Origin of the sequence: Microbacterium aerolatum (assembly GCF_007988825.1) — a bacterium.
GTDB lineage: Bacteria > Actinomycetota > Actinomycetes > Actinomycetales > Microbacteriaceae > Microbacterium > Microbacterium aerolatum.
The window spans coordinates 115,112-172,570 of sequence record NZ_BJUW01000005.1 but is presented as its reverse complement, the minus strand read 5'-3'; the positions used below and the strand labels follow the sequence as shown (position 1 = coordinate 172,570).

Below are 57,459 nucleotides of genomic sequence, written 5' to 3'. Positions count from 1 at the left end.
CTTCTGCAGCTCCCCTCCGACGGCGAGCTGTGGCCGGCGATCCAGGCCGGCACCATCGACGCGATCCTGCAGGACCAGCCGGTGAACATCGAGCACGAGAAGGCCGACCCGAACTACAAGATCGTCGAGGAGTACGACACCGGCGAGTCCTACGGCTTCGCCTTCGCCAAGGGCGAGAAGACCGCCCTGCTCGACGCGGTCAACGGCGCGCTCCAGGAGCTTCGCGACAGCGGCGACTACGACACCATCTACGACTCCTACTTCTCGGCGAACTGACCTTCGCGGAGGACGGTAGGACGAGAGGACCTTGGCGATGGCGTTGAGGCGCACCCAGAAGCAGAAGCTGTACCGCTATTCGGTGTACGCAATACTCATCGCTCTTGCGGTGTGGGCGATCGTGACAGCCGACTGGGCGCGCCTCGGCCCGCTGTTCTTCAACCCCGAGGTCGCCCTCAAGATGCTCCCGGGGATCATCACCACGGGCCTGGTGAACACACTGTGGTTCACGGCAGTGGCGTTCCTCGGGGGACTCCTGCTCGGCGTCGTCCTGGCGCTGATGAAGCTCTCCGTGATCGCACCGTTCCGGTGGATCGCGACGGTGTGGATCGAACTGTTCCGCGGCCTTCCGGCGCTGCTGACCATCTTCGCGATCGCCTACATCCTGCCGATCGCCGTCGGCGTGCGCAATCAGGACCTCGGCGGCCCGGTCGTACTCGGCCTCGTCGGCCTGATCCTCGTCGCCTCCGCCTACATGGCCGAGACGATCCGCGCCGGCCTCCAGGCCGTGCCGAAGGGGCAGACCGAGGCTGCGCGGTCGCTGGGCATGTCCCCGATGAAGACCACCTTCTGGATCGTGATCCCGCAGGGCTTCCGCATCATCATCCCGCCGCTGACGAACGAGTTCGTGCTGCTGCTGAAGGACACCTCGCTGCTGTTCATCGCCGGAAGCTTCATCTGGTCGAAGGAGCTGACCACCTTCGCACGTGATGCGACCACGCAGAACGGCAACGCGACCCCGCTGATCATGGCGGCTCTGCTGTACCTGGTCGTGACGATCCCCCTCACGCGGTTCAGCGCGTGGCTCGAACGACGGATGGCGAGGCAGCGATGAGCACCGATCTGATCGACGTCCATGCGCCGGCCATCGAGGTCCGGGGCCTGGTCAAGAACTTCGGCGACAACGAGGTGCTCAAGGGCATCGACCTGACGGTCACCGGCGGTGAGGTCGTCTGCGTGATCGGACCGTCAGGCTCGGGCAAGTCGACCCTGCTGCGCTCGGTGAACATGCTCGAGGAGCCGACCGGCGGCAGCATCCTCATCGAGGGGATCGACATCACCGACCCCGACACCGACATCGATCGGGTTCGCACCCGCATCGGAATGGTGTTCCAGAGCTTCAACCTTTTCCCGCATCTGAGCGTGCTCGGCAACCTGACCCTCGCTCAGCGGCGCGTGAAGAAGCGCTCCAAGGCCGAGTCGGAGCAGGTCGCCCGCGAGATGCTCGGCCGTGTCGGACTCAGCGAGAAGGCGGACGCGTACCCCGGCCATCTGTCCGGCGGTCAGCAGCAGCGCGTGGCCATCGCGCGGGCACTGTGCATGAACCCCGACATGATGCTGTTCGACGAGCCGACCTCGGCCCTGGACCCCGAGCTCGTCGGCGAGGTGCTGCAGGTCATGCGCTCGCTGGCGGACGAGGGGATGACGATGCTCGTCGTCACGCACGAGATGGGCTTCGCGCGTGAGGTCGGCAGCCGCCTGATCTTCATGGACGGCGGTGTCATCGTCGAGCAGGGCGACCCACGCGAGGTGCTCGCGAACCCGCAGCATCCGCGCACGCAGGACTTCCTCTCGCGCGTGCTCTAGCTCGCTCTCGCTCGTCGAGACGTGGTTTGCAACATCAGACGGGCGTTCACGACCCTGGTCTCGTGCCGGAGACCCCGTCTCGCGGTCAGCCGCGCGGGCGGACGGCGACGGGCACCCGCTCGATTCCGAGCCAGACGCGGTCTCCGAAGGCGGGATGCTGGTGGGCGCCGTGCTGCACGCGGACCAGTTCGCCCGTGTCGGTCTTGACCAACGTACGCCGGATGCTGCCGAGGAAGGTGCTCTCCTCGACGACGCCGCCCGTCGCAGCATCCGCCTCACCGGTGAATCGCAGGTTCTCGGGGCGCAGGTGCACCTCGACCTCGCCGGTCACGGGGACGTTCATGGGAAGCGATCGTCCCCACACTATGACCGTCTCACCGGCGGCGATACCCGAAACAATGCTCGACAGCCCGACGAACGCGGCGACGTGGGCGGTCGCGGGGCGCAGGTAGAGCTCCTCTGGGGTGTCGATCTGGTCGATGCGTCCGGCATCCATCACGGCGATCCGGTCGGAGACGGCCAGCGCCTCTTCCTGATCGTGCGTGACGAACACGGTCGTGATGCCCAGGCGCAGCTGGATGCGGCGGATCTCGTCGCGCAACTGCACGCGCACCTTGGCATCCAGCGCCGACAGCGGCTCGTCGAGTAGCAGCACCCGCGGCTCGGTGACCAGTGCGCGCGCGAGTGCGACGCGCTGCTGCTGTCCGCCGGAGAGCTGGTGCGGGAAGCGGTCTGCGAAGCCGTCCAGGCCGACGAGTGCGAGGGCATCGAGCGCCTTCTTCGCGGCCGCTGCCCTGCCGACGCCGCGCCGGCGCAGGCCGAACGCGGTGTTGTCCGCGACGCTGAGATGAGGGAACAGCGAATACGCCTGGAAGACCATGCCGATGTCGCGCTTGTTGGTGGGGACGCGCGAGACGTCCTGGCCGCCGAGCAGCACCGTTCCGGCATTCGCGTTCTCGAGGCCGGCGAGCACGCGCAGCGCTGTCGTCTTTCCGCAGCCGGACGGCCCCAGCAGCGAAACGAACTCGCCGGGAGCGATGTCGAGATCGACGCCGTGCAGCACTCGGTTCGAACCGTAGCTCTTCTCGATCCCCTGGAACTGCACGCGCGTCCCCTCACCGGCCTCGGCGAGCAGCTGGTTGTCCTTGGTGGCGGGGAGGGCCGCGGGGGTGGTCATGAGGATGCCTTTCGGTTGCCGCGTGCGGCGCGGCCGATGATGAGCAGCAGCAGGAAGCAGAACAGCAGCGCGAGCAGCGTGAAGATCGCAGGCGCGTAGGCATCCTGCTTGCCGACGACGACCATCGCGGTCTGGAACACCTGGCGGTTCAGGAGGGATGCGATCGTGAACTCGCCGAGGACGACGGCGATCGAGATGAGGGATGCCGACAGCAGCCCCTGGCGCAGATTCGGCGCGAGCACCTTCCACACCACGACCGGCCAGCTCGACCCCAGCGAGCGCGCCGCCTCGGAGAGCGTGCGCAGGTCGGCCGCGTCGATGGATGCCTGGATCGAGCGGTACGCGAACGGCAGCACGGTGATGCCGTAGGCGAAGGCGAGCGTCCAGGTGCCGGTGCCGAGGGCGCGGCTGATCTGCAGGTAGATCGGGGAGAGCCCGACCACGAGCACGATCGCCGGGATCGAGATCGGCAGCAGGGCGGTGAACTCGAAGAGCGGCTTGAGCTTCGGGAATCGCAGATTCACCAGGATCATGGTCGGTGCGAGCAGCAACAGGACGATCGCGACCGTGACGAGGGCAAGGATGAGCGAGTTGCCGAGGCCCGTCCAGATCGGCTTCAGAGCTGCGGATGCCGTGGGATCGAGGATCGCCGCCCAGCGCTCGAACGACAGCACGCCGTCCGTGCTGCGCAACGTGTACAGGAACGTCGAGACCAGAGGGATCGCGAAGAAAGCGCCGACGAGGATGCCGATGATCCAGCGTGTCGTGCGCGAGGGGGCGAGCCGGTTCATGACTGCCACCTCGCGGCCCGCCGCTGGATCAGCGAGTACAGCGTCATCACGACGCCGACGATGATGATCATGCCGAGCGCGAGCGCGCCGGCGAGGTTCGAGTGGCCGAGGATCGTCTCGCTCGTGAGGGCGGCGCGGATCTGCAGAGGTACGATCTGCGAGCCCTGGCTGATCAGCGCCGCCGCGGTGGCATAGGAGGAGAACGCGTTGGCGAACAGCAGCAGCAGGCTGGCCAGGAACGACGGAGCGAGGACCGGGATGCCGATGCGTGTCCAGAACCCGAGCCTGGTGCCGCCGAGGGTGAGGTTCGCCTCGGACCACTGCGGCTTCAGCGCCGCGAGTGCGGGCATGAATGTGATGACCATGAGCGGCACCTGGAAGTAGATGTAGGGGAAGATCAGGCCCGGCACCTCGTAGAGCCACACGCCGTTCTCGAAGATGTCGACACCGAACGAGTCGCGGAGCAGCACGGTGACGATGCCCTGGGCGCCGATCGTCGCGATGAATGCGAAGGCGAGCATGACGCCGCCGAACTGCGCGAGTACCCCGGCGACGGCATCCACGGTCTGTCGAACCGCGCCCTGCGGATTCATGCCGAGCATCGCGTAGCAGACGAGGGCGCCCACGACGGCACCGACGATCGCGGTGAGCGACGACACCCAGGCGGAGTTCGCGAAGGTGTTCAGGACGACCGGGTCGACGAGGGCGGCGACGTTCCTCCAGGTGAACGCGCCGTCTCCATCGAAGAAGCCCGAGCCGATCGCGAGGAATGTCGGCACGGCCAGGAACAGCATCACGTAGGCGCTGAACGGCACGAGTCCCAGCCACGCCCACGACGAGCCCGACCGCTGTGGGGTCGTGCGCGACGACCCCACAGCGGTGGAGGCGGATGCCGTGGCATCCGCCCCCGTGATGATCGCTGTCACTGGATGGCCGCAGCCCACTTCTCGCCGAGCAGGGTGCCGGCCGCCGTGGACTGCTCCTCGGTCGGGACGACCGTCTCCGCGGGGACCTCGGGAAGAGCCGCCGCGAGCTCGGCGTCGATCGTGCCGGCCTCGGTCATGGCCTCCATGCGAGCCGGGCGCGCGCCGCCCTTCAGCCATAGGTTCTGAACATCGTCGCTGTAGAGGAACTCCTGCCACAGGCGTGCCGCCGCGGGGTGCGGAGCATCCTTGTTGATGGCCTGGTTGTAGTACGAGGCGTAGCCGACGCCGTCCAGGACGGTGACCTTCCACGCATCGTTGTCAGCGCCCGCAGCGGCGTTCAGGTAGTCCCAGTCGAAGACGACCGGGGTCTCGCCGCTGGTGATGGTCGCGGGAGTGACGTCGACCTTGAGGAAGTTGCCGGCCTTCTGCAACTCGCCGAAGTACTCGATGCCAGGAGTGAAGTCGTCCAGGTCGCCACCCGACTGCACAGCGGCGAGGCCGACGGCGGCGAAGGCGGATCCGGCCTGGGTCGGGTCGCCGTTGATCGCGACGGCGCCCTTGTAGTCGGCGCTGTTGAGGTCGTCGAGCGAGGTGGGCTCGTCGAACTTCGAGGAGTCGTAGCCGATGGACATGTACCCGCCGTAGTCGCCGACGAACAGGCCGGTCGGCTCCTTCAGAGCATCGGGGATCTCGTCGAAGTTCTCGACCTTGTAGGGAGCGAACACGTCCGTGTTCGCCAGGGCGACCGTGAGACCGAGGTCGAAGACGTCCGGCGCCGTGTCGAGACCCTCGTTCGTCTTCGCGGCATCGATCTCCTCCTGGCTGGAGACGTCGGGCGAGGCTTCGTTGATGGTGATCTCGGGGTAGCGCTCCGCGAACAGATCGAGGATCTCGCCGTAGTTCGCCCAGTCGCGGGGGAGGGCGATGACGTTCAGCGCTCCCTCGGCCTTGGCCGCAGCCTCGAGGTCTTCGAACGTTCCGAAGTCGGCGAGCGACGTGGCAGTCGCGGCGTCGGAGGACGCGTCGCCGCCGTTTCCTGCACTGCTGTCGGCGGCGCAGGAGGTCAGGGCCAGGGCAGCGGATGCCGCCAGGGCGATGCCGGCGACGAAGCGCGTCCGGCGGGTAATGGTTGCCATCAGGTTCCTCTCGGAGGTCCGGCACGGGCGCGCCGGAGTTCGGGTTGCCTCAGGACGCTACGGCGCGAGAGTTACCGGATGTGGCGGCTGTGGTGAACGCGCGGTGACGTGCGCGCGAACGCGCGCGCTGCGCTTCGCGGAACGATCAAGCCACGAGACGAGGTTTGCTGCATGAGACGGGCCGCGCCCGGCCTCGTCTCGTGCTGCAGACCCCGTCTCGTGGTCAGGCCGACGTCAGCGGCACGTTGTACTTGAAGCCGACGTGCGAGTCGACGTAACCGAGGCGCTGGTAGAACCGGTGCGCCTCGGTGCGGGCGGCGTCGGAGGTCAGCTGCACGAGCGCCGCCCCGAGAGCGGGGGCGGCGGCATCCGAGACCCAGCGCATCACGGCCGACCCGATCCCCGACGACCGCAGGTCGCTGCGCACCCGGACGGCCTCGACCAGCAGCCTCCGCGCCCCGCGGCGGGCCATCCCGGGGATCGAGGTGAGCTGCAGCGTGCCGACGACATCGCCGTCGAGGTCGACGACGAGCAGGTCGTTGGACGAATCGGCGAGGATGTCGTCAAGACCGCGTGCGTATGCGTCGCGATCGTCGTCGGATGCCACGTCGCCGCGCGCCGCGCTGATCGGATCGTCCGCGAGCAGTGCGATCAGTGCGTCGGCATCGTCTCTCGTCGCCCGGCGCAGGACCGCCGAACCGACGCGGGAGTCGAACGGATGCGGCAGCAGAAGGGCGTCGAGCATGGTGCCAGTCTGTCATCCTCGAGCGCCGCGACGCGGGATACTGGAGGGATGGACATCGGTGCGCTGCTCGGGCTCGAACAGCTCACCTGGGGGATGCTGATCTTCGTCGTCCTCGCCGCGTTCGGGGCCGGATGGATCGACGCCGTCGTCGGCGGGGGAGGGCTGCTGCAGCTGCCGGCGCTCCTGCTCATTCCGGGCATCGCCCCCGTGCAGGCGCTCGCCACCAACAAGCTCGCCTCGGTGTTCGGCACCGCCACCAGCAGCGTGACCTACTACCGCCGCGCGAAACCCGACATCCGCACGGCGTTGCCGATGGCGGGCATCGCGCTGGTCGGCTCCTTCGGCGGGGCGGCGGTGGCGACCGTGCTGCCGCCGGCCGCGTTCAAGCCGATCATCGTCGTCGCCCTGCTCGCCGTGGCGATCTTCACCGTGTTCAAGCCCGAGATGGGCGCGGCGACCAAGCTTCGCTTCGCCGGCCACAAGCACCACATCATGGCGGGTGCGGCGGGCCTCGTGATCGGGTTCTACGACGGCATGATCGGCCCCGGCACCGGCACGTTCCTCGTCATCACGCTCGTGGCGCTGATGGGCTACGACTTCCTGCAGGCGAGTGCCAAGGCGAAGATCGTCAACCTCGCCACTAACATCGGAGCACTGCTGCTGTTCATTCCGCACGGGTCTGTGCTGTGGCTGCTCGGCGGCATCCTCGCGGTGGCGAATGTCGCCGGAAGCTATCTCGGCTCCCGCATGGCCGTCGCGCGCGGCGCGAAGTTCATCCGGGTCGTGTTCCTCGTCGTCGTGGTCGCGCTGATCGGAAAGCTCGGTGTCGACGTGTGGAATGAGAACATCGTCCCGGGGCTCGCGCTCCTGGGGTGAGGGCTGAATGGGCGAGGCTTCGACTCCCTTCGGTCGCTCAGCCCGTTTCGTCTGCGACGTCTCCGCCGTCTCCGCTCAACGACCCGCGGGAGTGCGATCGCACGGCGGGTTGCGGGGTGTCGCGGGCTCAACGACCGCGCGCGATGCTTGCGGGCTCAATGACCTTGCGGGGCGTTGAGCGAGCGCAGCGCGACGAAACGGGGTGAGCGCAGTCGCGGAGCGACGGAGTCGAAGCCTTCCTTGTGATGAGGCTTCGACTCCCTCCCTGCGCGGGCTCAGGCCTCGGCATCCTCGGGGACGAAGTCGACGCCGGCCTCGGCGCGCTGCGCATCGGTGATCGGCGCGGGAGCGCTGGTCAGCGGGTCGAATCCGTTGCCGGTCTTCGGGAACGCGATGACCTCGCGAATCGAGTCGGTCTTGGTCAGGTGCTGCAGAACGCGGTCCATGCCCAGCGCGATGCCGCCGTGCGGCGGGGCGCCGAACTTGAACGCGTCCAGCAGGAAGCCGAACTGTTCCTGAGCGACCTCGTCCGAGATGCCCATGACCTCGAAGACGCGCTTCTGCACGTCCTCGCGGTGGATGCGGATCGATCCGCCGCCGAGCTCGCTGCCGTTGCAGACGATGTCGTACGCGTACGCCAGCGCGGATGCCGGGTCGGTGTCGAACGTGTCGGCGAACTCCGGCTTGGGCCCGGTGAACGCGTGGTGCACAGCGGTCCAGGCTCCCGCGCCGACCGCGACATCGCCGGATGCCACGGCATCCGCCGCAGGCTCGAACATCGGAGCGTCCACCACCCAGGTGAAGGCGAACGTGTCGGGGTCGAGCAGACCCAGTCGGCGACCGATCTCGACGCGCGCCGCACCCAGCAGTGCACGCGATTCCTTGGCGGAGCCGGCTGCGAAGAACACGCAGTCGCCCGCCTCGGCGCCGGTGAGGGCCGCGAGGCCGGCCTGCTCGGTCTCGGAGAGGTTCTTGGCGACGGGTCCGCCGAGCGTCCCGTCCTCGTTGAAGAGCACGTAGGCAAGTCCACGCGCACCGCGCTGCTTGGCCCAGTCCTGCCAGGCGTCCAGCTGCTTGCGCGGCTGCGATGCGCCGCCGGGCATGCGCACGGCGCCGACGTAGGGGTTCTGGAACACGCGGAACGTGGTGTCCTTGAAGTACTCGGTGGCCTCGACGAGCTCGAGGCCGAAGCGCAGGTCGGGCTTGTCCGAGCCGTACTTCGCCATGGCGTCGGCGTAGGTGATGCGCGGCAGCGGCGTCTGCACCTCGACGTCGATCGTCTTCCACATCGCGACGACGAGGGACTCCATCATCTCGATGACGTCCTCCTGGTCGACGAAGCTCATCTCGATGTCGAGCTGCGTGAACTCCGGCTGACGGTCGGCGCGGAAGTCCTCGTCGCGGTAGCAGCGGGCCAGCTGGTAGTACTTCTCGACGCCGCCGACCATGAGCAGCTGCTTGAACAGCTGCGGCGACTGCGGCAGTGCGTACCAACTGCCGGGGTGCAGGCGCGCGGGCACGACGAAGTCGCGGGCGCCCTCCGGGGTCGAACGCGTGAGGGTCGGGGTCTCGACCTCGACGAACTCACGGCGGTCGAGCTCGTCGCGGATCGCCTTGTAGACCTTCGAGCGCAGGCGAAGAGCGGATGCCGCGGACGGACGGCGCAGGTCGAGGTAACGGTGCTTGAACCGCACGTCCTCACCGATCGTCTCGCTGTCGCCGAGACCCGTGGACACCTGGAACGGCAGAGGAGCGGACTCGTTCAGCACCTCGACCTCGGTCGCGATGACCTCGATCTCGCCGGTGGGCAGGTTCGGGTTCGCGTTGCCCTCGGGGCGGCGGGAGACCTCGCCGGTCACCTTCAGCACGAACTCGCTGCGCAGCGGGTGCGCCACCTCTTCGTCGCGGATGACGACCTGGGCGATGCCGGAGGCATCGCGCAGATCGATGAAGGCGACTCCTCCGTGATCACGACGACGATCGACCCAACCCGTGAGGGTGACGGTCTGACCGATGTGTTCGGCGCGCAGGGAGCCGGTCGTGTGAGTGCGAAGCATTCCGCCATTCTACGGGGGCGCGCGCGGGGTCCTCTCGGGGCGGAGCGCGGGGTCGATAGACTCGGCCGCAGTGGGGCTGCGCCGGGCGGCCGGAGAGCAGGGGAGCGGGCCGTGGATTGGAACCTGATCAGCGACCAGGTCGCCTCCACCACCTCGATGTGGCTGAGTCTCGCGCTGTACGTGCTCTACGCCATCACGATGTGGAAGGTCTTCGTGAAGGCGGGTTATGCCGGCATCCTCGCTCTCATCCCGATCGTCAACGTGATCTTCCTCGTGAAGATCGCCGGCATGTCGGGCTGGTTCTCGCTGCTGTACCTGATCCCGATCGTGAACATCGTCTTCGCGATCGTGGTGGCGGTCAAGGAGGGCGCGAACTTCGGCAAGGGGGCGGTGTTCTCGTTCTTCCTGCTCTGGATGTTCCCCTTCATCGGCCACCTGATCGTCGGGTTCGGGTCGGCGACCTACCGGAAGGTCTGAATGCCTGCTGAGCGCCTGCACCTCGTTCGTCACGGGGAGGTCCACAATCCCCGCCGCCTCCTCTACGGGCGGCTTCCGCACTACCGGCTCAGCGAGGACGGCAGACGGATGGCGCGGGCTGCCGCCGAGTACGTCGAAGGGCTCGACCGTCCGGTCGGCTCGCTGCACTGCTCGCCGCTCGAGCGCACGCAGGAGTCGGCTGAGCCGTTCGCCGAGATCTTCGGGCTGGAGCCGGTGATCGATGAGCGGGTGATCGAACCGACCAATGTCTTCGAGGGCACCCGGATGAGCCGGTCACTGCGCGACCCCCGCAACTGGTGGCACCTGCGCAACCCCTCGCTCCCGAGCTGGGGAGAGCCGTACCTGTCCATCGCCGAGCGTATGGAAGACGCCATGAACAGCGCGTGGGACGAGGCAGACGGCGGGGATGCCGTGATCGTCTCGCACCAGGCGCCGATCTGGATCACACACCTGTACGTCGCCGGACTCCGACTCCGGCACGACCCGCGCACCCGGCGCTGCGCGCTCTCGAGCGTCACGTCGTTCGAGCGGGTGGGTGACGTGTGGCGCGAGGTCGGGTACGCGGAGCCGGCCGCAGCCGGCGTCGACCTCGGCGCGGTCTAGGCGGCGAGCCGGTCGCTGAGCCTGTCGAAGCGTCCGGCGGGCCCAGTGGGCCGCCCCTTTCGACAGGCTCAGGGATCGACACAGGCTAAGCGCTCAATTGCTGCACGATCCACGCCGCAGCCATCTGGCCGGCGGCTGCCGACTGGATGACGGATGCCACGGGGCCGGGGAGAGACGCGCGGTGGGCGAGATCGCCCGCGGCGAGGATGCCGGGTGTCGAGGTCTGACCGAAGTCGTCGATCTCGATCGATCCGGAGGGCAGGACGCTCAGCCCGAGATCGGCGGCGAACGATGCTCGCTGCCGCACGGATCCTGCCGCGACGAACAGCCCGGCCACGGCGACGTGCTCGCCGCCGGCCGTGATCCGCACACCCTCGCCCTCGGCGGCGACGGTGTCGACGAGCTCGGGGTGGGTGCGCACCCCGGCTGCTTCCAGCGCCGCACGATCCTCGTCTGTCGGCTGCTCGCCGACGGGGAACACCATGATGCTCCGGGCGATCGGTGCGAGCATCCCGGTCAGGTGCAGCGTCCGCGCGGACGCACCGAGGATGCCGATGTCCTTCCCGGCGAACTCGTGACCATCGCAGAACGGGCAGGTGAATGCCCGCAGTCCCCACAGCTCAGAAAGACCGGGGGCACCGGGGAGCTCGTCGACGACACCGGTCGCGAGTACCACCCGCCGCGCGTGCTCGACCGAACCATCGGCGAGGCGGACGGCGAAGTCGTCGACGGCCCCGTCGATCCGCTCCGCTGCGAGATCGCGCAGCCGGACGGTGGCGTACTCAGCGAGCTGAGCGCGGGCCGTGGCCCGGAAGTCCGCCGGGGGCGTGCCGTCGGATGCGATGACGTTGTGCATGTGCTCGACGGGGCCGTTGCGGTACTCGCCGGAGTCGAGCAGCAGGGCGGTGCGATGCATCCGGCCCAGCGTGAGGGCGGCCTGCAGGCCGGCGGGGCCGGCGCCGATCACGATCGCGTCGTACATGGTGGATCCTCCTGATCTTGCGTTCTCGACCAGTGTGTGACTTCATGTCAACATGAAGTCAAGCGCCATGCATCCCTGGTCTGTCGGCGATGTCGCCGAACGCTTCGACCTGCCGACGAACGTGCTCCGGCACTGGGAGAGCGTCGGCCTGCTCCGCCCCGAACGGGATGCCGCGGGCCGCCGCCGATACGGCGAGGCGGATGTCGTCCGCATCGCGATCATCCAGCGCAGCAAGCTCGCCGGTATGACGCTCGAGCAGATCGCCGTGCTCCTCGACGACGGACGCTCCGGACGGCACGAGGTGCTGCACGCGCACCTGGACGATCTCGACAAGCGGATGCTGGAGATGCAGCGCTCTCGTGAGATGACCGAACATGCTCTTCGCTGCCGCGCCCACGACATCATGACCTGCCCGCGGTTCCGTGCCGGCGTGGAGGACGTCCTGGCGCGGTTCTGAGGCGCCGCTCGGGGCCGCACCTTCCAGATCACCCATAGAAACCCCTGCGTAGACTGGGAATGTGCCTTTCGCCTCGACGATTCGACCGATTCGCGACGGCCGCCCCTCCCGCAATCGACGCTCTCGTCGGATGCTCGGAGCCGCGCTCGCCGCGGTGATCGCCGTCTCCTCCCTGACCGCCTGCGCCGCCGATCCGGTCGCCCAGCAGTACCTCGACGGCGATGGCAAGGGCTACATCTCCGCCGACGGAGCTGTCGAGGAGGTCCCCGTCGCAGAACGCGGTGAGCCCGTGGTCTTCGGCGGCGTGACCGAGGACGGCGAGCAGTTCGACAGCGCCGACATCGCCGGCGACGTCACGGTCGTGAACTTCTGGTACGCCGGCTGCGCGCCCTGCCGCGTCGAGGCGGGCGACCTCGAAGCCGTGTGGCAGGAATACAGCGACGAGGACGTGTCGTTCGTCGGCATCAACATCTACGACCAGGCGGACACAGCCCGCTCGTTCGCGAAGACCTACGGCGTGACGTACCCGAGCATCATGGACGTCGACAGCGGCTCGGCGAAGCTCGCCTTCGCCGGCGCCACCCCGATCCAGGCGACCCCGACCACGCTCGTGCTCGACAAGCAGGGCCGAGTCGCGGCCCGCATCATCGGCCCGGTCGACGGCACCAGCATCCTCTCGACCCTCGTGGGCGACGCGCTCGCGGAGGGCGCGTGAACACGAGCGAGCTGATCGGCTCCGGCGCACTCTGGCTCGCGATCCCGGTCGCGATGCTCGCAGGGCTCGTCTCCTTCCTCTCCCCGTGCGTGCTCCCGCTCGTGCCGGGATACCTCGGGTTCATCGGCGGAGCGGTGGCGCCGAGAGGTGCGGCGACGAACGACGCCGCCCCCAACCGCGGGCGCCTCGTGCTCGGCGTGCTGCTGTTCATCCTCGGCTTCAGCATCGTGTTCATCGCGTTCACGATCATCGGCGGTGCGGCATCCGTCTTCTTCCTGCAGTGGGGCGACCTGATCACCCGCATTCTGGGTGTCGTCATCATCGCGATGGGCCTGGTGTTCCTCGGCCTGTTCGGCTTCGCGCAGCGCGAGTGGCGCATGCACGTCACCTCGAAGACCGGGCTCATCGGCGCCCCGTTGCTCGGCTTCGCGCTCGGCATCGGCTGGGCGCCCTGCATCGGCCCGACGCTCACCGCGATCACCGCGGTCTCGTGGACGCTCGGTGACCCCTGGCGCGCCTCGTTCCTCGGCCTGGCGTACAGCCTCGGCCTCGGCATCCCGTTCCTGCTCGTCGCGCTCGGCTTCGGATGGGCGACGAAGACCATCGGATTCCTGCGGCGCCACATCCGCGTCGTGAACATCATCGGCGGCGTGCTGCTCATCGCGCTCGGCGTGCTGATGGTCACGGGGCTCTGGACCGACCTCATGTCCCGACTGACGGCGGTGATGGGCAGTGTCATCCTCCCGCTCTGATTCCCGCACCGATATCGACTCCGCCCAGAAGGATGCCGTGACGTCTTCCGATCCGCTCCGCCCGTCCGATCACATCGACGGCGACGGCGCCGCGATCACCCAGCCGCGCCTCGGCTTCGTCGGCTGGCTGCGCTGGGGCTGGCGCCAGCTGACGTCGATGCGCACCGCGATCATCCTGCTGCTCGTCCTCGCGATCGCCGCCATCCCGGGCTCGATCTTCCCGCAGCGGATGGCCGACCCCAACGGCGTGACGCAGTGGGAGACCGACAACCCCGATCTGTTCCCGGTGCTCGACGCGATGGGCATGTTCGACGTGTACCTGTCGCCGTGGTTCTCGGCGATCTACCTGCTGCTGTTCATCTCGCTGGTCGGCTGCGTCATCCCGCGCATCAAGCACCACATCAAGGCGCTCCAGGCGCGCCCGCCGCGGACCCCGGCCCGCCTTGCGCGCCTTGAGGATCACCGTGAGGTCGTTCGCCCCTCCGCGGGCGAGGATGCCGACGCCGAGGCATCCCGCTCGATCGACGTCGCGCAGAAGCAGCTGAAGGCGCTCGGCTATCGCGTCGAGCGGTACGACACCGCGACCAAGTCCGGCCGCACGTACTCGGTGTCGGCCGAGCGCGGCTACTGGCGCGAGACCGGCAACCTCATCTTCCACCTGGCGCTGGTCGGCGTGCTCATCACGGTCGGCGTCGGGGGCAGCTTCGCCTACACCGGGCAGCGCGTCGTCGTCGAGGGCCAGACGTTCGTCAACACGCTTCTGGACTACGAGTCGATGAACCGCGGCCGCTTCGTCGGCGATGACGCCCTCAGCCCGTACTCGATGACTCTGGACTCGTTCGATGTGACCTACCAGGAGTACGGCTCCGCGGCATCCGGTCAGGCCGGCGACTTCTCGGCGAACGTGACCGTGCGCGAGAACGGCGAGACCCGTGAGGATGCCGTTCGCGTCAACCACCCTCTCGACATCGCCGGCGACAAGATCTACCTGCTCGGCAACGGCTACGCCCCGACCATCACGGTGCGCAATGCCGACGACGAGGTCGTCTACAGCAACTCGGTGCCGTTCCTGCCGCAGGACAACGCGCTCACCTCGCTCGGCGTCATCAAGGTCACCGACGGGATGCCGGAACAGCTCGGCATCGCGGCATTCCTCTACCCGAGCGCGGTGAAGCTCGAGAGCGGGGCCTACGCGTCGGCGCACGGCGACCTGCTCGCCCCGCTGCTCACGCTCCGCATCTACGAGGGCGACCTCGGCATCGACGACGGCACGCCCCGCTCGGTGTACGTGCTGGACACAGAGGAGCTCACCCCGATCGTCGGTGACGAGAGCGGCGCCCCGTCGATCGAGTTGCAGCCCGGCGAGACGGCGGAGCTTCCGGACGGCCGCGGCTCGGTCACCTTCGAGGACGAATCGCCTGTCGGCGCCACCGATTTCACCCAGTCGGTCAAGCGATTCGCGTCGCTGCAGGTGCACCACGATGCATCCGCGGTCTGGGTGCTCGTGTTCGCTCTGCTCGCGCTGGCCGGCCTGATGCTGGCGCTGTTCATCCCGCGCCGGCGCATGTGGGTGAAGGCGTCCGTCGCGGAGGGCTCGAACGGCTCCGACGCTAAGAGCGCAGTGCGACTGGAGTACGCCGGCCTCGCCCGCGGCGAGGACCCGACCCTCGGAGCCGCCGTCCACGACCTGGCTGCGGGCCATGCGCGACTGCTCGACTCCTCTTCCTCAGAAACCACCCGAAAGTAGACTGGGACAATGCCCGACCTCGACTCCCTCTCGATCCTGTTCGTCTGGACGGCGATCGCGATCTACGCGGCAGCCTTCGTGGCCTACGCCTTCGATCTCGCGCGTCGCTCCGAGGTGAGCGCGGACGCACGCCTGGTCCGCGAGCGCGAGGCCGTGCTCGTCGGGGCCGAGGCCTCTTCGGCTGGGGCTGCTCCTGCGGGTACGGACGCTGCGGATGCGGCATCCGAGGAGCCGGCGAAGCCGCGCTATGTCATGGCGCGGATCGGCACGGCGCTGACAGTTCTGGGCTTCCTGTTCCAGCTCGCCGCGACCGTCACGCGCGGAATCGCGGCGGAGCGCGTGCCGTGGGCGAACCTGTACGAGTTCGCGATGACCGGCACCCTGCTCGTCGTGCTCGTGTACCTCGTGGTGAACACCCGGATCGACCTGCGGTTCCTCGGCACGTTCATCACGGGGCTCGTCGTCGTACTGATGGGGGCTGCGGCGATCAGCTTCTACGTGGGCGTCGTGCCGCTGATGGATCCGCTCAAGAGTGTCTGGCTCGTCATCCACGTGTTCGTCGCGTCGCTCGCCACCGCGTTCTTCGCCCTCGCGTGCGCCCTGTCCGTGCTGCAGCTCATGCAGTCGCGGCGCGAGCGACGGCTCGTCGAGGCCGCTGAGAAGCCCGGACCGAAGTTCCTCGGCACTCTGCCGAACGCCGACCGCCTCGAGGGCATGGCGTTCCGCTTCGCGATCGTCGGATTCATCTTCTGGACCTTCACGCTCATCGCCGGTGCCGTCTGGGCGCAGGACGCCTGGGGTCGCTACTGGGGCTTCGACGTCAAGGAGACCTGGACCTTCATCGTCTGGGTGCTCTACGCCGGATACATCCACGCCCGTGCGACCCGCGGCTGGCGCGGCAACCCCTCGGCGTGGCTGTCGATCGTCGGTTTCACCGCGGTGATCTTCAACTTCACGATCGTGAACGTGTTCTTCAAGGGGTTGCACGCGTACAGCGGCCTGAGCTGAGCGCGCGGCCGGCGGTCCGCTGGCGCCGACCGGGCGAGTGGCCCTGAGTTCGCGCCCTTAGTTGCTGGAGGTGTCGCTTCGTGCCGCTTCGCGCGCGTCCGAGCGGCACGAAGCGCCACCTCCTGATGCGTGGGCGGCGACCGGGATCGCGCAGGTGTCGCTTAGTGTCGCTCGGACCGCGCTTGAGCGACAACTGGCGCCACCTCCAAGCGTGCCGAAGTGAGCGCGGTCATGTCCTAACCGAGCGGGATGACCTCGGCGTGCTCGAGGCCGTCCTGGTACCAGACCAGTTCGGCCTCCGCGACGACGCAGCGGGGCTGTTCGGCGAGCTCTCGCAGTGAGCCGCGTTCGAGCTCGGTCCAGGCGTCGGCCGGGAGCGTCTTTCCATAGGCGACGGACAGGTGGAAGATCCAGTCCTCGAGGGCGAGCTCGTCGAGACGGCGGAAGTCGGTCTGCTCGAGGGCGGTGCTCAGCGATGCGTAGCCGTCGACGAGGGATGCCGTCCGCGCCAGTCGCATGATCACGATCTGCCATGGTGCCGGGAACGTGTCGATCGCTTCGGCGACGATCTCGATCGGATGCTGACGTGCCGCCCACTCCCGCACGAGAGCGCCGAGCTGGCCACGACGCTCGGGCTCGTAGAATCCGCGAAGCGTGACGTGCTCGGTGTGCGGATGCTTCGTCCCTGCTGGCACGCGCGTGAGGAGTTCGCCCTGCACCTTCCGGTACGCCGCTGAGACCGGGGCGGACGGACGCAGGACGAGGTACTGCTGTCCTTCAAGTGAGGACAGTTGGTCGGGATCGGTCATGAACGGCCGGCGCATCCCCCGACGGTAACGGACACGCGCGGCAGGGGTCGCAATGTGTCGCCACCCGCGCGGAATGGCGACCGTTTGCGACCCCTCACCCGAGAGCGCAGTCCGGGAGGGGGCGCATCCGGTCGCCACCAGCGAGGTTCGGCGACCGTTTGCGACCCCTCCCGATTGAGGGGGCGGATGCTACGCCGAGGCGAGCACCGCCTTCGCAGACGTCGTGCGGCGCATGGCCACGACGACGGTCGTGACGATCAGCGACAGGACGGCCCACACGACGAGGCCTGCGACAGCCGCGCCGTTCGCGGCGATCAGCCCGGTGAACGCCGGCGCGGTGGGCAGCGCAGCCCCGACCGAGGCGAGCCAACCCGGCACCGTCGAGATCAGCCCCGTCGCGACGGCGACGACGCCGACCAGCGCGCTGATCCAGCGTCCGGCCCCGCCGAAGACGGCGACCAGCGCCTGGTTCACGGCGGCGAAAGCGACGCCGGCGAGCACAGCGGTGCCGGCGAACGCCCACCACGCCGCGGCGTCGTACGAGGCGACGATCTGGACGATCAGCGCGACGAGCACGCCCTGTCCTGCGCCGATCGCCGCAGCCGGCCAGAAAGCCCGCAGCGTCAGCGACGCGGACGAGCGACGCGAGGTCAGCGTACGCGCGGTGTGAGCGCGCATCACGAGGAACGATGCGAGGCCGCCGAACCACAGCGCCACGGCCGCCAGCAACGGGATCGCCGTCGGACCGAAGATCGTGCTCGCCTCGGCGTTCGAGGTCACCGGGTCGGAGATCACCGACGCCAGCGACGTCGACTCGTCGTCGCTGAACGAGGGGAGCTGCTCGGATGCCGTGCGCAGACCGCCGGCGAGGTCTCCTGTTCCGGTCGCCAGGGTGTCGAGGCCGGTGGCGAGTTCGCCCGCGCCGTCTGCGAGCGCAGTCGCGCCGTCGCTCAGCTGCGTGGCGCCGTCGCCCAGAGCCGAGGCTCCGGTCGCCGACTGGTCGGTACCGGCGGCCAGCTGGTTCAGGCCGTCGGCGAGGCCGATCGCGCCGGCGCCGGCAGCGTTCAGCTGTCCAGTCACGGTCTTCGTCGCCTCGGCGTCGAATGCGCGGAGTCCGGTCGCCGTTCCAGCTGCGGCCTGAGCGGCCTGGTCGGATGGGGTCACGAGCGCGCTTGCGGTCCCAGATGCTATTGCCAGTTCCTCGCAGAATTCCGGCGTGGCCTGTGCGCCGCACTTCGACAGCAACTGCGACAGCTGAGCGTCCAGCCCCGCGACACCGTCCCGGACACCGGCGGTCGCCCGCTGCGCGCCGTTCGCGCCCTCGAACAGCTGGTCGGGCACGAGCCCGCTCTGATTCAGCGCGGCCGCGCCACTTGTCAGCCCATTCCCCAACTCGGTCGCTCCGCTCGCGGCATCCCGGGTCCCTGACGCGATCGTCCCGAGCCCGGATGCCAGCTCCGACGCACCCGACCCGAGCTGCGCCGCACCGTCGGCGAGCTGCGCCGCCCCCTCCGGAAGCTCCGCGGCGCCGTCGGCCGCAGACCGTGCGCCGTCCGCGAGCTCGGAAGCCCCGCTGGCAGCCTCACCGATCTGGTCGCCGATGGTCGTGAAACCGACCAGCACGTTCTCCATGGTCGCCTCGCTCAGCATGGTGCCCATGCTGCTGGCGGCGACCGATGCGATCTGCGATGTGATGAGGTCGTCGGCGACGAGACCGTCGTCGGGCGTCGTCACCTGGATCGTGGCCTGCTCCGGCGTCCCGCTGCCGTTGGCGATGGTTTGACCGGCCGAGGTCGCCGCGGCAGAGAACTCCGCGGGGATTGTCACGACGGCCTGGTAGCTGCCGTCGGCGAGACCGTCAGCGGCATCCTCCTCGTTGGAGATGACCCAGGTGAGGTTCGAGTCCATGTCGTCGGACCCCTCGACCAGACCCGACGCGAGCTGGCGCCCGAGCGGCGTGTACTGGTCGTCGATCGTGACGGGCTCGTCGAGATTGACGATCGCCGCGGTCATCGAGTCGAGTCGCTCGGTCGGGTTCTGCAGCGCTGCGACGAGGATGCCGCCGATGATCGCAGGCAGCAGCAGCACGCCGATGATCGTCAGCAGGGTGATGGGCTTGCGGGACCGTGCCCGCTCGATGGAGAGGTTCATGCGTTCACCTCGGAAGAGTGGTGTGCGTGGGAAAGATCGACGGTGGCGACGGCCGGCCAGGAGGCCTCCGTCAGGATTATGCGAGCAAGATCCGGATCGGATGCCGTCGCGAACACCGCCAGCGGACGGGACGCCGCTGCGTGCTGCAGCATGGTCGTCGCCTGGTCGCGCTGTCCGCCGGTGAGCCGGTCGATCCCGTCGATCACGACGAGGGACGAGCGTCCCCGCAGCGCTTCGCGCAGGTCGAGCAGCGCAGCATCCGGGTCGTCCACGAGAACGCTGCCGACGTGACCGCGCACCCAGGCGGCGCGTCCGGGCAGCAGGTGCCCGACCACGCGGAGCTTTCCGGCGTCCGGAGTCAGGCGGCCGGCGACGGCCAGCGCGATCGCGCGGCGCACGCGGCTGTCACCGCCGGTCGCGATGAGCGCTTCGCCCGGCGCGACGCGCAGTGACAGACCCTGGACGATCGGGGCGTCCGCGCTGAGCACCAGATCGTCGGCGGCGATGACGGAGTCGTCGCCCGGCCACGCGGCCAGGTGACGCTCGCGCTCGACGGCCTCGCCTTCGATGTCGACGCTCGGCAGGATCTTCTCCAGCCACGCCGGGATCTGCCAGGCGCGCTCGCCGAGGATCGCCATGAGCGCGGGGATCAGGGTCATGCGCACGAGGAACGCGTCGATCGCGATGCCGGCGGCGAGACCGAGCGCGATCGGCTTGAGCGACGAGTCGCCCTCAGGCACGAACGCCACGAACACGGCGAACATGATCAGTCCTGCGGCGGTGACGACCTTCGCCGAGCCGGTGAAGCCCGAGCGCACAGCGCGCAGGGCTGCGGCGCGGCGCATGGCGCGGTTCGGCGACTTCGAATCGGGGTCGTGCACGAAGTCCTCGCGCATGCGCGAGACGAGGAACACCTGGTAATCCATTGCGAGGCCGAACAGCACGCCCATCAGGATGATCGGCATGAAGCTGATGATCGGTCCGACCTTCGCGACGTGCAGGGCGTCGGCGAGCCAGCCCCACTCGAACACCGCGGCGACGACGCCGAACGCGGCGACGATCGACAGCAGATAGCCGAGCGCGGCGGTGACCGGCACCCAGATCGAGCGGAACACGATCGTCAGCAGGATCAGGGACAGTCCGATCACGAAGACGCCGAACGGCAGCAGAGCGCCGCCGAGCTGGTCGGAGATGTCGATCGCGACGGCGGTGAAGCCGGTGACCTTCACATCGATACCGAACTCGTCGAGCCACTCGTCGTGGTGCGAGCGCAGCTCGCGGACCAGGTCGCTGGTGGCGGGGTCGTCCGGCGCGGTCTCCGGGATCACCTGGACGATGCCGGTGTCGGCGGTCTCGTTCGGGACGGCGAGGGCCACTTCCTTGACGCCGTCGATCTCGGCGACGGCATCCCCGAGGTCTTCCATCAGGGTGAGCGGGTCGTCGGAGGTGACGATCGTGCCGGTCAGGACGAGCGGACCGTTGAATCCGGGGCCGAACTCCTCGGCGGTGAGGTCGTAGCTCTGGCGTGCCTCGTCGTCGGGCGCGAGCACGCCGGCGTTCGGAAGTGCGAGATCGAGACTGAGGGCGGGAACCGCGACGACACCGAGGCCGATGATGACGGCCAGCGACGTGATGACCGGATGCTTCGTCACCCCGCCGACCCAGCGCTCGCTGAAACCGCGGCGCGGGCCTTTGTCCTTCTTCGCCGGGCGCTCCTTCTTCGGCCGTCCGACGATGCGTCCCTTCAGGAACCCGAGCACCGCCGGCGTCAGCGTGACGGCGATCGCCACGGCCACGGCCACGGCGACGGATGCCGCGATGCCCATGGTCGTGAGGAACGGGATGCCGGCGAAGCCGAGCCCGATCAGTGCGATGAGCACCGTGATGCCGGCGAACACGACGGCCGAACCCGCGGTGCCGACGGCGCGTGCGGCGGACTCCTCCGGCTCGACGCCGTCGCGCACCTGGTCCTGGTGTCTGGCCATGATGAACAGCGCGTAGTCGATGCCGACCGCGAGGCCGAGCATGAGGGCGAGCAGGGGAGTGGTCGACGAGACCGACGCGAACGCTGTGGCCGCGAAGATACCCGCCATCGAGATGCCGACGCCCAGCACGGCGGTCAGCAGCGGGAGCCCCGCGACCACGAACGACCGGAACGTCACGACCAGCACGAGCAGCGCGATCACGAGGCCGACGGCTTCGGTCAGCGTCACGCCGGGGATCGAGATCGCGAACAGGTCACCGCCGAGCTTCAGCTGCGTGCCCTCCGGCAGCTCGCCCCGCAGCTCGTCGACCATGGCGGTGAGCTCATCCTTTGTCTCGTCCGAGACGTCGGTGGACTGGCCGTCGAACTGCAGCTGCACGATCGCCGCCGTCGCGCCCTCGTTCACCATGCCCTCGACCATCTCGTCGTACGGCGAGGTGACGGCCAGGACGTCGTCGAGGTCGGCGAGCTCGTCGACGGCATCCTCGATCGGCGTGCGGTAGGCGTCGTCCGTGACCTGCTCGCCGTCGGCGGCGACCACGATGAACTGCGCGTTCGTTCCGCTCACCTGGGGGAACGAGCGCGACAGCTGCTCGAGACCGTCCTGCGCCTCCGTGCCGGGGATGCTGAAGGAGTTGTCCGTGCCCTGCTGAAGCACCAGAGCGCCACCGCCCGCCGCGGCGAGGATGATCAGCCAGGCGACGAGCACCCGCCACGGGTGGCGGAACGACCAGCGTCCGAGAGAAGACAGGAGTGTGGACACAGGATCCTCCGAGAGCACGGATGAGAGACTTGGATACAGAGATGTATCCGATACACCTGTGTATCCTACGGTGAGTCGGTGACGTGAAACTGTGCGCCAGATGTGAACATTTCGACAGGCTCAATGCATCGCATTCGGCCATGATGGGGGAGGAGGATGCGATGACGATTCCCGTGACGAGACGGCGTGAGAACACGCGAGCACGACTGATGGATGCCGCAGCGCAGGTCTTCGCCGAGGTCGGCCTGGAGGGCGCCAGCGTCGAGGCGATCTGCGACCGCGCCGGCTTCACTCGCGGCGCCTTCTACTCGAACTTCGACTCCAAGGACGAGCTGTTCCTGGAGCTCGCCTCATCCGTCGCCGAGCAGCGCCTGGCATCCGTTCGCGGACGCATCGAGGAGTTCGTCGCCGCCGGGGTGCTGAGCGGCGACGCCGACCCGATCCAGCTCGTGCAGAAGGTCCTCGACTCGGGCCTCGACGATCGTCTCAGCGTGCTGCTCATGAGCGAGATCCGCATCGGCGCGCTGCGCGACGAGGCCTTCGGCAAGGCGTATCTCTCCCAGGACCAGGCGATGACCGCGAGCATCGAGGGCATCATCCAGGGCATCGTCGATTCGGGGCTGTTCGCGCTACGGGTCGATGTGCCGGCCGCCGCGCAGATGCTCATGGTCCAGTGGGAGGGCTGCATGGCCCGCGCCGCGGTCTCGGGCTACGACGGCGAAGAGCTCCACCGCGTCGGTGCCGAGGCCCTGGGGCAGCTCGTCGAGCTGATCATCGCGCCGGCCGGGAGCTGAGGCCGACGCGAGACGAGGTCTGCCGCATGAGACGGCGGTGGGCTGCACCTGCTTCGTGCGGGAAACCCCGTCTCATCGTGCGGATGCCGCGAGCAGCGCGTGGCAGCGACGGAGGCGATCGAGCCACCAGTCGCGACGGTCGGCGGATGCCGCGAGCCGCTCGAGCCGCGCAGCATCCGGCGTGACGCGGCCGACGGGAATCGCGCCGTCCGCCGGGGAGAGATCCACGATGTTCTCGACGAACAGCGCTCCGGTGCCCAGGCCGCAGTCGTAGTCGAGGGTGGGGAGAGACGCTGCGAGTGCGGCGCCCTGGCTGAGGCCGACCGCTGTGTCGAGCGCGCTGGAGACCACGGCGGGCAGCCCCGCTTCCGCGACGATGTCGAGCGCGCGCCGGATGCCGCCGAGCGGCTGTGCCTTGATCACGACGAGGTCTGCGGCGCCTGCCCTGGCCACCGCGAGAGGGTCCTCGGCCTTGCGGACGCTCTCGTCCGCGGCGATCGGGATGCCCATGTACTTGATGCGCGTCCGCAGCTCGGCCAGCTCGTCGACAGTGGCGCACGGCTGCTCGGCGTACTCGAGGTCGAACTCGGCGAGGGCGTGCAGGGCGCGCTCGGCCTCGTCGATGTTCCAGGCCGCGTTCGCGTCGACGCGGATCCGGCCCTCCGGGCCCAGCGCTTCTCGCACCGCGCGCACCCTGGCGACGTCATCCGCGAGGTGCTGGCCGGGGTCAGCGACCTTGACCTTGGCGGTGCGGCATCCGGGGAACCGGGCCAGGATCTCGGGCACGCGGCCCGCATCGACGGCGGGCACCGTCGCGTTCACCGGAATCCGGTCGCGCAGCGGCGCCGGCTGCGGGTTCCAGGCGTAATCGATCGCGGCGGCGAGCCAGGTGGATGCCTCGGCATCCGCGTACTCGACGAACGGCGAGAACTCGGCCCACCCCTCAGGGCCCTCGAAGAGCAGCGCCTCGCGGACGTCCACGCCGCGGAATCGCGTCGTCATCGGCAGCGCGACCACTCGGGCCGTCTCGAGCAGGTCATCCAGTGCCGGCGTCATGGTGCCCATTCTGCCCCGCCCGGTGATTCAGGTCGCATATTCAGCCGTTCTGGCGCGTGCGTAGCGGCGAAATGTGCGACCTGGACGCGCTGCCCCGCTTCCTCGCGCTGCCCCGCTTCCCCGCGCTGCCACGCTACACGTGCTTCTGGAACTCGCCCATGCGCTCCGACGGCACGAAGCCCAGGCGGCGATTGATCGCGAGCATGTGCTCGTTGACGCCGGCGTTGTACGTGTACACCGCGCGCACATCGGAGGCGTGCTCCTGCAGCATCCGCAGGTTCGCGATCTTGACGGCCATGCCGAGTCGGTGTCCGCGGGCCTCGCTGAGCACCAGCGTGCCCCACTGGTAGGCGTTGCCGTCGTCGCCGGAGACGACCAGCTGCGTGTACGCGACCACGCGCCCCTCGGCATCCAGCGCGACGGTTCCGTAGCTGCGGCGATTCTGCCGGGCGAGGAGTGCCTCGTTCGTCCTGATCTCGTGGACGTCGACCGTCGACGGCTCGATGTCCAGGTCGCCGACCGGTGCCTCCGTCTCGACCGCGGCATCCAGCTGCGCCCAGCCATGGACGACATCGGTCGGCACGCTGCCGATCCAGGAACGCAGTCGATAGGAGGCGGAGCGGCTGGCGGCCTCGGCTTCGAGAGCGTCGAGCAGTTCGGCGTCGATCGGCAACTGCAGGCGGTTCTGCACGTCGCCGAGCGCGAGGGTGTAACCGTGCCGTCGAGCGAACTCGCGGCCCGGGATGCCGGCGCCGTCGTCGCCCGCGGCATACGGCCAGGACGCGCTGGACTTCAGGATGCTGCGGCCGGCGTCGCGCGCCGCCGCCTCAACGGTGCTGAGCACTGCGGATCCCGTTCCGCGCCGTCGCCGTTCCGGCGCGACGTGCACGCCGAGATTGGCCGTGCGCAGATTGTCGCGCAGGGGCAGGGCGAGGCGTGCCGAGGCGACGACCTCTCCGCCGAGCAGTGCGAGGTACGCCCGCCGTTCGATCGCCTCGGTCCGCTGCTGCAGTTCGTGCCGCGACTCGTCACGCGTCCACACCGCGGTGTGCGCGCCGCGATCGGCCCGCTCGGCGGCGGCGTAGATGTCCCACCAGAGATCGACCGAGGAACCGTCGAAAGGGTCGATCCGGGTCAGCTGGAGCATGCTGCAACCGTACTCGCGCCGGGTCGCCATCAATGGGTGATTGACAATAGTGTGTGACGCACAGTAATGTGACCGACATGGACGATTCGCTCGACACGCACCTGCAGGAGCTGCGGCGCGGCACGGTGGTGCTCGCCTGCCTGCAGCTTCTCCGCACGCCCGGTTACGGCTACGGGCTGCTCGAGGATCTCGGGCGTCACGGCTTCGCCACTGATGCGAACACGCTGTACCCGCTCCTGCGCCGCCTCGAGAAGCAGGAATACCTCACCAGCGAGTGGAACACCGATGAGGCTCGGCCTCGCAAGTTCTACCGCACGTCGGCCGCCGGCATCCGCCTCGCCGACAGCCTCACGACCGAATGGGCGTCGCTCACCGAAGCGATCGCCTCTCTCACCGACGACACCCCTGAGTAGGAAGGCTGATCATGGCTGCAACCCTCACCGAGCGCTACATCAGCGCCACCATCAAGACCCTCCCTCCCGCCACCCAGGACGACGTCCGCGCGGAACTGGAGGCATCCATCGGCGACGCCGTCGAAGCGCGCGCCGAGCAGGGCGAGACCCGGCCGGATGCCGAGCGCGCCGTTCTCACCGAGCTCGGCGACCCGGCCGTCCTGGCTGCCCGATACGCCGAACGCCCGCTGCACCTGATCGGCCCGAAGTACTACCTCACCTGGTGGCGGCTGCTGAAGCTGCTGTTGTGGATCGTGCCGGTGTGCGTCGCGGCCGCCGTGGCACTGGGCCTCACCATCTCCGACGCGCCGGTCGGCGAAATCATCGGCCAGACGATCGCCATCACGCTGTCGGTCGCGGTGCACCTGTGCTTCTGGACGACGCTCGTGTTCGTCGTCCTGGAGCGCTCCGGGGCCGACACCGGTGTGAAGTGGTCTGTCGACTCCCTGCCAGAGCCGCAGGAGAGCGGTGCGGGGCGGGGCGATCTCATCGCGTCGCTGGTGTTCCTCGGCATCGCGGTCGCCGCGCTGCTGTGGGATCGGTTCGTCGGCTTCGTGGTGTTCGCGACAGGAGACATCGACGTGAGCGACGGGCTGGGCGCGCAGACCGACGTCATGTCGATCCTGCATCCTGGGCTGTGGCCCTGGTGGATCGGCGGAGCGCTGGTGCTCATCGGACTCGAGGCCGCGCTCGCCATCGCCGTCTACGCCAACCGCGGCTGGCAGCCGGCGCTGGCTGCGTTGAACACCGTGCTCGCCGTCGTGTTCGCCGCCGCAGCGATCTACCTCCTTGCCACAGGTCAGCTGGTGAACCCTGACTTCCTCGCCTTCATCGCGGATGCCGGCGGCGAAGGCTTCGCCACCGGTGATGCGAAGGCGGCGGGAGAGGGCGGCACCTTCCGCATCCTGGCCGTGCTCACCGGCGCCGTCATCGTGGGAATCGCCGTCTGGGACATCGTCGACGGGTGGCGCAAGACGCGGCGCGCGCAGCGCGCGGAATAGGCTGGAACCATGGTCTCCGATCTCTTCGATCCCGCGGAATGGGTGCTCGCACCCGGTGCCGAGGACTACACCGACATCACCGCTCACGTCACGCACGACGGCGGTGTCGCCCGCATCGCCTTCAACCGCCCCGAGGTGCGCAACGCCTTCCGTCCGCACACGGTCGACGAGCTGTACCGTGCGCTCGACATCGCCCGCCAGGACCCGAAGATCGGCGCCGTGCTGCTGACCGGCAACGGCCCGAGCGCGAAGGACGGCGGCTGGGCGTTCTGCTCGGGCGGCGATCAGCGCATCCGCGGCCGCGACGGCTACAAGTACTCCGAGTCGACCACCGAGGTCCACGACACCGCGCGCGCCGGCCGCCTGCACATCCTCGAGGTGCAGCGTCTGATCCGCTTCATGCCGAAGGTCGTCATCGCGGTCATCCCGGGGTGGGCGGCCGGCGGCGGACACTCGCTGCACATCGTCTGCGACCTGTCGATCGCCTCCGCCGAGCACGGGAAGTTCAAGCAGACCGATGCTGACGTCGGCAGCTTCGACGCCGGATACGGGTCGGCGTACATGGCGCGCCAGACCGGTCAGAAGATCGCCCGCGAGGTGTTCTTCCTGGCCGAGGAGTACTCGGCGCAGCGTGCGTACGAGATGGGCTCGGTCAACCGCGTGGTGCCGCATGAGGAGCTCGAGCGCGACGCTCTGAAGATGGCGCGCACGGTGCTGACCAAGTCGCCCACGGCGATCCGCATGCTGAAGTTCGCGTTCAACGCGGTCGACGACGGAATGGTGGGGCAGCAGGTGTTCGCCGGCGAGGCGACGCGTCTGGCCTACGGCACCGACGAGGCCGTCGAGGGCCGCGACTCCTTCCTCGAGAAGCGCGACCCCGACTGGTCCCCGTTCCCGTACCACTTCTGAGCACCGTCATGCACTCGAGAACGCAGAAACCGCCCTTCCCTGGTATCCGGAAGGGCAGTTTGCGCGTTCTCGCGCACCACGAGAGGGCAGACGCATGACCCGCCTCGTCATGACGGCGGCGGATGACGCCGCGCAGCTCCAGCAGGACCTCGTCCACGCGCTCGACGGCGGGCCCGCGATCGGGCTCGGGATGCTGGGCGACCAGCCGCGCGAGGTCGAAGAGGGCACGGCCGTGGTGATCGGGACGTCCGGATCGACCGGCATCCCGAAGCGTGTTGTGCTGAGCGGCGAGGCGCTGCGCGCCGGAGCCGAGTCGACCGCCGAGCGGATCGGTTCCGGCAGCTGGCTGCTCGCCCTTCCCGCCGGATACGTCGCGGGTCTTCAGGTGATCGTCCGCTCGATCCTCTCCGGAACGACTCCCGCAGTGCTGGACGGTGGCTTCTCGCCGCGCGCCTTCGCGGAGGCGACGCTCGGGATGCGCCCCGATATGCCCCTGTTCACCTCTCTCGTCCCCGCGCAGATCGCCACGCTCGTCGCAGCCGCCGACGACGCGCCCGTCCTCGCCGCCCTCCAGGCGTACCAGGCGATCCTCGTCGGCGGTCAGGCCCTGCCGCAGCCCATCCGTGAGCGCGCGGCCGAACTCGGGGTGCGACTCGTGCGCACCTACGGCTCGACTGAGACGAGCGGTGGCTGCGTGTACGACGGCATCCCGCTCGACAAGACAGCGGTGCGCACCGTCGACGGCGAGCTGCAGATCGCCGGACCCATGCTCGCCGACGGCTACCTCGGTGACGCGGCTCTGACCGACCGCACGTTCCTGCGTGACGAGCACGGCATCCGCTGGTATCGCACCGGCGATCTCGGCATCGTCGAGGACGGCGTCGTGCGCGTGCACGGCCGCGCCGACAATGTCATCGTCTCCGGCGGCATCAACGTCTCGCTCGACCGGGTCGAGCGCATCGTCCGCGGCATCCCCGGCCTCACCGGCGCCGTCGTCGTCGGCGTCGACGACGCGCGATGGGGCGAGGCATCCGTCATCGTGGCCCCGCGAGGCGAGGTCCTGCGCCGCAGCGAATCCGAACAGCTCGAGCACGCGCGCGCGGCCGTGGCCGAAGAGATCGGTAAAGCTGCTCGCCCCGCCAGGCTGATCCTCGTCGACGAGCTCGCGACGCTGGCATCCGGCAAACCCGACCGCGAGGCGATCCGCCGGATCGCGGCCGGACTGCACTGACGAGCTCGGCGCGAGCGCCCGCCGCAGCGTGGGATGCTGGGGCGATGGCGACGTACACGCACGGGCATCATGAGAGCGTGCTGCGCTCGCACAGCAACCGCACGATCGCGAACTCGGCGGAATACCTGCGCCCCCACCTCGGCGCGGATGCACGGCTGCTCGACATCGGCGCCGGCCCCGGCACCATCACGATGGATTTCGCGCAGCACGTCGCGCAGGTGACGGCGACGGAGATCGGCGAGGAAGAGCTCGCGCTCTCACAGCGCCTCGCCGTCGAGCGTGGCGTGCGCAACATCGACTTCTCGGTCGAGGACGTGCATGCGCTGACGTTCCCCGATGACACGTTCGACATCGTGCATGCGCACCAGGTGCTGCAGCACGTCGCCGACCCGGTGCAGTCGCTGCGCGAGATGCGTCGCGTCGCCAAGCCCGGAGGCATCGTCGCGGCTCGTGACGCCGACTACGCCGCGTTCCACTGGTTCCCGCTGCTGCCCGAGCTCGACGAGTGGCTGCGTCTGTATCGCGCGGCGGCGTACGCCAACGGCGGGGAGCCCGATGCCGGGCGGCGCCTGCTTTCCTGGGCGCGAGCCGCAGGCTTCGAGCACGTCACGGCGACGGCATCCACCTGGTGCTACGCCTCATCCGAGGACCGTGCGTGGTGGGGCGGGATGTGGGCCGACCGCATCCTCGACTCGGCTCTCGCGCGCCAGCTCGTCGACAGCGGGATGGCGACGCGCGCCGACCTCGAGACGATCAGCAGCGCCTGGCGGCGATGGGCGGACGACGGGGACGGCTGGTACCTGGTGCCGCACGGCGAGATCATCGCGCGCGCCTGAATACATCGCCAGGCGGATGCCGGAGCCCGAGGCGCTCGCGTAGCGTGAGAGGGTGATCCGCCCGCTGTCCCGCACCTCCCTCGTCCTCGACATCGTCGGGGCGTTCGTGCTGTTCGCGGTGGCGATGCCCGCGTCGCTGGCGTTCTATGCCCCTGGCAGTCTGAGCACGAACGCGTCCGAGGCGGTCGCCATCGCCGCGGCGGTCGTCGCAGGGCTGCTGCAGTGCGGCGCGGTCGCCGTCGGCCGGCTGGCCCCGGGCATCGCCCTCGGCGTGGCCTGGCTCGGCGCGATCGTGCAGATGACGGCCGCACTCGGCCCCCTGCCCATCAACATCGCCATCCTGGCTGTGCTGTACGCGACCGCTGCCTGGGGTGGCACTCGGACGTTCTGGGCCGGTCTCGGATCGGTCATCGTCGGCGGCGTCGTCGCCGCGACGTATCTGGTCTTCGTCAACGGGCTGCTGGCCGGGGTCAGCGTCGCGAGCACGATCGCCAACATCGTGCTCTTCTCGATCATCAGCATCCTCGCCCTCGGCGCACCGTGGCTGGGCGGCTTCGGCTGGCGGATGCTGCTGCGCTCGCGCGCCAGCCGAGAGGCGCAGGCGCTCGCCGAGGTCTCGGCCGCCGAGGAGCAGGAGCGCGTGCGCATCGCGCGCGACATGCACGACATCGTCGCCCACTCGCTCGCCGTGATCATCGCGCAGTCGGACGGGGCCCGCTACGCCGCGGCAACTGCGCCCGAGGTGGCGCCCGAGGCACTCGGCACGATCTCGCAGACCGCGCGTGCGGCACTGTCGGACGTGCGGATGCTGCTCACGCAGCTGCGGCATCGTCAGGGCGACGGGCCACAGCCCACGCTCGCCGATCTGGAGCAGCTGTTCGCCCAGGTGCGTCAGGCCGGGCTCGAGCCGCGCGTGACGGTCGATCCGGTGCCGCCGGGGGAGCCGCCGGGGGCGATCCAGCTCGCCGTCTACCGGATCCTGCAGGAGGCTCTGACCAACGCGATCCGGCACGGGGCGGGCGAGACGGTGGATGTGCGGCTGGCGTGGCTGCCCGATCGCGTCGAGCTCGAGGTGCGAAACGATGTCGCCGCGGAGGTCGCGGCGGGAGCAGCCGGCGGGCACGGGCTCGTCGGCATGCGTGAGCGTGCGCAGCTGGTCGGCGGCTCGCTGACGACCGAGCGCGGAGAAGGAGAGTTCGTGGTGCGAGGGATGCTGCCGATCGGGGCGTCGATGGAGACGATCGGATGATCCGCGTGTTGCTGGTCGATGACCAGGCGCTGTTCCGTGCCGGCATCCGCATGCTCGTCTCGTCGCAGCCCGACATGGAGGTCGTCGGTGAGGCCGGGAACGGCCAGGAGGCGCTCGCCGCGGTTTCCGCGCATCGACCGGACGTCGTGCTGATGGACATCCGGATGCCGGTGATGGACGGGCTCACCGCGACGGCGGAGATCCTGACGCGGCCGGAGCCGCCGCGGGTGGTGATGCTCACGACGTTCGACCTCGACGAGGCCGCGGCGCGCGCGATCCGGCAGGGGGCGAGCGGATTCCTGCTGAAGGATGCCGAGCCGGAGTTCCTGCTCGCGGCGATCCGCACCGTGCATTCTGGCTCGAGCGTGATCGCGGCATCCGCGACGCGTGAGCTGTTCGCGCACTTCACTCCGGAGACTCGTCCGGTGCCGGAGTCGTTCGCGTCGCTCACGGACCGTGAGCAGGAGATCTTCGCGCTCGCAGCCCGTGGCCTGTCGAACGCCGAGATCGCCGGTCGGGAGTTCCTCAGCGAGGCCACCGTGAAGACCCACATCAGTCGCATCCTCACCAAGCTCGCGCTCCGCGACCGCGTGCAGCTGGTCGTGTTCGCGTTCGAGCACGGCCTCGCCTGACCCCGCGCCCGTTTCTCCCGCGCCCGTTTCTCCCCGCGAGATTGCATTCCGCGGCCGAACCTCCCGGTATTTCCGGCGATCTCGGCCGCGGAATGCAATCTCGCAGATGAGTGAGGGCGGGATCATCCTTCGGATGTACGCGGATGCTACGCACGGGCGATGTGGCGCGGCATCCGTGGTTCGTAGCGTGAAGAGCATGGAGATCACGACCACCGACCTCGGGCTCGCTGCCCGCGTCCAGCACCTGACCAAGACCTACGGAGCCGGCGAGGGATCCGTGAACGCGCTCGAGGACGTCAGCGTCGGCATCCGCCGTGGACAGTTCACCGCGATCATGGGGCCGTCCGGCTCGGGCAAATCGACGCTCATGCACATCATGGCGGGGCTGGATGCTCCGACCCAGGGCCGCGCGTGGATCGGCGACACCGAGATCACCGGACTCGGCGATCTCGAGCTCACGATCCTGCGGCGCCGCCGCGTGGGGTTCATCTTCCAGGCGTTCAACCTGGTGCCGACCCTCGACGCCCTGGGCAACATCCTGCTGCCGTTCGAGCTCGACGGGCGACGCCCGAGCGCCATCGAGCGGGCTCGCATCGACGGCCTGGTCGAACGGCTCGGGCTCGCTGCGCGTCTGGGACACCGTCCGCATGAGCTGTCCGGCGGCCAGCAGCAGCGCGTCGCCATCGCCCGCGCGCTCGCCACGGCTCCCGACCTGGTTTTCGCCGACGAGCCGACCGGAAACCTCGACTCCCGCAGCGGACGCGAGGTGCTGCAGCTGCTCGCCACGGCCAGCCGTGAGCACGGGCAGTCCATCGCCATGGTCACGCACGACGCGATCGCCGCGAGCCACGCCGACCGGGTGCTCTTCCTCGGCGATGGGCGCATCGTCGCCGACCACCCGCGCCAGAGCGCCGAGCAGATCGCTTCGTACATGCTCGCCGCGGAGGTGACCGCATGAGCGCCGTCGTCACCACGTTCGTCCCGGAGAGCACCGCCACGGGGCCGCGATTCGGCTGGCTGCGAGACAGGGGCATGGGCGCGAGCATCCTCGTCGCCGCCCTCTCGTCCGCGTTCGGCGTCGTGCTCGTCGAAGCAACGGCATACATCGGCGTGATGCTGCAGTCCGACCCGTACATCGGCGACAGCGGCACCCTCGCCGTGGTCGTCGCGATCCTGTCCGTGCTGCTGATCGGCGTGGCGCTGTACGTCGCGGCGATCGTCACCGCCAACACGTTCGCCACGATCGTCGCCGGACGCACGCGCCGCATCGCGCTGATGCGTCTGATCGGTGCGACGGCGCGCTCGCAGCGTGCCGAGGTCGCCGGGCACGGCCTCATCGTCGGAGCGCTGGGCGCCCTGCTCGGTGCCGTCGTCGGGCTGCTGGTCGCAGCATCCGGCGTGTACCTCGCCGATCGGTTCCTCGGCGCCGTGCCGGACTTCACTCTGATGCAGCCGGCGATCCTGCTGCCCGCGCTCGGCGTCGCGCTGACGACGTGGGCGGCCGCCTGGATCGGCTCGCGGCGGGTGCTGTCGGTCACGCCGTTGCAGGCGATCGCCGGTTCCGTCGAGCGCTCGCATGAGGATGCCGCGGCACGCCCCGCCCGTCATATCGGTGCGCTGCTGCTGCTGATCCTGGGTGCCGCGCTGCTCGTGTTCGGCGTTCTCGTCGGCCTCGTCACTCCGCTCGGGGTGATCGTGTCGTTCTTCGGCGGACTGCTCTCGTTCACCGGCATCTCGCTCGCGGCGGTGCTCGTCATGCCGCCGCTGCTGCGACTGGTCGGGCGTCTGTTCGGACGATCGGCGACCGCGCGACTGGCGGCGGAGAACGCGCACCGGTATCCGGAGCGTTCCAGCCGCATGGCGATCGGCGTCGTGATGGGCGTCACTCTCGTGACGATGTTCGCGGTTGCGCTGGAGTCGGTGAAGGTGCTGCTGGCCAAGGCCGCCGGCGGGGAGCTCGATCCGCAGTTCGCGATCATCATGGACAGCTTCGCCGCCGTCATGATGGTGCTCGTCGGCATCTCTGCCGTGATCGCCGCGGTGGGGCTCGTGAACCTGCTGACGATCGGGGTCGTGCAGCGCCGCCGCGAGCTCGGGCTGCTGCGGGCGATCGGACTGTCGAACCGGCAGGTGCGACGGATGATCCTGCTCGAAGCACTGCACATCACGGTCACGGCGACCGTCACCGGTCTCGTGCTCGGCGTGCTGTACGGCTGGATCGCCGCGCAGTCGCTGCTCGGCTCGGTTCGGATGCCGCCGATGTTCGAGGAGACCGCAGGGCTCATCGCGCCGGCCGTGCCGTGGGCGCCCGTGGTCGTGATCGTCATCGCGACCGCGGTGCTGACGCTGGTTGCCGCGGCTGCCCCGACGCGGCTAGCGACACGAGTGGCTCCGGTCGAGGCTCTCGCCGTGGACTGAGCGCCCCCCTTGGCGACAAGACCGGCTGGTGCGTCGGAGGTGTCGCTTCGTGCCGCTTCGACAGTGATTGGGCGACCAGAGGCGACACCTCCCCGGTCGGCGGGATCGCCAGGTGCGTGGGAGGTGTCGCCTTCTGCCGCTGCGGCTGCGATCGGGCGGCAACAAGCGACACCTCCGGGTGGGGAACGGCGCCGTGCCGAGGTGCCGACGCCCGTAGGCTGGAGTCATGCCGCAGCCGTTCGATCAGTCGTCATATCAGGTCCGCTTCGAATGGGGAGTCGCGGGGCTCGCACGCCTCGCCCCGGCCGACATCGTCGTGGTCGTCGACGTGCTCCGCTTCTCGTCGACGGTGACGGATGCCGTGGCGTCCGGCCGTACGGTTTCGCTGACGGATGCCGTCGGCTGGTCCCGCAACGGCGCCGCCGTCGCGGCCGCAGCGGGGGAGGCGACGGTGCTGCTTGGATCGCTCCGCAACGCCTCGGCCGTAGCGCGAACGGTGCTCGAGATCCAGAACCGGCGTCAGCAGCGCACCTCGGTCAGCGTGATCGCCGCGGGTGAGCTGACGGATGTCGGCGACCTCCGCTTCGCCGTGGAGGACCAGCTCGGCGCCGGGACCATCATCGCCGCACTCAGCGACCTCGGCGCCGACCACACGTCGCCCGAAGCCGCGGCGGCGTGCGAGTCGGCGCGAGGGCTTCGGCGTGCGATGCGGCACCTGCTGACGGCATCCGGATCTGCCAAGGAGATCGCCGGGGGAGTCGCAGCGACCGCGCGCATGGAGGCTGCGGGGCTCGTGCCGACCGAGCCCGCCGCTGCCGCACAGGTCGATGCGACCGAGGTCGTGCCGGTGCTCGACGGCGACGAGTTCGTGGCGTTCGCCTGAGCGGAGACCTCAGCGCGGGGTGCTCGCGGCGAGACGCACGGCCGGAGTGATCTCGCGCCGCACCCAGCTGAACTCGAACTGCGGATCGAACGTCTTCGAGCACTTGGCGCACGAGGTCGCGCGGCTCGGTCGGCGATGCCGATAGGTGATGTGCCCGGCGGGGCAGGTGCCGACCCACGGGGCGAGCTCCTCGGCAGTCTCGCCGTGATGCGTGGTGCCGCCGACGTACCCGAGCTCGCGGGCGATCCGCCGCCAGGACGGCCCGTGCGCGGCCCGGTGCCCCGCGAGCGCATGCGCGACCTCGTGCAGCAGCACCTGGTGGATCTCGTCATCCTCGAAGCGGGCGGCGAGATAGCGCGACACGGTGATCCGCTTCGCGCGGAAGTCGCACTGCCCCGCGCGGCGCTTCGCGTTGTCGAACCCGAACGCCCACGTCTCATCGAGGTGCATGCGGATCAGCGCCTCCGCCCACACGCGTACGCGATCCAGATCCGCCATTCGCCCAGAGTAGAACACCGCGCCGACATTCGGCTCGGCCGGTTCGAAGAGCGGTCCCTGAGCCTGTCGAAGGGTCAGCTGGAGACGAGCTGCCCGCTGCGGCGCCGCTCTGCCGCCTCGATCGCGAGGAGCACGGTCTCGAGCTCCTGGTCCGGTGCGCCGGCCTCACGACGCAGGAACAATGCCTGCTTGAAGCTCTCCCGCGCCAGCTCGAAGTCGCCGGCTTCGTAGGCGTTGCGGCCGTGGTGCTGGTACGCGAATGCCGCGATGCCGGCCCAGTTCTGACCCTCGGCCTCGCTCGCGCACGTCGCCAGTTCCTGTTCGGCGGCCGCGTACGCGCCACGGGACTGCAGGATCGTCGCGTGCAGCACTCGAGAGCGCAGCACGTCCTTGCGCGTGCCGGCCATGCGCGCCACGCGCACCGACTCGTCCGCGAGCGTCAGCGCCTCGTCGAGCCGCTCCAGCACCTTGAGCAGCCACACCCGTTCCAGCAGTGCCGGAAGGCTCCGCTGCTCCTCGATCTCGGCGAGACGCCGGGCGCACTCGACCTGGTCGACCTGCTCACGAAGAGTCTCCGAGTCGTAACCCTTGATGTAACCCACGTGCTCTCCCTTCGCAGCACGTCCAGTCTGCCTCCGAGTCCTCCGGAGTGGGCGTCGGCGCGCCCCGCATGCCGATTTCAGCGCAGGAAGATCGACGCGTCGGGCTTGGGGGATGCCACGGCATCCGCATCGGTGACGATCCGCGCGCCCTGCGCGAACGCCTCCACCTCGGCGCCCTGGGCGATCTTCGCCGGATGGGGGCCTGCGGCCAGCATCCGCGGCAGCCATTCCGTCGGCAGGGGAGAGGCAGATGCCGCGATCACGAGGTTCCCGAAACGGCGGCCCTTGAGCACCTGCGTGTCGGCGAGCAGCGCGACCTCCGGCAGCACGTGCGCGATCGTCGCGACCTGCCGCCGGGCGAACGCCAGCCCCGGCCCGTCCGCGACGTTCACCAGCAGTACGCCGGTGGCGGAGAGCAGCGCCGACAGCTCCCGGTAGAACTCGACGCTGGTCAGATGCGCAGGGGTCTGCGCACCGGAGTACACGTCCGAGACGACGAGGTCGCAGGCTCCGGTCAGCGCACCCGGAAGGCGGGTGATGCCCTCGCGGGCGTCCCCGATCCGGATGCGGATCGACGCACCGCGAGGCAGCGGAAGATGCTCGCGCACGAGGGCCGCCAGCGGAGCCTCGAGCTCGATGACCTGCTGCCGGGAACCGGGCCTGGTCGCCTCCACATAGCGGGGGATCGTCAGCGCCCCTGCGCCCAGGTGCACTGCCGTGAGCGGCCCGCCGGGGAGCTGATCGATCGCCGCTCCCATCCGGACGATGTACTCGAAGTGCAGATGCGTCGGGTCGTCGAGGTCGACGTGCGACTGCGGCGTACCGTCGACGATGAGCTCGTACCCCGTCGTGAACGACGACGGCGCGATGCTGGCGATGCCGCCGTGATCGAGGCGCGCCGAAGGCGGCTCGGCATCCTTCGATCGCGTTCGTCCCACGGCCTGAGCCTACGTGTTACAGCTCGATGACGATCGCGTGCCCGAGTTGCGGGGATTTTGTTAGTGGTGAATACTTTTTCCGAGTCGGCATGCAGACGTTGTGGCCGAGGGCAGTTTTCAATGAGGAGATTCACCTGATGAAGAAGCGCATTCTTCCGATCGTGGCGCTCGGCGTCACGGCATCGCTGGGCCTTGCCGGCTGTGCAGGCGGCGCCAGCGACAACAACAACGGAGCCGACGGCGAGGGCCAGACCCTCAACGTCTGGATCATGAAGGGCACCAACCCCGACGCGACCGCGTTCTACGACGAGGTCTCTGCAGCGTTCGAGGAGGAGACCGGCGCCAAGGTCGAGATCGAAGAGGTCCAGTGGGCCGACGCGCACGACCGCTTCGTCACCTCCATCGCCGGTGGCACCACCCCCGACATCGCCGAGACCGGCACCACCTGGACCGCTGAGTTCGCCGACGCCGGCGCGCTGCTCCCGATCGACGAGTACGTCGACGGCGAAGACGGCCTCCGCGACGACCTCGTCGAGGGCCTCGAGGTCGCCGGCACCTACGACGAAGAGCTCTACGGCATGCCGTGGTACGCGGGTGTCCGCGCTCTCGTCTACCGCACCGACGTCTTCGAGGAGCTCGGTCTCGAGGCTCCCAAGACGTGGGACGACATCGTCACCGCCGGCGAGGCCATCAAGGCCGCGCACCCCGAGATGATGGCCTTCCCCGTTCCCGGTGACGCCGAGTTCCAGGTCTACCCCTGGGTCTGGGGCGCGGGCGGCGAGATCGCCACGCAGGACGGCGGCGAGTGGACCAGCGAGCTCGACAGCGCAGAGTCGCAGGAGGGCATCCAGTTCTACACGGATCTCGCCACCGAGCACGGCTTCTCCTCCGCAGGTGCCACCACCTGGAAGGAGACCGACCTCAGCGACGCGTTCACGCAGGGCAACGTCGCGATGATGCTCTCGGGTTCCTGGACCCCGGCATCCCTCGTCGAGGCCAACCCCGACCTCGAGGGCAAGATCGGCGCCGCGGTCATCCCGGGCAAGGACGGCGGCATCGCCCCGTCGGTGCTCGGCGGATCGCACCTGTCGATCTTCAACACGACCGAGAACGCCGACCTCGCGTGGGAGTTCACCAAGCTCATGACCACCGGTGAGTTCGCCGAGAAGTGGTCGGAGCAGACCGGTTACTTCCCGGGTGTCGCCTCGGCGATGGAAGAGGCCCTCGCCTCGACCGACCCGCTGGTCGCTCCGTTCGCCGAGCAGATGGTCGACGGCGGCGCCTCCGTGCCGGTCACCCCGAACTTCGGCGCCGTCCAGGCGAAGAAGACCACCAACGCGATGATGCAGTCGATCCTCAGCGGGCAGAAGGACGTCGCCACGGCGACGAAGGATGCCGCAGCCGAGATGACCGAACTGCTCAACAAGTAAGACTGGTAACTCCAGCTACGACAAGTTAGGCAGTATTCCTTGATGTCGACGGTGCATGCACCGCTGCCACAGACCACGGAGGCGGGGAACACCCCCGCCTCCGTGCCTGGTGGCCGCCGATCCAACCGATTCACCCTGATCGCCAAGACCCGCCCCTGGCTGCTGCTCGCACCCGGGCTGATCATCCTCGCCGGGCTGATGCTGTGGCCGCTGGTGCAGGTGGTCATCTACTCGCTGCAGGACTACGGTCTGCGCGAGATCAACACGGGTGAGAACAACTGGATCGGCTTCGGCAACTACATCGAGGCCCTCACCGACTCGACTCTGTGGACCATCGTCCTGCCGAACACCGTCGGCTTCGCCGCCGTCGCCGTGTTCGTGACCGTCGCCGTCGGCACCCTCGTCGCGCTGCTGCTGCAGCGCCTCGGCAGGACCTGGCGACTGATCGTCTCCAGCTGCATCATGATCGCCTGGGCCATGCCGGCCGTCACCGGCACCTACGTCTGGACGTTCATCTTCGACGCCGACCGCGGCATCTTCAACAGCATCCTGCTCGACCTCGGCCTCATCGACGGGCCGGTCAACTGGTTCACCAACCAGTGGACGTTCTACGCGATCGTGCTCCTGAACGTCGTGCACCACGGCTTCCCGTTCGTCGCGATCACGGTGCTCGCAGGTCTCCTGGGCGTCTCCAAGGAGATGCTCGAGGCCGCCGCGATGGACGGCGCCGGCGCCTGGCGCCGCTTCTGGAAGATCGTCTTCCCCACCCTGCGTCCGGTCTTCTCGGTCGTGATCATCCTGTCGACCATCTGGGACTTCAAGGTCTTCGCGCAGGTCTACCTGATGCCAGGCGGCTCGGGCTCGAACCGTTCGGTGCTCAACCTCGGCGTCTGGTCGTACGTCGAATCCTTCGGCCAGAACCGCTACGGCTTCGGCGCGGCCCTCGCCGTGCTGCTCACCCTCGTGCTGATCGGAATCACGATCGTGTACATCCGCTCGCTCATGAAGGAGGACGAACTGTGAACCCGAAGAAGTCCGTCCTCTCCCGCGTCGGCATCGGCGTCGGCGTCGCCGTCGTCCTGGCGTTCACGCTCTTCCCCGCCTACTGGATGATCTCCAGCGCGTTCGACAAGAATGCGTCCAGCGGTGGCCGCTCCTTCATCCCGGAAGAGTTCACGCTCGACCACTTCATCTTCGTGTTCAACGAGGGCGGGTTCGGCGTCTTCCTGCGCAACTCCGCGATCGTGGCCCTCGTCACGGTGCTGGTCAGCGCCCTGGTGTGCCTGCTCGCCGCGGTGGCCGTCGCCCGGTTCAAGTTCAAGTTCCGCACCACGATCCTCATGCTCATCCTCGTCGTGCAGATGGTGCCGCTCGAGGCACTGGTGATCCCGCTGTTCCTGCAGGTCAAGAGCCTCGGCCTGCTCAACAGCATCATCGGCCTGATGATCGTCTACATCGCGCTCTCGCTCGCGTTCGGGATCTGGATGCTGCGCGGCTTCGTCGCCGCCGTCCCGGTCGAGCTCGAGGAGGCCGCGTACCTCGACGGCGCCAGCTGGTGGCGCATGTTCCGCTCCGTGCTGCTGCCGCTGGTGATGCCGGGCCTGGTCGCCACCTCCATCTTCAGCTTCATTACCGCGTGGAACGAGTTCATCTTCGCCATGACGATGCTCGGCGGCGCCACCGACCAGTACACGGTCGCGATCGGTCTGAAGTCGTTCTTCGGTCTGCACTCCAACGACTGGGGCAGCATCATGGCGGCATCCACCATCATCACGATCCCCGTCATGATCTTCTTCGTCATCGTCCAGGGACGCCTGGCGAGCGGCATGACCGCCGGGGCAGTGAAGGGATGACGGACGAGCTCACCCGCCTCGCCAACAGCGTGCTGTGGCCGGGGTTCACCGGCACGCGCCTCGACGGCGAAGGCGCACCCGTGTGGCTGCGCGATGCACTCGAGCAGGATCTCGCCGGCGTCGTGTACTTCGGGCAGAACATCTCCGATGACCTGGCCGCGCTCAGCGCGCAGATCCATGCCGCGAACCCGCTCGCGCTGATCGGCATCGACGAGGAGGGCGGCAGCGTCACCCGTCTCGAGGTCGGTACCGGGTCGACGCTTCCGGGAGCCGCGCAGCTCGGCATCCTCGACGACACGGCGGCGAGTGAGGCCACCGGGGCAGAGCTGGCCCGCCGCGCCCGCGAGGCCGGGGTCGATGTCGTGCTCGGTCCGGTTGCCGACGTCAACACCGATCCGCGCAACCCGGTGATCGGGGTGCGCTCGTTCGGGCCGGATGCCGCGCTCGTCTCGCGTCACGTCGCAGCCACCGTGCAGGGGCTGCAGAACGGGGGAGTGGCCGCGTGCGTCAAGCACTTCCCCGGTCACGGCGACACCCACCTCGACTCGCACCATGCCCTGCCGGTGATCACGCTCGATCCGTCCGAGATCGAAGATGTGCACCTCGAGCCGTTCCGCGCCGCGATCGCCGCTGGCGTGGACACGATCATGACGGCGCACATCGTCGTCCCCGCCTGGGGCGAGAAACCCGCGACGCTGAACCCGGCGGTCCTCGGCCGCCTGCGCGAGATGGGATTCGACGGCGTCATCATCACGGATGCGCTCGACATGGCGGCTGTTCGGGAGTCCGTCGGCATCGGCGGCGGAGCCGTGCAGGCGCTGGCCGCCGGCGCCGATCTGCTGTGCATCGGCAACCCGACCAACCCGGGGGCTGCGGCGCTGCCCGACCAGGACGAGCGCGACTACCTCGCCGCGCGCGAGGCGATCGTCGCAGCCCTGCGGAGCGGGATGCTCTCCCGCGAGCGGGTCGAGCAGGCTCGCGATCGCGTACGGAAGCTGGCCGCCAAGCTCGGCGCCGCGGCGCCGGCGGAGGCGCCGGAGTTCGACGGAGCATCGATCGTGCGTCGCGCGCTCGGGGTGCGCGGCGAGCTGGATGCCGCAGCATCCGCCCTGTCGGTCATCGACGCGCGCCGGCGCTCGACGCTCGCGGTCGACAGCGCAGCGGCGTACGTCGCCGAAGGCCTCGCGGGCGACGGATTCCGGGTGCGGCTCGACGTCGCCCGTGCGACGCAGGCGGAGCGGGACGCCGCGCTGGACGCCGCGATCGCCGCCGGCGGACGGCTCGTGCTGCTGATCGACCGACCGGACGTGGATGCCGACCAGCGAGCCCTCGTGGAACTCGCAGCCCAGCGCCGGCCCGGCGCTGTCGTGGTGAACGTGGGGCTCGCGTCGCAGCATCCGCTGCCTCTGCCCGTCGTCGAGGTCGGCGCAGCCAGCCGCGTCGGCGCCGAGGCCGCCCGCGCCCTCCTCCTCGCCCCCTGACCCCCGCCCCCAGAACTCGCTGCGAGATTGCATTCCGCGGCCGAGCCTGCGTGTATTTCCCGCGATCTCGGCCGCGGAATGCAATCTCGGGAGGGGAGCGGGTGCGGGGCGACGCGGGAGCGTTACCGAGCTGATACCGGATCGCAACATGGATGCGTTTGGATTCCAGGTGCGGGCTGGGTAGCGTCATTGCATCACGTGTAACGGAAGCGATGCCGCTGCCGGCACGCGCAACGAAGCGCCCCACTAGGGAAGGTACACAGCATGAACCACACATCCATGCGTCGGAGGCGAGGACTCATCGCCGTCACCGGCACTGCGATCGCAGCGATGCTGCTCGCAGGCTGCGTCGCCAGCGAACGCGGCGACGAGACGGCGGACGGCGGCGGCGACGTCGACAGCACGTTCGTGTTCGCGGCATCCTCTGATCCGGCCAGCCTCGACCCTGCGTTCGCGCAGGACGGCGAGACCTTCCGCGTCGCCCGCCAGATCTTCGAGGGCCTCGTCGGCACCGAGCCCGGCACCGCCGACCCCGCTCCGCTGCTCGCCGAGTCGTGGGAGTCCGCCGAGGACGGCATGTCGCACACCTTCCAGCTGAAGGAGGACGTCACCTTCCACGACGGCACCCCGTTCAACGCCGAGGCCGTCTGCGCCAACTTCGACCGCTGGTACAACTGGACGGGCCTGGCCGCGTCCGAGGCCTTCGGCTACTACTACAACAAGCTGTTCCACGGCTACGCCGACAGCCCCGAGAACGCGGTCTACAAGTCCTGCACGCCCGACGGCGACTACTCGGCGACCGTCGAGCTGAACAAGCCGTTCGCCGGCTTCATCCCCGCACTCTCGCTGCCCGCCTTCTCGATGCAGAGCCCGGCCGCGATGGCCGAGTTCGGCGCCGACGAGGTCGGCGGCTCCGCCGAGTCCCCGCAGATGTCGGAGTACGCCGAGGCGCACCCGGCCGGCACCGGCCCGTTCAAGTTCGAGGAATGGTCGCGCGGTGAGCAGCTCACGCTCGCCTACAACGAGGACTACTGGGGCGAGAAGGGGCAGATCGACGAGATCATCTTCCGCACCATCGACGACCCGACCGCACGCCGCCAGTCCCTCGAGGCCGGCGACATCGACGGCTACGACCTGGTCGGCCCCGCCGACACGGCAGCCCTCGAGGAGGACGGGTTCAACATGGTCTCGCGTCCGCCGTTCACGATCCTCTACCTGGCGTTCAACCAGCAGATCCCCGAGCTGCAGGACCCGAAGGTGCGCGAGGCGCTCTCGTACGCGATCGACAAGGACGCGCTGATCAGCCAGGTGCTGCCGGAGGGCACGCAGAAGGCGACGCAGTTCATCCCGCCGGTCGTCAACGGCTACAACGAGGACGTCACCACCTACGACTACGACGTCGACAAGGCGAAGTCGCTGCTGGCCGAGGCCGGCTACGACGAATCCAACCCGCTGACGCTGGACTTCAACTACCCGGTCAACGTCTCGCGCCCGTACATGCCGGACCCCGAGCAGATCTTCACGGTGCTGTCCTCCCAGCTCGCCGAGGCGGGCGTGGAGACCACACCGGTCTCCGAGGAGTGGGTCGAGTACCTCGACCGCACCACCGGCACCGCGGACCACGGCATCCACCTGCTCGGCTGGACCGGTGACTACAACGACACCGACAACTTCGTCGGCGTCTTCTTCGGTGCGCAGGGCTCCGAGTGGGGCTTCGACAACCCCGAACTGTTCAACGCCTTGGCCGAGGCGCGCGGCGTCGCGGACCTCGACGAGCAGACCGGGCTGTACCAGGACATCAACGAGATGGTCGCTGAGTTCATCCCCGGTGTGCCGCTGGCGCACCCGGCTCCCACGCTGGCCTTCGACCCTCGGGTCGAGAGCTTCCCGGCGAGCCCGGTGAACGACGAGGTCTTCAACGAGATCGTCCTGACGAAGTGACGCGATAGCGATCCGCCCCGCGCCCGTCCCCTTCCACGAGGAGGGCGCGGGGCGGATCGCGCTCGTCTACGCAATCGGAGTACCACTTGCTGCGCACCATCGGCAGGCGACTGCTGTTTCTCATCCCCACCCTGTTCGGGCTCAGCATCCTGCTGTTCGCCTGGGTCAGGGCTCTCCCCGGCGGACCGGCCGTCGCCCTTCTCGGTGAGAAGGCGACCCCCGAAGCCATCGAACGGGTCAACAAGCTGTACGGCTTCGACCGGCCCCTCATCGAGCAGTACTTCATCTGGATCGGCCGGCTCCTGCAGGGCGACTTCGGCACGTCGATCCAGACGAACCGCCCCGTCACCGAGGAGTTCTTCCGGCGGTTCCCCGCGACGATCGAACTGTCCGTCGCGGCGCTCATCATCGCGATCGGCATCGGGATCCCGCTCGGCTACTGGGCGGCCCGCCGGCACGGCAAGTTCAGCGATCACGCCTCCGTAGTGCTGAGCCTGGTCGGCATCACCATCCCGGTGTTCTTCCTGGCCTTCATCCTGAAGTACGTCTTCGCCGTCCAGCTCGGGTGGCTTCCGGCCGACGGCAGGCAGAACCCTCGAATAGACGCCACACACCCCACCGGGTTCTACGTGTGGGACGGCATCATCACCGGGGAGTTCGACGCGTCCTGGGACGCCATCCTGCACCTGATCCTGCCAGCGCTCGCGCTCGGCACGATCCCGCTGGCGATCATCGTCCGCATCACCAGGGCGAGCGTCCTCGAGGTGCAGAACGCCGACTACGTCCGCACCGGTCGCGCGAAGGGCGTCGCGAACTCGACGCTGCGCGGTCGGTTCATCCTGCGCAACGCGATGCTGCCCGTCATCACCACGATCGGCCTGCAGACGGGGCTCCTGATCTCGGGCGCGGTCCTCACCGAGACGGTCTTCGCCTTCCCCGGTGTCGGCTCGTTCCTCGCGCGTGCCATCTTCACCCGCGACTTCCCGGTGCTGCAAGGCTTCATCATCTTCATCGCGATCGCCTATGCGCTGATCAACCTGGCCGTTGATGTGTCGTACAGCATCATCGACCCGAGAGTGAGGGTCCAATGACCAGCCCCGTGCTGCCCCCTGCGCAAGGAGGGGGAGTCCTCGACACCGCTGCCATCGCGCAGCGGGAGGGCAAGGAGAGCCCCGGCGGGTTCTGGCGCGACGTCTTCGTGCGGATGCGCCGCAACCCGACAGCCTGGATCGGCGCCGTCATCGTGCTGGTGTTCGTCCTCGTCGCCATCCTCGCCCCGATCCTCGCTCCGTACCCGGAGACCGCTCTTCCCGGAGCGCGCGACATCACCCCGACGCACATCCCCGGTCCCGGCGAACTGCCGGCGTTCCCCCTCGGCCTCGATCGCTTCGGCGGTGACGTGCTGTCCAAGCTCATCTGGGGTGCGCGGGCGTCGCTGCTGGTCGGCGTGGTCTCCACCGCGCTGGGTCTGGTCGGCGGAATGCTGCTCGGCCTCATCGCCGGAACCTTCGGCGGCTGGGTCGACACCCTCATCATGCGCATCGTCGACATCATCCTGTCGGTGCCGAACCTGCTGCTCGCGGTCTCGATCGCGGCGATCCTCGGCCAGACGCCGTTCGCGGTCATGATCGCGATCGGTGCCTCCCAGGTGCCCATCTTCGCCCGGCTGCTGCGGGCGTCGATGCTGCAGCAGCGCTCCAGCGATTACGTGCTGTCGGCGCAGACCCTGGGCCTCGGCCGCGGCCGCATCACGATGTCGCACGTGCTGCCGAACGCCATCGGCCCCGTCATCGTGCAGGGCACGCTGACGCTCGCGACCGCCGTGATCGACGCGGCGGCGCTGTCGTTCCTCGGCCTCGGCGGCGGACGCCCCGAGACGGCCGAATGGGGCCGGATGCTGACCTACGCGCAGAGCGAGCTGGCGATCGCCCCGTGGCTGGCGTTCTTCCCCGGCATCTGCATCGCCGTCACTGCGCTCGGCTTCACGCTGTTCGGCGAGGCCCTGCGAGAATCCATGGACCCGAGGACGAGGGCGCGCTGACATGACCGAGCAAGAACAGAGAATGGATGCTCCGCTGCTGTCCGTCCGCGGTCTCGCGGTCGACTTCAGAACCATGGACGGCACCGTCCACGCGGTCGAGGGCGTCGATCTCGACATCTCGGAGGGCGAGACGGTCGCGATCGTTGGCGAGTCCGGCTCCGGCAAGTCGACCACCGCGATGGCGATCATCGGACTGCTCGCCGGTGGCGGGCACATCGCCGGCGGCAGCATCCGACTGGACGGCCGCGAGATCTCCAAGGCGTCCGAGAACGAGCTGCGCGGCATCCGCGGGCGCGACATCGGACTCGTCCCGCAGGACCCGATGTCCAACCTCAACCCGGTCGCCAAGATCGGCACGCAGGTCGCCGAGACGCTGCTGGCACACGGACTCGCGAACCGCCAGAACGTGTCGCAGAAGGTCGTCGAGGCGCTCGAGGCGGCAGGGCTTCCGGATGCCGCGAAGCGCGCCAAGCAGTACCCGCACGAGTTCTCCGGCGGCATGCGCCAGCGCGCGCTCATCGCGATCGGGCTGGCCTGCAAGCCGCGGCTGCTGATCGCCGACGAGCCGACCAGTGCCCTCGACGTCACGGTGCAGCAGACGATCCTCGATCAGATCGGCGCGATGACCCGCGAGCTCGGCACCGCCGTGCTGCTGATCACGCACGACCTGGGCCTGGCCGCCGAGCGCGCCGAGCGCGTGGTCGTCATGCACCGCGGCAAGGTCGTCGAGCAGGGCCCCGCGAAGCAGATCCTCGAGGACCCGCAGCACCCGTACACGCAGTCACTCGTGAAGGCGGCGCCGTCCGTCGCCGTCGCGCGCCTGCAGCCGGATGTCTTCTCCGCGCCGAGTCCCGACGCATCCCCGCGGGGCGTCGAGTCTCCGGACGGGGCGTTGAGCGAGCGCAGCGAGACGAAACGGGTTGAGCGAGCCGAAGGCGAGTCGAAGCCGGCATCCGCCACGGCATCCGACAACATCGTCGAGATCGAGAATCTCACCAAGGTCTTCCCGGTGCGCGGACGCGGTGAGGACTTCGTCGCCGTGAACGACGTCTCACTCGCGATCCCGCGTGGCGAGACCGTCGCGATCGTGGGCGAGTCGGGGTCGGGAAAGACGACGACGGCGCGGATGCTGCTGAAGCTGTTCGAGCCCACGAAGGGCGTCATCCGCTACGAGGGCAAGGACATCGCGTCGCTGAACCGCGCGGACACCAGGGACTTCCGGCAGCGCGTGCAGCCGATCTTCCAGGATCCGTACTCGAGTCTGAACCCGATGTTCACGATCGAGCGCCTGATCGCCGAGCCGCTGGAGTTCTACAAGCGGGGGAGCGGCTCCGACCGCCGCAAGCGCGTCCGTCAGCTGCTCGACGATGTCGCGCTGCCGCAGTCGATGCTGCGGCGGTACCCGTCGGAGCTCTCCGGCGGTCAGCGGCAGCGTGTCGCGATCGCCCGCGCACTCGCGCTCTCGCCCGACCTGATCGTCTGCGACGAGCCGGTCTCGGCGCTGGACGTGCTCGTGCAGGACCAGATCCTGCGGCTGCTGGGCGACCTGCAGCGCGAGTACGGCCTGAGCTATCTGTTCATCTCGCACGACCTCGCGGTGGTGCGGCTGATCAGCGACTACGTGTGCGTGATGAAGGACGGTGCGCTCGTGGAGGCGGCATCCTCGGAGGAGATCTTTACGAACCCCCGAGACCCGTACACCCGGCGCCTGCTGGCATCCATTCCCGGCAACGAGCTCAACATCGCCTGACCTCGCCGCCGCCCGCCCGCAACCTCTCACCCTGCAATCTCGGGGTCGGAATCTGGGGACGGGGAGGGGGCTTTTACCGCAGCATCCGGAATTGGTCAAGGATTGCGCTTGCCATGTCGCGAATTACCTCGTATAGTTGTTCCTTGCGCCTCCTTTCTCCCTGCCCTCATATGGTGGTCGGCAGATGTTGAGCATGTGAGCGCGCACTCCACCTGACGACAAAGGAATCGAGAAGCCCTGCGGGGCTCACGGAGGTTATTCCCTTGGCTGCTGCTCCCAACGCATCCACATCCACCACCAACAAGAACGGACGCGGAGCATCGCGTCTCTCGTTCGCCAAGATCTCCGACACGCTGACGGTCCCCGACCTTCTCGCGCTGCAGACCGAGTCGTTCGACTGGCTCGTCGGCAACGACACCTGGAAGGCGCGTGTCGCCGAGGGTAAGAAGGCCGGCCGCAAGGACCTCAACGAGTTCAGCGGTCTTGAGGAGATCTTCGAGGAGATCTCTCCGATCGAAGACCTCAGCGAGACGATGCAGCTGAGCTTCACGAACCCCTACCTCGAGCCCGAGAAGTACTCGATCGACGAGTGCAAGGAGCGCGGCAAGACCTACGCCGCCCCGCTGTACGTCGAGGCCGAGTTCATGAACCACCAGACCGGTGAGATCAAGACGCAGACCGTCTTCATGGGCGACTTCCCGCTGCAGACCAGCAAGGGAACCTTCATCATCAACGGCACCGAGCGTGTCGTCGTCTCGCAGCTCGTGCGCTCGCCGGGTGTCTACTTCGACAAGACGCCGGACAAGACCTCCGACAAGGACATCGTCTCCGCTCGCGTCATCCCGAGCCGTGGTGCATGGCTCGAGTTCGAGATCGACAAGCGCGACCAGGTCGGCGTCCGCATCGACCGCAAGCGCAAGCAGTCCGTGACGGTCTTCCTCAAGGCCCTCGGCATGACCAGCGAGGAGATCCTCGCCGAGTTCTCCGGCTTCCCCTCCATCGAGGAGACCCTGGCCAAGGACACCATCCTCACCAAGGAAGACGCGCTTCGCGACATCTACCGCAAGCTCCGTCCGGGCGAGCAGGTCGCCGCTGAGGCCGCCCGCGCGCTGCTGGACAACTTCTACTTCAACGCCAAGCGCTACGACCTCGCCAAGGTCGGCCGCTACAAGATCAACCAGAAGCTCGGTCTCGGCCAGCCGTTGGACTCGTCGGTGCTCACCGTCGAGGACATCGTGGCGACCATCAAGTACCTGGTGCGCCTGCACCGCGGCGACGAGACCTTCGAGGGTCTGCGCAGCGGCAAGAAGGCCGAGATCCGCATCGCGACCGATGACATCGACAACTTCGGCAACCGTCGCATCCGCGCCGTCGGCGAGCTCATCCAGAACCAGGTCCGCACCGGTCTGTCCCGCATGGAGCGCGTCGTCCGCGAGCGCATGACCACGCAGGACATCGAGGCGATCACGCCGCAGACCCTGATCAACGTGCGCCCTGTCGTCGCCGCGATCAAGGAGTTCTTCGGAACGTCGCAGCTGTCGCAGTTCATGGACCAGAACAACCCGCTCGCGGGTCTGACCCACAAGCGCCGCCTGTCGGCGCTGGGCCCCGGTGGTCTGTCCCGCGACCGCGCAGGTGTCGAGGTCCGTGACGTCCACCCGTCGCACTACGGCCGCATGTGCCCCATCGAGACCCCTGAAGGCCCGAACATCGGTCTGATCGGCTCGCTGGCGACCTTCGCCCGCATCAACTCCTTCGGTTTCATCGAGACCCCGTACCGTCGCGTCGTCGACGGTGTGGTCACCGATGACATCGACTACCTCACGGCCGCCGAGGAGAACGACTTCAACATCGCGCAGGCCAACGCCAAGCTCGACGACAAGAAGCGCTTCGTCGACAGCCACGTGCTGGCTCGCCCGAAGGGCGGCAGCGGTGAGGTCGACATGTTCGAGCCCGCCGAGATCGGCTACATGGACGTCTCGCCGCGCCAGATGGTGTCGGTCGCGACCTCGCTCGTGCCGTTCCTCGAGCACGATGACGCCCAGCGCGCCCTCATGGGCGCCAACATGCAGCGTCAGGCCGTGCCGCTGCTGCGCAGCGACTCCCCGCTGGTCGGAACCGGTATGGAGGGCTACGCGGCCATCGACGCCGGCGACGTCCTGACCGCCGACAAGGCCGGTGTGGTCACCGAGGTCTCGGCAGACCGCGTGGTCGTGCAGCTCGACGAGGGCGGCACGCAGGAGTACCACCTGCGCAAGTTCGACCGCTCGAACCAGGGCACCTCCTACAACCAGAAGGTCGTCGTCTCGGCCGGTGAGCGCGTCGAGGTGAACGAGGTCATCGCCGATGGCCCCGCCACCGAGAACGGCGAGCTCGCGCTCGGCAAGAACCTGCTCGTCGCGTTCATGACGTGGGAGGGCTACAACTTCGAGGATGCCATCATCCTCAGCCAGGACCTGGTGAAGGACGACACCCTCTCCTCGATCCACATCGAGGAGTACGAGGTCGACGCCCGCGACACCAAGCTCGGCAAGGAGGAGATCACCCGTGACCTCCCCAACGTCAGCCCTGAGCTGCTGAAGGACCTCGACGAGCGCGGCATCATCCGCATCGGCGCCGAGGTCCGTCCCGGCGACATCCTCGTCGGCAAGGTCACGCCGAAGGGCGAGACCGAGCTGTCGGCCGAGGAGCGCCTGCTCCGCGCGATCTTCAACGAGAAGAGCCGCGAGGTCCGTGACACCTCTCTGAAGGTGCCCCACGGTGAGCAGGGCACGATCATCGCCGTCAAGGAGTTCAACGCCGAAGAGGGCGACGACGAGCTCGGCTCCGGCGTCAACCGCCGCGTCGTGGTCTACATCGCCCAGAAGCGCAAGATCACCGAGGGCGACAAGCTCGCCGGCCGTCACGGCAACAAGGGTGTCATTGCGAAGATCCTCCCGATCGAGGACATGCCCTTCCTTGCGGACGGCACCCCGGTCGACATCGTGCTGAACCCGCTCGGCATCCCGGGTCGAATGAACTTCGGCCAGGTCCTGGAGACCCACCTCGGGTGGATCGCCAAGCAGGGCTGGAAGGTCGAGGGCACCCCGGAGTGGGCGTCGACTCTGCCCGAGGTCGCCTTCGAGGCAGCCCCCGGCACCAAGGTCGCCACCCCGGTGTTCGACGGTGCCGAGGAGCACGAGATCGCAGGTCTCCTCGACTCCACGCTGCCGACGCGCGACGGTGTGCGCCTCATCGACCGCTCGGGCAAGACCCAGCTGTTCGACGGCCGTTCGGGTGAGCCGTTCCCGGCGCCGATCTCGGTGGGCTACATGTACATCCTGAAGCTGCACCACCTGGTCGACGACAAGATCCACGCACGCTCGACGGGTCCGTACTCGATGATCACCCAGCAGCCGCTCGGTGGTAAGGCGCAGTTCGGTGGACAGCGCTTCGGTGAGATGGAGGTGTGGGCGCTCGAGGCTTACGGCGCCGCATACGCCCTCCAGGAGCTCCTCACGATCAAGTCCGACGACATCCTCGGCCGCGTCAAGGTCTACGAGGCGATCGTCAAGGGTGAGAACATCCAGGAGCCCGGCATCCCCGAGTCGTTCAAGGTGCTCATGAAGGAGATGCAGTCGCTCTGCCTGAACGTCGAGGTCCTCTCGGCTGACGGCACTGCGGTCAACCTCCGCGACACCGACGACGAGGCATTCCGTGCCGCCGAAGAGCTCGGTATCAACATCTCCAGCCGATTCGAGTCCGCCTCGATCGACGAGATCTGACGCGGGCTCAGCCCAGCGTCTGATCACAGAAATTTATTGAGACACAGGAGAACTAGTGCTCGAGTCAAACACCTTCGATGAGCTTCGCATCGGCCTGGCCACCGCAGACGACATTCGCGGATGGTCCTACGGTGAGGTGAAGAAGCCCGAAACCATCAACTACCGCACCCTCAAGCCCGAGAAGGACGGTCTGTTCGGCGAGCAGATCTTCGGCCCTTCCCGTGACTGGGAGTGTGCATGTGGAAAGTACAAGCGCGTCCGCTTCAAGGGCATCGTGTGCGAGCGCTGCGGCGTGGAGGTCACCAAGAGCTCCGTCCGTCGCGAGCGCATGGGCCACATCGAGCTCGCCGCGCCCGTCACCCACATCTGGTACTTCAAGGGCGTGCCTTCGCGCCTCGGGTACCTGCTCGACATGGCGCCGAAGGACCTCGAGAAGGTCATCTACTTCGCCGCGTACATGGTCATCTCGGTCGATGAGGATGCTCGTCACCGCGACCTCGCCACGCAGGAGAACAACGTCCGCCTCGAGCTGAAGACGCTCGCCGATCGTCGCGACGCGAAGATCGCCGAGCGCCTCACCAAGCTGGAGGAGGAGCTCGCGGCTCTCGAGGCCGAGGGCGCCAAGGCCGACGCCAAGAAGAAGGTCAAGGACGCCGCCGAGAAGGAGATGTCGCAGCTGCGCAAGGGTGCAGACGACGCCATCGCCAAGCTCGAGCGCGTGTGGGAGGACTTCCGCACGCTCGAGGTCGGCGCCCTGCGCCCGGAGGACGACGTCTTCCACGAGCTGCAGGACCGCTTCGGTCAGTACTTCGAGGCCCACATGGGTGCGGAGTCGATCCAGCGTCGTCTGGCCGCCTTCGACCTGCAGGCCGAGGCCGAGAGCCTGCACCTGCAGATCTCCGAGGGCAAGGGGCAGCGCAAGATCCGCGCGATCAAGCGTCTGAAGGTCGTCAACTCGTTCCTGGAGACCGGCATGAGCCCGGCATCCATGGTTCTCGATGTCGTGCCGGTGATCCCGCCGGAGCTGCGCCCGATGGTGCAGCTCGACGGTGGCCGCTTCGCCACCAGCGACCTCAACGACCTCTACCGTCGCGTGATCAACCGCAACAACCGTCTTCGTCGTCTGATCGACCTCGGTGCCCCCGAGATCATCGTCAACAACGAGAAGCGGATGCTGCAGGAGGCCGTCGACGCGCTGTTCGACAACGGCCGCCGTGGTCGCCCCGTCACCGGTACCGGCAACCGCGCCCTGAAGTCCCTCAGCGACATGCTGAAGGGTAAGCAGGGTCGTTTCCGCCAGAACCTGCTCGGCAAGCGCGTCGACTACTCGGGCCGTTCGGTCATCGTCGTCGGCCCGCAGCTGCAGCTGCACCAGTGCGGTCTGCCCAAGCAGATGGCGCTCGAGCTGTTCAAGCCGTTCGTGATCAAGCGCCTGATCGACCTCGGTCACTCGCAGAACATCAAGGCCGCCAAGCGCGCCGTCGAGCGCACCCGTCCCGAGGTCTGGGACGTGCTCGAGGAGATCATCCGCGAGCGCCCCGTGCTGCTGAACCGTGCGCCCACGCTGCACCGTCTCGGTATCCAGGCGTTCGAGCCCCAGCTCGTCGAGGGCAAGGCGATCCAGCTGCACCCGCTCGTGTGTGCTGCGTTCAACGCCGACTTCGACGGTGACCAGATGGCCGTGCACCTGCCGCTGTCGGTCGAGGCCCAGGCCGAGGCCCGCGTGCTGATGCTCGCGTCGAACAACATCCTGAAGCCGTCCGACGGCCGCCCGGTCACCCTGCCTTCGCAGGACATGATCATCGGTCTGCACCACCTGACGGTGGTCAAGGACGGCGCAAAGGGTGAGGGTCGTGCGTTCGGCTCGGTCTCCGAGGCGATCCTCGCCAAGGATGAGGGCACCCTCGACCTGCAGGCGAAGGTCCGCATCCGCATCCCCGGCCTCAACTTCCTTGAGGGCGAGGCTCCGGAGGGCTACGAGAAGCACGGCCTGGTCGACGCTTCGCTGGGTCAGGCGATCTTCAACGCGACGCTGCCGAAGGGCTACCCCTTCGTCCGCGAGCCTGCCGACAAGGGCAAGCTGTCCCAGATCGTCAACAAGCTGGCCGAGGAGTACCCCAAGGTCGAGACCGCTGCGACGCTGGACCGCATCAAGGATGCCGGTTTCTACTGGGCCACGCGCTCGGGTGTGACCGTCGCCCTGAGCGACATCCTCACGCCTCCGAACAAGAAGGAGATCGTCGCCGGCTACGAGAAGCAGGCCGCGAAGGTCCAGTCGCAGTACGAGAAGGGTCTCACCACCGACGCCGAGCGTCGCCAGGAGCTCATCAAGATCTGGACTGAGGCGACCGACGAGGTTCAGGCCGCGATGCGCGCCAACTTCCCGGAGGACAACACCATCAACCGCATGGTGTCGTCTGGTGCTCGTGGTAACTGGCTGCAGATCCGCAACATCGCGGGTATGCGTGGTCTGGTGAACAACCCCAAGGGTGAGATCATCCCGCGTCCGATCATCTCCTCGTACCGCGAGGGTCTGTCGGTGGCGGAGTACTTCATCGCGACGCACGGTACCCGTAAGGGTCTGGCCGACACCGCTCTGCGTACCGCCGACTCGGGTTACCTGACCCGTCGTCTGGTGGATGTCTCGCAGGACGTCATCATCCGCGAAGAGGACTGCGGCACGTCGAAGGGCCTCGCGCTCCCGATCGCCGCTCCGAACTCGCAGGGAGAGCTGGTGCGCGACGCGAACGTCGAGAACTCGGTGTTCGCCCGTACCCTGGCAGCCGACGTCGTCAGCGAGTCGGGCGAGGTCCTCGCCTCGGCCGGTGACGATGTGGGCGACGTGCTGATCGACAAGCTCGTCGAGCTCGGCGTCGAGGAGATCAAGGTCCGCTCCGTGCTGACCTGCGACTCGGCTGTCGGCGTCTGCGCGCAGTGCTACGGCCGTTCGCTCGCGACCGGCAAGACCGTCGACATCGGCGAGGCCGTCGGCATCATCGCCGCCCAGTCGATCGGTGAGCCCGGTACCCAGCTGACGATGCGTACCTTCCACACCGGTGGTTCGGCATCCGCGGATGACATCACCCAGGGTCTGCCCCGTGTGCAGGAGCTCTTCGAGGCTCGTACGCCGAAGGGCGCGTCGCCGATCGCCGAGGCCGATGGCCGCATCACGATCGACGAGACCGACAAGGCCAAGAAGGTCATCCTCACGCCCGACAACGGTGATGAAGAGGTCGTCTACCCGGTGCTGAAGCGTGCGACGCTTCTCGTCGAGGACGGTCAGCACGTCACGGTCGGTCAGCCCCTGCAGGTCGGAACGCTCGACCCCAAGGAGGTCATGCGTGTCATGGGTGCCCGCGAGGTGCAGAAGTACCTCGTCGGCGGCGTCCAGGGCGTCTACCGCTCGCAGGGTGTGCCGATCCACGACAAGCACATCGAGGTCATCGTCCGTCAGATGCTCCGCAAGGTCACCGTCGTCGATCACGCCGACACGACCCTGCTGCCTGGTGAGATGGTCGACCTCAAGCGCTACCAGTCGATCAACCGCGAGGCTGTGGCAGAGGGCAAGCGCCCCGCGTCCGGCCGCTCGGAGCTGATGGGTATCACCAAGGCGTCGCTTGCAACCGAGTCGTGGCTGTCGGCCGCCTCGTTCCAGGAGACGACCCGCGTGCTCACCGAGGCTGCGATGCAGGGCAAGCGCGACCCGCTGGTCGGTCTCAAGGAGAACGTCATCATCGGTAAGCTCATCCCCGCCGGAACCGGTCTCTCGAAGTACCGCAACGTCACGGTCGAGGCGACCGAGGAAGCCAAGAGCGAGCGCTACCCGAACCGGATCTTCGCATCCGACGGCGCGTACGCCGAGGGCGACTTCGGCTACGTCGACTTCGACGCGTTCTCGACGGATGACGTGACCCCGGGCACGTATAACTGATCTGAGTCGATCGAAGGCCCCGCCCCTCTTCGGAGGTGCGGGGCCTTCGATCGTTTCCGGAGTTCTCCTGGTCGGGAGGTGGCCGTTGTTGTCGCTCGGGCCCCGGGTGAGCGACAATAAGCGACACCTCCCGAGCGAGTGGCGCGCGTGGAGTCTCGGGAGGTGGCCGGTGTTGTCGCTCGGGCCGCGGGTGAGCGGCAAGAAGCGACACCTCCCGCGTGCGCGCCGCGCGCCCCTATTCGAACAGGCTCGCGACGATGCTCGACGTGTAGCCGCTCGGCGCCAGGTTCGAGTAGCTCGTGTCGATCATCACTCCATCGCGCCAGAACAGCGTCCGCCCTTCGGTGACCGGGTAGACGTCGTTCTCCCACGTCTTCTCGCAGCGCGTGCCCTCGTCGGGGGTGAAGCAGGTGAACCCCTCGTCGTCGGCGAGGACGTTGAGCATGCCGAGGGCGGGGCCGCGATTCATGTGCGAGATGGTCGTGATGAGCGCGGTCGTGTCGGCGCGGGGATCGCGCCAGATGCACAGCAGCGAGCCGCCGGGCTGGATGCCGGTGGGTCCGACTGCCGGGTCGTTCAGCGGCACGTCCTCCAACTGCGCCAGCACGTCGTCCGACAGGATCGCGCGGCAGTCCTCCGGGATCGCGACCGGCTTCGATGTCGGCGTCGCGGTCGGCTTCGGACTTTCGGATGCCGACGGCGACGGGCTCTCCGAGGCCGCAGATGTCGCGGGCGTCGAGGCGTCGCCGGACGGGCTGCCGGTGCATCCTGCGAGTGCCGTCGCGATTAGCAGTGCGACGGCGACGACGCTCGCGCGATGAGTCCTCATGCCGCCAAGGTAGCGCGGCGTGCGCCAGAATGAGGGGATGCCGCACACACCTCGCGCCGTCGTCATCGGTGACGCCCTCATCGACGAGATCCACGACGCCGGCGGCGTCCGCGAACTGGTCGGCGGTGCGGCGCTGAACGTCGCGGTGGGGCTGCGGCGTCTCGGCATCCCGACCACGCTGATCGCGATGGTCGGCGACGACGAAGCCGGAGCGCACATCCGCGAGTACCTCTCCGATCACGGCGTGGGCCTCGTCGCGAGCGCTGCCCCGCACGGCTCCTCCCGCGCGATCGTCCAGCGCGACGCGCACGGCGAGCCCACCTACGTCTTCAATGAGGCGGCTCAGCGGCGCAGCATCCACTACGGCGACGAGGCGCGGCAGGCGATCGCCGATGCCGATCTGGCGGTGATCAGCTGCTTCCCGTTCGACGATCCTGTCGAGGTGGATGCCGTGATCGACGCACTCGCGGGCGCCAGGGTCGCGATCGACCCGAACCCGCGAGCCGGCATGCTGAGCGACCGCGCCGAGTTCGTGCGCGGCTTCGAGCGGATGGTCGCGGATGCCGCGATCGTCAAGGTCGGCTCGGACGATGCCGCGCTGCTCTACGACGGAGATCTCGACGCGCTGCGTTCCCGACTTCGGCGGGCGGGCACCCAGGCCGTGCTCGCGACGGCGGGGAAGGACGGCGCGATCCTCGAGGCGGATGCCGGCACCTTCGCCGCGCCGATCTCCGAGCTTCCGGGACCCATCGTCGACACCGTCGGTGCCGGGGATGCGACGCTGGCAGGGGTCGCGGAGGGGCTGGTCGGCGGACGCCCGGAGACGGGGGAGCAGTGGCAGCGGCTGTTCGACCGGGCCATGGACGTCGCCGCCGCGACATGCCGCTCGGAGGGCGGTCTGCTGCGCACTCCGGAGTCGCTCGAGAACGGTGAACGCGGCGTGCATGGCAGCTGACGTTTCGATTTCTTACACCTGCGCTCGGCGGGTATGATTGAAACTCGCGCCCCCGGTTGGCTGTACAAGCTGGACGGGTGTGCACTTGGCAAGTTACCCAAGCGGCCAAAGGGAGCTGACTGTAAATCAGCCTGCATTGCATTCGGGGGTTCGAATCCCTCACTTGCCACCACCACTTGAATGAGGCCCCGCGAACGCGGGGCCTCATTCGTTTCCGCCGGTGGAGCAACTCGAATGCGTGACACCGAGGCCCGGCATCCGCCACACTGAGGTCCATGGGATCAGCGTTGACCACCATCGGATTACCCGTCGCCCTCGGCATCATCATGCTCGGCCTCGGGCTCAGCCTCACACTCGCCGACTTCGCCCGCGTGCTGAAACAGCCCAAAGCCGTGGCCGTCGCCCTCGCCTGCCAGCTCCTGCTGCTGCCGGCGATCTGCTTCGGCCTCGTGCTCCTGTTCCAGCTGCCACCGGTGCTGGCGGTGGGCATGATGATGCTCGCCGCGTCGCCCGGTGGCACGACGGCGAACCTCTACAGTCACCTGTTCCGCGGTGACATCGCGTTGAACATCTCACTCACTGCCGTGAACTCGGTCATCGCCGTCATCACGCTGCCGGTGATCACGAACTTCGCGATCATGTACTTCAACCCGTTCGACGATCAGCTCGGGCTGCAGTGGTCCAAGGCGCTCGAGGTCTTCGCGATCGTCCTGCTGCCGGTTGCGATCGGCATGCTCGTCCGCTGGCTCTGGCCGAAGTTCGCCGACGGCATGGACCGCCCGGTGCGGATCGCGAGTG

General features: G+C 68.4%; 50 protein-coding genes and 1 tRNA gene (2 of these 51 only partly in view). 35 read left to right on the top strand and 16 right to left on the bottom strand.

The features are described from left to right. The 3 genes in view from MAE01_RS07640 to MAE01_RS07630 are tightly spaced (at most 37 nt apart) and all read left to right on the top strand, a layout consistent with a single transcriptional unit that may run on beyond the window. Positions 1-276, top strand: the 3' portion of a protein-coding gene (locus MAE01_RS07640; RefSeq protein WP_147038956.1) for a transporter substrate-binding domain-containing protein. It extends 546 nt beyond the left edge of the window; the window shows 276 of its 822 coding nt (coding positions 547-822); its start codon lies off the left edge, out of view; the stop codon is at positions 274-276. A gap of 37 nt (positions 277-313) precedes the next feature. Continuing rightward, entirely contained in the window at positions 314-1,111 is a 798-nt protein-coding gene (locus MAE01_RS07635; RefSeq protein WP_147038988.1) for an amino acid ABC transporter permease, read from the top strand. After that, positions 1,108-1,863, top strand: a complete 756-nt coding sequence (locus MAE01_RS07630; protein WP_147038955.1) for an amino acid ABC transporter ATP-binding protein — start codon at positions 1,108-1,110, stop codon at positions 1,861-1,863. Before MAE01_RS07635 ends, MAE01_RS07630 begins: the two co-directional genes overlap by 4 nt. An 85-nt stretch (positions 1,864-1,948) precedes the next feature. On the opposite strand, the gene MAE01_RS07625 is transcribed toward MAE01_RS07630, so the two are convergent. The 5 genes from MAE01_RS07625 to MAE01_RS07605 all read right to left on the bottom strand — a co-directional run bounded on the left by MAE01_RS07625 (position 1,949) and on the right by MAE01_RS07605 (position 6,638). Beyond that, the gene (locus MAE01_RS07625) at positions 1,949-3,040 is read right to left on the bottom strand and encodes an ABC transporter ATP-binding protein (RefSeq protein WP_147038954.1); all 1,092 of its coding nucleotides are present in this window, start codon (positions 3,038-3,040) and stop codon (positions 1,949-1,951) included. After that, complete coding sequence (locus tag MAE01_RS07620) at positions 3,037-3,831, bottom strand: ABC transporter permease (protein ID WP_147038953.1); 795 nt, start codon at positions 3,829-3,831, stop codon at positions 3,037-3,039. Before MAE01_RS07620 ends, MAE01_RS07625 begins: the two co-directional genes overlap by 4 nt. Beyond that, on the bottom strand, positions 3,828-4,757 hold the full coding sequence (locus tag MAE01_RS07615) for an ABC transporter permease (RefSeq protein ID WP_186806163.1): 930 nt from the start codon (positions 4,755-4,757) through the stop codon (positions 3,828-3,830). Before MAE01_RS07615 ends, MAE01_RS07620 begins: the two co-directional genes overlap by 4 nt. Further along, on the bottom strand, positions 4,754-5,893 hold the full coding sequence (locus tag MAE01_RS07610; protein WP_147038952.1) for an ABC transporter substrate-binding protein: 1,140 nt from the start codon (positions 5,891-5,893) through the stop codon (positions 4,754-4,756). The genes MAE01_RS07615 and MAE01_RS07610 overlap by 4 nt, the downstream gene beginning before the upstream one ends. A gap of 223 nt (positions 5,894-6,116) precedes the next feature. Continuing rightward, positions 6,117-6,638 (bottom strand): GNAT family N-acetyltransferase, encoded by a 522-nt coding sequence (locus tag MAE01_RS07605; RefSeq protein WP_147038951.1) that lies wholly within the window; start codon positions 6,636-6,638, stop codon positions 6,117-6,119. Between the two features lie 48 nt (positions 6,639-6,686). Between MAE01_RS07605 and MAE01_RS07600 the strand changes: the two genes are divergently transcribed. Continuing rightward, positions 6,687-7,514, top strand: a complete 828-nt coding sequence (locus MAE01_RS07600; protein WP_147038950.1) for a sulfite exporter TauE/SafE family protein — start codon at positions 6,687-6,689, stop codon at positions 7,512-7,514. Positions 7,515-7,789: 275 nt separating this feature from the next. Here the strand turns inward: MAE01_RS07600 and aspS are convergent, their stop codons facing one another. Continuing rightward, the gene (gene aspS / locus MAE01_RS07595; protein ID WP_147038949.1) at positions 7,790-9,571 is read right to left on the bottom strand and encodes an aspartate--tRNA ligase; all 1,782 of its coding nucleotides are present in this window, start codon (positions 9,569-9,571) and stop codon (positions 7,790-7,792) included. Positions 9,572-9,682: 111 nt separating this feature from the next. Here aspS and MAE01_RS07590 point away from each other — a divergent pair, with 111 nt between their 5' ends. Then, positions 9,683-10,048: a DUF5684 domain-containing protein gene (locus tag MAE01_RS07590; protein ID WP_147038948.1), complete on the top strand. Its 366-nt coding sequence runs from the start codon at positions 9,683-9,685 to the stop codon at positions 10,046-10,048. After that, positions 10,049-10,672: a histidine phosphatase family protein gene (locus MAE01_RS07585; protein WP_147038947.1), complete on the top strand. Its 624-nt coding sequence runs from the start codon at positions 10,049-10,051 to the stop codon at positions 10,670-10,672. A gap of 85 nt (positions 10,673-10,757) precedes the next feature. Here the strand turns inward: MAE01_RS07585 and MAE01_RS07580 are convergent, their stop codons facing one another. Continuing rightward, the gene (locus MAE01_RS07580) at positions 10,758-11,654 is read right to left on the bottom strand and encodes an NAD(P)/FAD-dependent oxidoreductase (protein ID WP_147038946.1); all 897 of its coding nucleotides are present in this window, start codon (positions 11,652-11,654) and stop codon (positions 10,758-10,760) included. Between the two features lie 52 nt (positions 11,655-11,706). On the opposite strand from MAE01_RS07580, the gene MAE01_RS07575 reads away from it, so the two are divergent. The 5 genes from MAE01_RS07575 (at position 11,707) to ccsB (ending at position 16,333) form a co-directional block, all read left to right on the top strand. Next, positions 11,707-12,111 carry a helix-turn-helix domain-containing protein gene (locus tag MAE01_RS07575; RefSeq protein WP_147038945.1) on the top strand — a complete coding sequence of 135 codons (405 nt, stop codon included), beginning with the start codon at positions 11,707-11,709 and terminating at the stop codon, positions 12,109-12,111. 61 nt (positions 12,112-12,172) lie between these two features. Beyond that, a complete protein-coding gene (locus MAE01_RS07570) occupies positions 12,173-12,826 on the top strand; it encodes a TlpA family protein disulfide reductase (RefSeq protein WP_229718077.1) in 654 nt (217 codons plus the stop codon). After that, positions 12,823-13,578: a cytochrome c biogenesis CcdA family protein gene (locus tag MAE01_RS07565; protein WP_147038944.1), complete on the top strand. Its 756-nt coding sequence runs from the start codon at positions 12,823-12,825 to the stop codon at positions 13,576-13,578. The genes MAE01_RS07570 and MAE01_RS07565 overlap by 4 nt, the downstream gene beginning before the upstream one ends. A 37-nt stretch (positions 13,579-13,615) precedes the next feature. Next, positions 13,616-15,325 carry a cytochrome c biogenesis protein ResB gene (resB, locus tag MAE01_RS07560; protein WP_229718076.1) on the top strand — a complete coding sequence of 570 codons (1,710 nt, stop codon included), beginning with the start codon at positions 13,616-13,618 and terminating at the stop codon, positions 15,323-15,325. Positions 15,326-15,334: 9 nt separating this feature from the next. After that, positions 15,335-16,333: a c-type cytochrome biogenesis protein CcsB gene (gene ccsB / locus MAE01_RS07555; protein ID WP_147038942.1), complete on the top strand. Its 999-nt coding sequence runs from the start codon at positions 15,335-15,337 to the stop codon at positions 16,331-16,333. A 236-nt stretch (positions 16,334-16,569) separates the two neighbouring features. Here ccsB and MAE01_RS07550 read toward each other — a convergent pair whose 3' ends face one another. From MAE01_RS07550 to MAE01_RS07540, 3 genes are all read right to left on the bottom strand, one after another. After that, a complete protein-coding gene (locus tag MAE01_RS07550) occupies positions 16,570-17,142 on the bottom strand; it encodes a 2'-5' RNA ligase family protein (RefSeq protein ID WP_147038985.1) in 573 nt (190 codons plus the stop codon). Positions 17,143-17,331: 189 nt separating this feature from the next. After that, entirely contained in the window at positions 17,332-19,293 is a 1,962-nt protein-coding gene (locus MAE01_RS07545; protein WP_147038941.1) for a YhgE/Pip domain-containing protein, read from the bottom strand. Beyond that, positions 19,290-22,040 carry an efflux RND transporter permease subunit gene (locus MAE01_RS07540; RefSeq protein WP_147038940.1) on the bottom strand — a complete coding sequence of 917 codons (2,751 nt, stop codon included), beginning with the start codon at positions 22,038-22,040 and terminating at the stop codon, positions 19,290-19,292. The genes MAE01_RS07545 and MAE01_RS07540 overlap by 4 nt, the downstream gene beginning before the upstream one ends. 161 nt (positions 22,041-22,201) lie before the next feature. Here MAE01_RS07540 and MAE01_RS07535 point away from each other — a divergent pair, with 161 nt between their 5' ends. Then, positions 22,202-22,834, top strand: coding sequence for a TetR/AcrR family transcriptional regulator (locus MAE01_RS07535; RefSeq protein ID WP_147038939.1), 633 nt, complete (start codon positions 22,202-22,204; stop codon positions 22,832-22,834). A gap of 72 nt (positions 22,835-22,906) precedes the next feature. On the opposite strand, the gene MAE01_RS07530 is transcribed toward MAE01_RS07535, so the two are convergent. Together MAE01_RS07530 and MAE01_RS07525 are read right to left on the bottom strand one after the other, a co-directional pair. Then, the gene (locus MAE01_RS07530; RefSeq protein ID WP_147038938.1) at positions 22,907-23,890 is read right to left on the bottom strand and encodes an o-succinylbenzoate synthase; all 984 of its coding nucleotides are present in this window, start codon (positions 23,888-23,890) and stop codon (positions 22,907-22,909) included. Between the two features lie 133 nt (positions 23,891-24,023). Beyond that, positions 24,024-25,037 (bottom strand): GNAT family N-acetyltransferase, encoded by a 1,014-nt coding sequence (locus MAE01_RS07525; protein ID WP_147038937.1) that lies wholly within the window; start codon positions 25,035-25,037, stop codon positions 24,024-24,026. Between the two features lie 77 nt (positions 25,038-25,114). On the opposite strand from MAE01_RS07525, the gene MAE01_RS07520 reads away from it, so the two are divergent. The 10 genes from MAE01_RS07520 to MAE01_RS07475 all read left to right on the top strand — a co-directional run bounded on the left by MAE01_RS07520 (position 25,115) and on the right by MAE01_RS07475 (position 34,648). Further along, positions 25,115-25,450, top strand: a complete 336-nt coding sequence (locus tag MAE01_RS07520; RefSeq protein WP_147038984.1) for a PadR family transcriptional regulator — start codon at positions 25,115-25,117, stop codon at positions 25,448-25,450. 11 nt (positions 25,451-25,461) lie between these two features. Beyond that, complete coding sequence (locus tag MAE01_RS07515; protein WP_147038936.1) at positions 25,462-26,490, top strand: permease prefix domain 1-containing protein; 1,029 nt, start codon at positions 25,462-25,464, stop codon at positions 26,488-26,490. Between the two features lie 9 nt (positions 26,491-26,499). Beyond that, positions 26,500-27,399 carry a 1,4-dihydroxy-2-naphthoyl-CoA synthase gene (locus tag MAE01_RS07510; RefSeq protein WP_147038935.1) on the top strand — a complete coding sequence of 300 codons (900 nt, stop codon included), beginning with the start codon at positions 26,500-26,502 and terminating at the stop codon, positions 27,397-27,399. Positions 27,400-27,493: 94 nt separating this feature from the next. After that, the gene (locus MAE01_RS07505) at positions 27,494-28,630 is read left to right on the top strand and encodes an AMP-binding protein (RefSeq protein WP_147038934.1); all 1,137 of its coding nucleotides are present in this window, start codon (positions 27,494-27,496) and stop codon (positions 28,628-28,630) included. A 44-nt stretch (positions 28,631-28,674) separates the two neighbouring features. Continuing rightward, the gene (locus MAE01_RS07500; RefSeq protein WP_147038933.1) at positions 28,675-29,466 is read left to right on the top strand and encodes a class I SAM-dependent methyltransferase; all 792 of its coding nucleotides are present in this window, start codon (positions 28,675-28,677) and stop codon (positions 29,464-29,466) included. A 52-nt stretch (positions 29,467-29,518) separates the two neighbouring features. Further along, positions 29,519-30,715 carry a sensor histidine kinase gene (locus tag MAE01_RS07495; protein ID WP_147038932.1) on the top strand — a complete coding sequence of 399 codons (1,197 nt, stop codon included), beginning with the start codon at positions 29,519-29,521 and terminating at the stop codon, positions 30,713-30,715. Then, positions 30,712-31,347 carry a response regulator gene (locus tag MAE01_RS07490; protein ID WP_147038931.1) on the top strand — a complete coding sequence of 212 codons (636 nt, stop codon included), beginning with the start codon at positions 30,712-30,714 and terminating at the stop codon, positions 31,345-31,347. Before MAE01_RS07495 ends, MAE01_RS07490 begins: the two co-directional genes overlap by 4 nt. Positions 31,348-31,543: 196 nt before the next feature. Next, positions 31,544-32,305 carry an ABC transporter ATP-binding protein gene (locus tag MAE01_RS07485; protein WP_147038930.1) on the top strand — a complete coding sequence of 254 codons (762 nt, stop codon included), beginning with the start codon at positions 31,544-31,546 and terminating at the stop codon, positions 32,303-32,305. Next, a complete protein-coding gene (locus tag MAE01_RS07480; protein WP_147038929.1) occupies positions 32,302-33,765 on the top strand; it encodes an ABC transporter permease in 1,464 nt (487 codons plus the stop codon). Before MAE01_RS07485 ends, MAE01_RS07480 begins: the two co-directional genes overlap by 4 nt. A gap of 226 nt (positions 33,766-33,991) precedes the next feature. Continuing rightward, positions 33,992-34,648 carry a 2-phosphosulfolactate phosphatase gene (locus MAE01_RS07475; RefSeq protein WP_147038928.1) on the top strand — a complete coding sequence of 219 codons (657 nt, stop codon included), beginning with the start codon at positions 33,992-33,994 and terminating at the stop codon, positions 34,646-34,648. 9 nt (positions 34,649-34,657) lie between these two features. Here MAE01_RS07475 and MAE01_RS07470 read toward each other — a convergent pair whose 3' ends face one another. The 3 genes from MAE01_RS07470 to MAE01_RS07460 all read right to left on the bottom strand — a co-directional run bounded on the left by MAE01_RS07470 (position 34,658) and on the right by MAE01_RS07460 (position 36,686). Then, positions 34,658-35,146 (bottom strand): SprT-like domain-containing protein, encoded by a 489-nt coding sequence (locus tag MAE01_RS07470; protein WP_147038927.1) that lies wholly within the window; start codon positions 35,144-35,146, stop codon positions 34,658-34,660. Positions 35,147-35,220: 74 nt separating this feature from the next. Further along, positions 35,221-35,748, bottom strand: a complete 528-nt coding sequence (locus MAE01_RS07465; protein ID WP_147038926.1) for a CD225/dispanin family protein — start codon at positions 35,746-35,748, stop codon at positions 35,221-35,223. Positions 35,749-35,825: 77 nt separating this feature from the next. Next, the gene (locus MAE01_RS07460) at positions 35,826-36,686 is read right to left on the bottom strand and encodes a spermidine synthase (RefSeq protein WP_147038925.1); all 861 of its coding nucleotides are present in this window, start codon (positions 36,684-36,686) and stop codon (positions 35,826-35,828) included. A gap of 137 nt (positions 36,687-36,823) precedes the next feature. On the opposite strand from MAE01_RS07460, the gene MAE01_RS07455 reads away from it, so the two are divergent. From MAE01_RS07455 to rpoC, 10 genes are all read left to right on the top strand, one after another. Continuing rightward, on the top strand, positions 36,824-38,116 hold the full coding sequence (locus MAE01_RS07455) for a sugar ABC transporter substrate-binding protein (protein ID WP_147038924.1): 1,293 nt from the start codon (positions 36,824-36,826) through the stop codon (positions 38,114-38,116). Positions 38,117-38,158: 42 nt separating this feature from the next. Then, a complete protein-coding gene (locus MAE01_RS07450; RefSeq protein WP_147038923.1) occupies positions 38,159-39,139 on the top strand; it encodes a carbohydrate ABC transporter permease in 981 nt (326 codons plus the stop codon). Then, positions 39,136-39,969 carry a carbohydrate ABC transporter permease gene (locus MAE01_RS07445; RefSeq protein WP_147038922.1) on the top strand — a complete coding sequence of 278 codons (834 nt, stop codon included), beginning with the start codon at positions 39,136-39,138 and terminating at the stop codon, positions 39,967-39,969. The genes MAE01_RS07450 and MAE01_RS07445 overlap by 4 nt, the downstream gene beginning before the upstream one ends. Continuing rightward, positions 39,966-41,450, top strand: coding sequence for a glycoside hydrolase family 3 protein (locus MAE01_RS07440; protein WP_147038921.1), 1,485 nt, complete (start codon positions 39,966-39,968; stop codon positions 41,448-41,450). The genes MAE01_RS07445 and MAE01_RS07440 overlap by 4 nt, the downstream gene beginning before the upstream one ends. 264 nt (positions 41,451-41,714) lie before the next feature. Continuing rightward, positions 41,715-43,391: an ABC transporter substrate-binding protein gene (locus tag MAE01_RS07435; protein WP_147038920.1), complete on the top strand. Its 1,677-nt coding sequence runs from the start codon at positions 41,715-41,717 to the stop codon at positions 43,389-43,391. 86 nt (positions 43,392-43,477) lie between these two features. Continuing rightward, the gene (locus tag MAE01_RS07430; RefSeq protein WP_147038919.1) at positions 43,478-44,482 is read left to right on the top strand and encodes an ABC transporter permease; all 1,005 of its coding nucleotides are present in this window, start codon (positions 43,478-43,480) and stop codon (positions 44,480-44,482) included. After that, positions 44,479-45,432 carry an ABC transporter permease gene (locus MAE01_RS07425; protein WP_147038918.1) on the top strand — a complete coding sequence of 318 codons (954 nt, stop codon included), beginning with the start codon at positions 44,479-44,481 and terminating at the stop codon, positions 45,430-45,432. The genes MAE01_RS07430 and MAE01_RS07425 overlap by 4 nt, the downstream gene beginning before the upstream one ends. Before the next feature lies 1 nt (position 45,433). Then, positions 45,434-47,182, top strand: coding sequence for an ABC transporter ATP-binding protein (locus MAE01_RS07420; RefSeq protein WP_147038917.1), 1,749 nt, complete (start codon positions 45,434-45,436; stop codon positions 47,180-47,182). A 263-nt stretch (positions 47,183-47,445) separates the two neighbouring features. Continuing rightward, a complete protein-coding gene (rpoB, locus tag MAE01_RS07415) occupies positions 47,446-50,946 on the top strand; it encodes a DNA-directed RNA polymerase subunit beta (RefSeq protein WP_147038916.1) in 3,501 nt (1,166 codons plus the stop codon). Positions 50,947-51,001: 55 nt separating this feature from the next. Beyond that, positions 51,002-54,877, top strand: a complete 3,876-nt coding sequence (rpoC, locus tag MAE01_RS07410) for a DNA-directed RNA polymerase subunit beta' (RefSeq protein ID WP_147038915.1) — start codon at positions 51,002-51,004, stop codon at positions 54,875-54,877. Between the two features lie 235 nt (positions 54,878-55,112). Here rpoC and MAE01_RS07405 read toward each other — a convergent pair whose 3' ends face one another. Further along, positions 55,113-55,706, bottom strand: a complete 594-nt coding sequence (locus MAE01_RS07405) for a hypothetical protein (RefSeq protein WP_147038914.1) — start codon at positions 55,704-55,706, stop codon at positions 55,113-55,115. Between the two features lie 37 nt (positions 55,707-55,743). Here MAE01_RS07405 and MAE01_RS07400 point away from each other — a divergent pair, with 37 nt between their 5' ends. From MAE01_RS07400 to MAE01_RS07390, 3 genes are all read left to right on the top strand, one after another. Further along, entirely contained in the window at positions 55,744-56,661 is a 918-nt protein-coding gene (locus MAE01_RS07400) for a carbohydrate kinase family protein (protein WP_147038913.1), read from the top strand. Positions 56,662-56,748: 87 nt separating this feature from the next. After that, positions 56,749-56,833, top strand: a tRNA-Tyr gene (locus MAE01_RS07395). 103 nt (positions 56,834-56,936) lie between these two features. Further along, positions 56,937-57,459 carry the 5' portion of a bile acid:sodium symporter family protein gene (locus MAE01_RS07390; protein ID WP_147038912.1) on the top strand. The gene runs 362 nt beyond the window's last position, so the window shows 523 of its 885 coding nt (coding positions 1-523); it begins with the start codon at positions 56,937-56,939; its stop codon lies off the right edge, out of view.

Excerpts from the sequence above, each read along its gene's own strand:
- MAE01_RS07525 (WP_147038937.1), bottom strand. The coding sequence starts at position 25,037 with ATGCTCCAGCTGACCCGGATCGACCCTTTCGACGGTTCCTCGGTCGAT.
- MAE01_RS07480 (WP_147038929.1), top strand. The coding sequence starts at position 32,302 with ATGAGCGCCGTCGTCACCACGTTCGTCCCGGAGAGCACCGCCACGGGG.
- MAE01_RS07450 (WP_147038923.1), top strand. The coding sequence starts at position 38,159 with ATGTCGACGGTGCATGCACCGCTGCCACAGACCACGGAGGCGGGGAAC.
- MAE01_RS07580 (WP_147038946.1), bottom strand. The coding sequence starts at position 11,654 with ATGTACGACGCGATCGTGATCGGCGCCGGCCCCGCCGGCCTGCAGGCC.
- MAE01_RS07605 (WP_147038951.1), bottom strand. The coding sequence starts at position 6,638 with ATGCTCGACGCCCTTCTGCTGCCGCATCCGTTCGACTCCCGCGTCGGT.
- MAE01_RS07530 (WP_147038938.1), bottom strand. The coding sequence starts at position 23,890 with ATGACGCCGGCACTGGATGACCTGCTCGAGACGGCCCGAGTGGTCGCG.
- ccsB (WP_147038942.1), top strand. The coding sequence starts at position 15,335 with ATGCCCGACCTCGACTCCCTCTCGATCCTGTTCGTCTGGACGGCGATC.
- MAE01_RS07520 (WP_147038984.1), top strand. The coding sequence starts at position 25,115 with ATGGACGATTCGCTCGACACGCACCTGCAGGAGCTGCGGCGCGGCACG.
- MAE01_RS07490 (WP_147038931.1), top strand. The coding sequence starts at position 30,712 with ATGATCCGCGTGTTGCTGGTCGATGACCAGGCGCTGTTCCGTGCCGGC.
- MAE01_RS07400 (WP_147038913.1), top strand. The coding sequence starts at position 55,744 with ATGCCGCACACACCTCGCGCCGTCGTCATCGGTGACGCCCTCATCGAC.
- MAE01_RS07475 (WP_147038928.1), top strand. The coding sequence starts at position 33,992 with ATGCCGCAGCCGTTCGATCAGTCGTCATATCAGGTCCGCTTCGAATGG.
- MAE01_RS07630 (WP_147038955.1), top strand. The coding sequence starts at position 1,108 with ATGAGCACCGATCTGATCGACGTCCATGCGCCGGCCATCGAGGTCCGG.
- MAE01_RS07545 (WP_147038941.1), bottom strand. The coding sequence starts at position 19,293 with ATGAACCTCTCCATCGAGCGGGCACGGTCCCGCAAGCCCATCACCCTG.
- MAE01_RS07635 (WP_147038988.1), top strand. The coding sequence starts at position 314 with ATGGCGTTGAGGCGCACCCAGAAGCAGAAGCTGTACCGCTATTCGGTG.
- MAE01_RS07610 (WP_147038952.1), bottom strand. The coding sequence starts at position 5,893 with ATGGCAACCATTACCCGCCGGACGCGCTTCGTCGCCGGCATCGCCCTG.
- MAE01_RS07515 (WP_147038936.1), top strand. The coding sequence starts at position 25,462 with ATGGCTGCAACCCTCACCGAGCGCTACATCAGCGCCACCATCAAGACC.
- MAE01_RS07500 (WP_147038933.1), top strand. The coding sequence starts at position 28,675 with ATGGCGACGTACACGCACGGGCATCATGAGAGCGTGCTGCGCTCGCAC.
- MAE01_RS07585 (WP_147038947.1), top strand. The coding sequence starts at position 10,049 with ATGCCTGCTGAGCGCCTGCACCTCGTTCGTCACGGGGAGGTCCACAAT.
- MAE01_RS07625 (WP_147038954.1), bottom strand. The coding sequence starts at position 3,040 with ATGACCACCCCCGCGGCCCTCCCCGCCACCAAGGACAACCAGCTGCTC.
- MAE01_RS07510 (WP_147038935.1), top strand. The coding sequence starts at position 26,500 with ATGGTCTCCGATCTCTTCGATCCCGCGGAATGGGTGCTCGCACCCGGT.
- MAE01_RS07600 (WP_147038950.1), top strand. The coding sequence starts at position 6,687 with ATGGACATCGGTGCGCTGCTCGGGCTCGAACAGCTCACCTGGGGGATG.
- MAE01_RS07535 (WP_147038939.1), top strand. The coding sequence starts at position 22,202 with ATGACGATTCCCGTGACGAGACGGCGTGAGAACACGCGAGCACGACTG.
- MAE01_RS07505 (WP_147038934.1), top strand. The coding sequence starts at position 27,494 with ATGACCCGCCTCGTCATGACGGCGGCGGATGACGCCGCGCAGCTCCAG.
- MAE01_RS07620 (WP_147038953.1), bottom strand. The coding sequence starts at position 3,831 with ATGAACCGGCTCGCCCCCTCGCGCACGACACGCTGGATCATCGGCATC.
- MAE01_RS07405 (WP_147038914.1), bottom strand. The coding sequence starts at position 55,706 with ATGAGGACTCATCGCGCGAGCGTCGTCGCCGTCGCACTGCTAATCGCG.
- MAE01_RS07485 (WP_147038930.1), top strand. The coding sequence starts at position 31,544 with ATGGAGATCACGACCACCGACCTCGGGCTCGCTGCCCGCGTCCAGCAC.
- MAE01_RS07435 (WP_147038920.1), top strand. The coding sequence starts at position 41,715 with ATGAACCACACATCCATGCGTCGGAGGCGAGGACTCATCGCCGTCACC.
- MAE01_RS07470 (WP_147038927.1), bottom strand. The coding sequence starts at position 35,146 with ATGGCGGATCTGGATCGCGTACGCGTGTGGGCGGAGGCGCTGATCCGC.
- MAE01_RS07420 (WP_147038917.1), top strand. The coding sequence starts at position 45,434 with ATGACCGAGCAAGAACAGAGAATGGATGCTCCGCTGCTGTCCGTCCGC.
- MAE01_RS07455 (WP_147038924.1), top strand. The coding sequence starts at position 36,824 with ATGAAGAAGCGCATTCTTCCGATCGTGGCGCTCGGCGTCACGGCATCG.
- MAE01_RS07575 (WP_147038945.1), top strand. The coding sequence starts at position 11,707 with ATGAAGTCAAGCGCCATGCATCCCTGGTCTGTCGGCGATGTCGCCGAA.
- MAE01_RS07425 (WP_147038918.1), top strand. The coding sequence starts at position 44,479 with ATGACCAGCCCCGTGCTGCCCCCTGCGCAAGGAGGGGGAGTCCTCGAC.
- MAE01_RS07440 (WP_147038921.1), top strand. The coding sequence starts at position 39,966 with ATGACGGACGAGCTCACCCGCCTCGCCAACAGCGTGCTGTGGCCGGGG.
- aspS (WP_147038949.1), bottom strand. The coding sequence starts at position 9,571 with ATGCTTCGCACTCACACGACCGGCTCCCTGCGCGCCGAACACATCGGT.
- MAE01_RS07550 (WP_147038985.1), bottom strand. The coding sequence starts at position 17,142 with ATGACCGATCCCGACCAACTGTCCTCACTTGAAGGACAGCAGTACCTC.